The 57,671-nt window shown below is 62.9% G+C and carries 40 protein-coding genes and 1 pseudogene (2 of these 41 only partly in view); 26 read left to right on the plus strand and 15 right to left on the minus strand.

Translation table 11 applies throughout. The features are described 5' to 3' along the window. The 7 genes from ATY76_RS15815 to ATY76_RS15840 form a co-directional block, all read left to right on the plus strand. A protein-coding gene (locus tag ATY76_RS15815) for a glycoside hydrolase family 88 protein (RefSeq protein ID WP_088675677.1) crosses the window boundary here: on the plus strand, nt 1-252 show its 3' portion. Its footprint begins 843 nt before the window's first position; the window shows 252 of its 1,095 coding nt (coding positions 844-1,095); the start codon falls outside the window, past its left edge; the stop codon is at nt 250-252. Further along, nucleotides 249-1,613: a glycoside hydrolase family 28 protein gene (locus ATY76_RS15820; protein WP_088675678.1), complete on the plus strand. Its 1,365-nt coding sequence runs from the start codon at nt 249-251 to the stop codon at nt 1,611-1,613. The genes ATY76_RS15815 and ATY76_RS15820 overlap by 4 nt, the downstream gene beginning before the upstream one ends. Next, a complete protein-coding gene (gene ugpC / locus ATY76_RS15825; RefSeq protein WP_088675679.1) occupies nt 1,601-2,707 on the plus strand; it encodes a sn-glycerol-3-phosphate ABC transporter ATP-binding protein UgpC in 1,107 nt (368 codons plus the stop codon). Before ATY76_RS15820 ends, ugpC begins: the two co-directional genes overlap by 13 nt. A 2-nt stretch (nt 2,708-2,709) precedes the next feature. After that, complete coding sequence (locus tag ATY76_RS15830; protein ID WP_088675680.1) at nt 2,710-3,696, plus strand: sugar ABC transporter permease; 987 nt, start codon at nt 2,710-2,712, stop codon at nt 3,694-3,696. 1 nt (nt 3,697) lies between these two features. Then, the gene (locus ATY76_RS15835) at nt 3,698-4,756 is read left to right on the plus strand and encodes a carbohydrate ABC transporter permease (RefSeq protein WP_088675681.1); all 1,059 of its coding nucleotides are present in this window, start codon (nt 3,698-3,700) and stop codon (nt 4,754-4,756) included. 391 nt (nt 4,757-5,147) lie between these two features. Continuing rightward, entirely contained in the window at nt 5,148-5,312 is a 165-nt protein-coding gene (locus ATY76_RS33725) for a hypothetical protein (protein WP_190233667.1), read from the plus strand. A 13-nt stretch (nt 5,313-5,325) separates the two neighbouring features. Further along, a complete protein-coding gene (locus ATY76_RS15840) occupies nt 5,326-7,248 on the plus strand; it encodes a methyl-accepting chemotaxis protein (protein ID WP_088675682.1) in 1,923 nt (640 codons plus the stop codon). Between the two features lie 100 nt (nt 7,249-7,348). Here the strand turns inward: ATY76_RS15840 and ATY76_RS15845 are convergent, their stop codons facing one another. Both ATY76_RS15845 and ATY76_RS15850 read right to left on the minus strand, forming a co-directional pair. Beyond that, entirely contained in the window at nt 7,349-8,386 is a 1,038-nt protein-coding gene (locus ATY76_RS15845) for a LacI family DNA-binding transcriptional regulator (protein ID WP_088675683.1), read from the minus strand. A gap of 421 nt (nt 8,387-8,807) precedes the next feature. Beyond that, nucleotides 8,808-9,440 carry a TetR/AcrR family transcriptional regulator gene (locus tag ATY76_RS15850; RefSeq protein WP_088675684.1) on the minus strand — a complete coding sequence of 211 codons (633 nt, stop codon included), beginning with the start codon at nt 9,438-9,440 and terminating at the stop codon, nt 8,808-8,810. A gap of 112 nt (nt 9,441-9,552) precedes the next feature. Here ATY76_RS15850 and ATY76_RS15855 point away from each other — a divergent pair, with 112 nt between their 5' ends. The 5 genes from ATY76_RS15855 (at nt 9,553) to ATY76_RS15875 (ending at nt 17,665) form a co-directional block, all read left to right on the plus strand. Next, nucleotides 9,553-10,626: an efflux RND transporter periplasmic adaptor subunit gene (locus tag ATY76_RS15855; RefSeq protein WP_088675685.1), complete on the plus strand. Its 1,074-nt coding sequence runs from the start codon at nt 9,553-9,555 to the stop codon at nt 10,624-10,626. Then, on the plus strand, nt 10,623-11,711 hold the full coding sequence (locus ATY76_RS15860) for an efflux RND transporter periplasmic adaptor subunit (protein WP_088675686.1): 1,089 nt from the start codon (nt 10,623-10,625) through the stop codon (nt 11,709-11,711). The genes ATY76_RS15855 and ATY76_RS15860 overlap by 4 nt, the downstream gene beginning before the upstream one ends. Next, on the plus strand, nt 11,708-14,779 hold the full coding sequence (locus ATY76_RS15865; protein ID WP_088675687.1) for an efflux RND transporter permease subunit: 3,072 nt from the start codon (nt 11,708-11,710) through the stop codon (nt 14,777-14,779). The genes ATY76_RS15860 and ATY76_RS15865 overlap by 4 nt, the downstream gene beginning before the upstream one ends. A 129-nt stretch (nt 14,780-14,908) precedes the next feature. Next, nucleotides 14,909-16,087: an alpha/beta fold hydrolase gene (locus tag ATY76_RS15870; RefSeq protein ID WP_088675688.1), complete on the plus strand. Its 1,179-nt coding sequence runs from the start codon at nt 14,909-14,911 to the stop codon at nt 16,085-16,087. A 126-nt stretch (nt 16,088-16,213) separates the two neighbouring features. Beyond that, nucleotides 16,214-17,665 carry an NCS1 family nucleobase:cation symporter-1 gene (locus ATY76_RS15875; RefSeq protein ID WP_088675689.1) on the plus strand — a complete coding sequence of 484 codons (1,452 nt, stop codon included), beginning with the start codon at nt 16,214-16,216 and terminating at the stop codon, nt 17,663-17,665. A 98-nt stretch (nt 17,666-17,763) separates the two neighbouring features. On the opposite strand, the gene ATY76_RS15880 is transcribed toward ATY76_RS15875, so the two are convergent. Next, a complete protein-coding gene (locus tag ATY76_RS15880; protein WP_088675690.1) occupies nt 17,764-20,736 on the minus strand; it encodes an NAD(P)-dependent oxidoreductase in 2,973 nt (990 codons plus the stop codon). 201 nt (nt 20,737-20,937) lie between these two features. Further along, nucleotides 20,938-22,821, minus strand: a complete 1,884-nt coding sequence (locus ATY76_RS15885) for a HAMP domain-containing methyl-accepting chemotaxis protein (protein ID WP_088676070.1) — start codon at nt 22,819-22,821, stop codon at nt 20,938-20,940. Nucleotides 22,822-23,020: 199 nt separating this feature from the next. On the opposite strand from ATY76_RS15885, the gene ATY76_RS15890 reads away from it, so the two are divergent. The 3 genes from ATY76_RS15890 to ATY76_RS15900 all read left to right on the plus strand — a co-directional run bounded on the left by ATY76_RS15890 (nt 23,021) and on the right by ATY76_RS15900 (nt 25,191). Beyond that, nucleotides 23,021-23,731 (plus strand): DUF4272 domain-containing protein, encoded by a 711-nt coding sequence (locus ATY76_RS15890; RefSeq protein ID WP_088675691.1) that lies wholly within the window; start codon nt 23,021-23,023, stop codon nt 23,729-23,731. Then, a complete protein-coding gene (locus ATY76_RS15895) occupies nt 23,731-24,018 on the plus strand; it encodes a DUF1778 domain-containing protein (RefSeq protein WP_245309915.1) in 288 nt (95 codons plus the stop codon). Before ATY76_RS15890 ends, ATY76_RS15895 begins: the two co-directional genes overlap by 1 nt. Before the next feature lie 129 nt (nt 24,019-24,147). Further along, on the plus strand, nt 24,148-25,191 hold the full coding sequence (locus tag ATY76_RS15900; RefSeq protein WP_088675692.1) for a magnesium and cobalt transport protein CorA: 1,044 nt from the start codon (nt 24,148-24,150) through the stop codon (nt 25,189-25,191). Here ATY76_RS15900 and ATY76_RS15905 read toward each other — a convergent pair. The 3 genes and pseudogenes from ATY76_RS15905 to ATY76_RS15915 form a co-directional block, all read right to left on the minus strand. Then, nucleotides 25,192-25,966: pseudogene (locus ATY76_RS15905) on the minus strand (aminoglycoside phosphotransferase family protein). Between the two features lie 25 nt (nt 25,967-25,991). Continuing rightward, nucleotides 25,992-26,873, minus strand: coding sequence for an MBL fold metallo-hydrolase (locus ATY76_RS15910; RefSeq protein WP_088676071.1), 882 nt, complete (start codon nt 26,871-26,873; stop codon nt 25,992-25,994). Between the two features lie 63 nt (nt 26,874-26,936). After that, entirely contained in the window at nt 26,937-27,299 is a 363-nt protein-coding gene (locus ATY76_RS15915; protein ID WP_088675693.1) for a hypothetical protein, read from the minus strand. Between the two features lie 225 nt (nt 27,300-27,524). On the opposite strand from ATY76_RS15915, the gene ATY76_RS15920 reads away from it, so the two are divergent. From ATY76_RS15920 to glgB, 3 genes are read left to right on the plus strand one after another with little or no spacing between them, the layout of a single operon-like run. Next, nucleotides 27,525-30,749, plus strand: a complete 3,225-nt coding sequence (locus ATY76_RS15920; protein ID WP_088675694.1) for an alpha-1,4-glucan--maltose-1-phosphate maltosyltransferase — start codon at nt 27,525-27,527, stop codon at nt 30,747-30,749. Next, nucleotides 30,750-34,031, plus strand: coding sequence for a maltose alpha-D-glucosyltransferase (gene treS / locus ATY76_RS15925; protein WP_088675695.1), 3,282 nt, complete (start codon nt 30,750-30,752; stop codon nt 34,029-34,031). Beyond that, a complete protein-coding gene (glgB, locus tag ATY76_RS15930; protein ID WP_088675696.1) occupies nt 34,028-36,238 on the plus strand; it encodes a 1,4-alpha-glucan branching protein GlgB in 2,211 nt (736 codons plus the stop codon). The genes treS and glgB overlap by 4 nt, the downstream gene beginning before the upstream one ends. 6 nt (nt 36,239-36,244) lie before the next feature. Here glgB and ATY76_RS15935 read toward each other — a convergent pair whose 3' ends face one another. Then, entirely contained in the window at nt 36,245-37,873 is a 1,629-nt protein-coding gene (locus ATY76_RS15935; protein WP_088675697.1) for a thiamine pyrophosphate-dependent enzyme, read from the minus strand. After that, nucleotides 37,870-39,045, minus strand: coding sequence for an amino acid aminotransferase (locus tag ATY76_RS15940; RefSeq protein ID WP_088675698.1), 1,176 nt, complete (start codon nt 39,043-39,045; stop codon nt 37,870-37,872). Before ATY76_RS15940 ends, ATY76_RS15935 begins: the two co-directional genes overlap by 4 nt. A gap of 151 nt (nt 39,046-39,196) precedes the next feature. Between ATY76_RS15940 and ATY76_RS15945 the strand changes: the two genes are divergently transcribed. Together ATY76_RS15945 and ATY76_RS15950 are read left to right on the plus strand one after the other, a co-directional pair. Then, the gene (locus ATY76_RS15945; protein WP_088675699.1) at nt 39,197-39,664 is read left to right on the plus strand and encodes an Lrp/AsnC family transcriptional regulator; all 468 of its coding nucleotides are present in this window, start codon (nt 39,197-39,199) and stop codon (nt 39,662-39,664) included. Nucleotides 39,665-39,790: 126 nt separating this feature from the next. Further along, entirely contained in the window at nt 39,791-40,582 is a 792-nt protein-coding gene (locus tag ATY76_RS15950; protein ID WP_088675700.1) for a hypothetical protein, read from the plus strand. A gap of 117 nt (nt 40,583-40,699) precedes the next feature. Here the strand turns inward: ATY76_RS15950 and ATY76_RS15955 are convergent, their stop codons facing one another. The 6 genes from ATY76_RS15955 to ATY76_RS15980 form a co-directional block, all read right to left on the minus strand. Further along, nucleotides 40,700-41,461 carry an ABC transporter ATP-binding protein gene (locus ATY76_RS15955; protein ID WP_088675701.1) on the minus strand — a complete coding sequence of 254 codons (762 nt, stop codon included), beginning with the start codon at nt 41,459-41,461 and terminating at the stop codon, nt 40,700-40,702. Then, nucleotides 41,458-42,498, minus strand: a complete 1,041-nt coding sequence (locus ATY76_RS15960) for an iron ABC transporter permease (RefSeq protein ID WP_088675702.1) — start codon at nt 42,496-42,498, stop codon at nt 41,458-41,460. Before ATY76_RS15960 ends, ATY76_RS15955 begins: the two co-directional genes overlap by 4 nt. Further along, nucleotides 42,495-43,520, minus strand: a complete 1,026-nt coding sequence (locus ATY76_RS15965; RefSeq protein ID WP_088675703.1) for an ABC transporter substrate-binding protein — start codon at nt 43,518-43,520, stop codon at nt 42,495-42,497. Before ATY76_RS15965 ends, ATY76_RS15960 begins: the two co-directional genes overlap by 4 nt. A 149-nt stretch (nt 43,521-43,669) precedes the next feature. Continuing rightward, entirely contained in the window at nt 43,670-44,533 is an 864-nt protein-coding gene (locus ATY76_RS15970) for an alpha/beta hydrolase (protein ID WP_088675704.1), read from the minus strand. Between the two features lie 2 nt (nt 44,534-44,535). Beyond that, nucleotides 44,536-44,817, minus strand: coding sequence for a hypothetical protein (locus ATY76_RS15975; RefSeq protein WP_088675705.1), 282 nt, complete (start codon nt 44,815-44,817; stop codon nt 44,536-44,538). Nucleotides 44,818-44,843: 26 nt separating this feature from the next. Then, nucleotides 44,844-45,296: a hypothetical protein gene (locus tag ATY76_RS15980; protein WP_088675706.1), complete on the minus strand. Its 453-nt coding sequence runs from the start codon at nt 45,294-45,296 to the stop codon at nt 44,844-44,846. A gap of 168 nt (nt 45,297-45,464) precedes the next feature. Here ATY76_RS15980 and ATY76_RS15985 point away from each other — a divergent pair, with 168 nt between their 5' ends. From ATY76_RS15985 to malQ, 6 genes are all read left to right on the plus strand, one after another. Continuing rightward, on the plus strand, nt 45,465-51,764 hold the full coding sequence (locus ATY76_RS15985) for a HAMP domain-containing protein (RefSeq protein ID WP_088675707.1): 6,300 nt from the start codon (nt 45,465-45,467) through the stop codon (nt 51,762-51,764). Between the two features lie 10 nt (nt 51,765-51,774). Beyond that, entirely contained in the window at nt 51,775-53,451 is a 1,677-nt protein-coding gene (locus ATY76_RS15990; protein WP_088675708.1) for a response regulator, read from the plus strand. Nucleotides 53,452-53,563: 112 nt separating this feature from the next. Continuing rightward, nucleotides 53,564-53,821 carry a type II toxin-antitoxin system ParD family antitoxin gene (locus tag ATY76_RS15995; protein WP_088675709.1) on the plus strand — a complete coding sequence of 86 codons (258 nt, stop codon included), beginning with the start codon at nt 53,564-53,566 and terminating at the stop codon, nt 53,819-53,821. Continuing rightward, on the plus strand, nt 53,814-54,104 hold the full coding sequence (locus ATY76_RS16000) for a type II toxin-antitoxin system RelE/ParE family toxin (protein WP_088675710.1): 291 nt from the start codon (nt 53,814-53,816) through the stop codon (nt 54,102-54,104). Before ATY76_RS15995 ends, ATY76_RS16000 begins: the two co-directional genes overlap by 8 nt. Before the next feature lie 128 nt (nt 54,105-54,232). Then, on the plus strand, nt 54,233-55,996 hold the full coding sequence (gene treZ / locus ATY76_RS16005) for a malto-oligosyltrehalose trehalohydrolase (protein ID WP_088675711.1): 1,764 nt from the start codon (nt 54,233-54,235) through the stop codon (nt 55,994-55,996). 23 nt (nt 55,997-56,019) lie between these two features. Next, nucleotides 56,020-57,671, plus strand: the 5' portion of a protein-coding gene (malQ, locus tag ATY76_RS16010) for a 4-alpha-glucanotransferase (RefSeq protein ID WP_088675712.1). It continues 247 nt past the right edge of the window; 1,652 of the gene's 1,899 nt are visible here — the first part of the coding sequence; the start codon lies at nt 56,020-56,022; the stop codon falls past the right edge of the window.

Below are 57,671 nucleotides of genomic sequence, written 5' to 3' on the forward strand. Positions count from 1 at the left end.
TATGGCATCCTGCGCGCCATCGACGCCGGCATTCTCGGCGAGAGCGACAAGGTCCATGCGGAGCGCGCGCTGAAGGCCGTGCTGGCGCAGATCGACGAGGAGGGCGTCGTCCACGGCGTTTCGGACGGCACGCCGATGGGCCATGACCTCGATTTCTACCGGCGCATCCCGAACCTGCCGACGCCCTACGGCCAGGCGCTGACCATGCTGCTGCTGACGGAAGTCTTCATCGAGAGCGGCCGACGCCAATGAGTGGCACCTCCCGCGTCGTGATCGAGGCGTTTGACGGCGATAATACCGATCGCCTGCAGACGGCGATCGACACTCTTTCGGCTTCCGGCGGCGGACGCCTGGAACTCCTGGCGGGCATCCACCTTTGCCAGGGGCTCCGGCTGCGCTCCGGCGTCGATCTGCACCTGGCCGCCGGCGCGATCCTGCGTCCCATCCCCGACTATGCGGCCTATGCGCATACGACGGTTTCGGTGATCGCCGAAAAATCCGATCGCGGCATGATCGTCGCCAAGGGCGCGCGGCGGATCGGGCTGACGGGGGAGGGGCGCATCGAAGCCGGCTGCGAGAGCTTCATCATCGGGGACGACGAGAGCGTCGGCACCTTCATCCCGGCCGAATTCCGTCCGCGCGTCGTCGTCTTCGAAGGCTGCGACGAGGTCGAGATCAGTGCCATCACGATCAGCCAGTCGCCGATGTGGACGCTGCACTTCGTCGGCTGCACCGATCTTTCGGTCCGCAACGTCACGATCGAAAACGACCGCCGCCTTCCCAATACCGATGGCATCGTGCTCGACGCCTGCCGCGGCGCCGTCATCGAGGATTGCAGCATATCGACGGCCGACGACGGCATCTGCCTGAAGACGAGCATCGGTCCTGACGGCGTGGCCATCGGACGATGCGAAAACATTCTCGTGCGCCGCTGCACTGTTCAGAGCCTCAGCTGCGCGCTGAAGATCGGCACGGAAACGCATGGCGATGTCAGCAATGTCGTGTTCGAGGATTGCCGCGTTTCCTCTTCCAACAGGGCGCTCGGCATCTTCTCCCGCGACGGCGGCCGGATATCGAATGTCAGGTTTTCCCGGATTGCCGTGGAGTGCCGGGAAACGCCGGATGGTTTCTGGGGTTCGGGCGAGGCGTTGACCGTCAACGTCGTCGACCGTATCTCCGAGCGGCCCGCGGGCGCCGTCGAAAATCTTGTCGTCGAAGACGTGACCGGCCGCATGGAAGGGGCGATCACCATCATCGCGGCCGCGCCGGCGGGCATCCGCAACGTGTCGCTCGCCCGGCTCGCCATCGATCAGCAGCCCGGGCAGCTCGGCACCGGGCGGACCTACGACCTGCGCCCGACCAATGCCGATCTCGCGCCGAAGGCCGATGGCGGCGGCCGCGCCAATGCCTGGACCCGCGGCGCGGACGGCCGGGTGATCGGCCTGCAGGACTATCCCGGCGGAATGCCGGCCGCCTATGTGGCGGGCGTCGCCGGGATCACGATGAACGAGGTGCGGATTACGAGACCGGCACCGTTGCCGCAAGGCTGGAACGAAAACGACGTCGTCATGGAAACGGCGGCACCTGATGGGAGTGGGGCATGGCAGAACTGAAACTTTCCACCGTCAACAAGGCGTATGGCACGGTCAAAGTCCTGCATGACGTCGAACTCGATATCAAGGACGGCGAATTCGTCGTCTTCGTCGGCCCGTCCGGTTGCGGCAAGTCGACCCTCTTGCGCGTCATCGCCGGCCTCGAAGAGGTCACGGCGGGCACGATCGCGATCGGCGGACGCGACGTCAGCGCGCTCTCGCCGGCCGAGCGCAAGATCGCCATGGTCTTTCAGTCCTATGCGCTCTATCCGCATATGAGTGTGCGCAAGAACCTCGCTTTCGGCCTTGAGAACCTGAAGTTCAAGCGTGCCGAGATCGAGGCGCGCATCGCCGAAGCCGCCAGGATGCTGGCAATCGAACCCTATCTCGACCGGCGGCCGAAGCAGCTTTCGGGCGGCCAGCGCCAGCGCGTGGCGATCGGCCGGGCGATCGTGCGCGAGCCTGACATCTTCCTCTTCGACGAGCCGCTGTCCAACCTCGATGCGGCGCTGCGCGTCCAGACCCGCGCCGAGATCACCAAGCTGCATCGCGAGATCAAGACGACGATGATCTATGTCACCCACGACCAGGTCGAGGCGATGACCATGGCCGACAAGATCGTCGTGCTGCGCGCAGGCCGCGTCGAGCAGGTCGGGGCGCCGCTGGAGCTGTTCGACAATCCGCGCAACCTCTTCGTCGCCGGCTTCCTCGGCTCGCCGCGCATGAACATCATCAAGGGCAAGGTCGCCGCCGTCACCGAAGGCGGAATCGCCATCGATGTCGCCAGCGGCGGCAGGATCGTCAGCGATGTCGAGCCCAAGGGCATTTCGGTGGGGCAGGAGGTTCTCGCCGGCATAAGGCCGGCGCATTTCTCCCGTTCCGGCGAAAACGGCCTGCCGTTCATCGTCCAGTATCACGAAGGCCTCGGTACCGAGACCTATGTCTACGGCAATCTTGCCGGGCAGGACGAACAGATCATCATCCATGAAGCCGGTCATTTCGCGCCCGTTCAGGGCGACCGGATCATGATCGATGCCGATCCGGCCCGCGTTCATCTGTTCGATCCCGAAAGCGGCCTGGCTTTCGCCCGCCGCTCCGGGCAGGGGAGGCGCTGACCATGGCTGCTGCTGCATTGCTCTCCCAGGCGGGCGACACGGCGATGAAGGTGGTCGAGGCGCCGATGAATGCGTTCGAGCGGCTCTTCGGCCGCAAGCGCATGCCCTGGCTATTCCTCGCGCCGAACCTCGTTCTCTTCGCCATCTTTACTTTCCTTCCGATCGCGATCGCGGTCGGTTACGCCTTCACCGGCGGCACCAATCTCTTCGTCTCGGAGCGGCCCTTCGTCGGCTTCGACAACTTCCGCGCCCTGCTTTCCTGCGGCAATTACCTGCAGCCGGGAACCTGCCAGGAATCGCTGTTCTGGACGGCGGTGTGGAACACGCTCTGGTTCGTCGCATTGAACGTCACCGCCACTTTGCTGGTGGCGCTGATCACGGCGCTGATCCTCAACCGGGCGATCTTTGCGCGCGGCTTCTTCCGGGCGATGTTCTTCTATCCCGTTCTGCTGTCGCCCGTCGTCATCGGTCTGATCTGGAAATGGTTCCTCGATCGCAACGGACTGCTGAACGCCTTTTTCCAGATGATCGGCGTGCCGCCTGAGATTTTCCTGCTCGATGTCGGCTGGTCGCGCTTCTTCGTCGTGGTGGTCTCGGTCTGGTTCCACATGGGTTTCTACACCCTCATCCTGCTTGCCGGCCTCCAGGCGATCCCGAAGGAACTCTACGAGGCCGCCTCCATCGACGCCGCTTCGCCGCGCCGCACGCTGTTCAGGATCACGCTGCCGCTGCTTGCGCCGAACCTGCTCGTCGTATTCATCCTGCTGATGATCAAGTCCGTGCAGATCTTTGACGAGGCTTGGGTTCTGACGAATGGCGGCGGTCCGGGCACGGCCAACAGCTTCATCGTCCAATATATCTATCAGATGGCCTTCAGCAGCGATCTTCGCCTCTTCGGCCTTGCCTCGGCCGCATCGGTGCTGATGGGGCTGGTGCTTCTGGTTCTCACCCTCATACAGCTGCGCCTCGGCAAGCGAATGGAGTCCTGAGATGAACAGATCTTTGAATCCGATCCGCTTCATGACGCGCACGCGCCGGGCCGGACGCATCGACATCACCGACATTCTGTCATGGGTCTGGCTGATCGGCGGCACGCTCGCCGTGCTCGTTCCCGTCCTCTGGGCCGGCCTCTCCTCACTAAAGCCGGCGGCCGAAATCACCCGCTTTCCGCCGACGCTGCTGCCGCGCGCCGCGGTCGAGCAAACCGTGCCCGGCTTCGACAAGCCGCTCAGCCTCTGGCAGCTCACGATCGACGGCCAACAGCGTGAAATGGCGATGGTCCGGCGCATCGGCCTCAAGGCGCAGATGGTCGATCCGGCCAATCCGGGACAGCCGGTCAGCGTCGACGTGAAGGGGATCACGCCGGTGCAGCACATGACGGTCGCCACCGAAAACTACACCGATCCGCTGACGCGCTTCAACTTCTTGACCTTCCTCAAGAATTCGGTGTTCGTCACCGTCGTTGCGACGCTTTTGACGCTGATCGTCAACGCCATGGCGGCCTTTGCCCTGTCGAAATACAAATTTCGCGGCGACACGACGGTTTTCGTCATTATCATCTCGACGCTGATGATCCCGCTCGCCGTCGTCATGGTGCCGGCCTATCTCGTCATCGTCGGCGTCGGGCTTGCCGACAATCTCTGGGGCGTCATCCTACCGACCATCGCTTCTCCCACAGCCGTCTTCCTGCTGCGGCAATATATGCTGACCATTCCGGACGAGCTGATCGAGGCGGCGCGCGTCGATGCGGCGAGCGAATTCTGCATCTTCTGGCGCATCATCCTGCCGCTGACGGCGCCGGCTCTCGCGGTTCTCGCGATCTTCTCTGTGCTCTGGCGCTGGAACGACTTCCTCTGGCCGCTGATCGTCCTCAACAGCCGCGAGAATTTCACGCTGCAGGTGGGCCTCAACGCATTCCAGGGCGAGTTCTCGGTGCAGTGGCACTATATCCTGGCCATGACCTTCCTCAGCCTGCTGCCTGTCACCGTCGTCTTCCTGTTCCTGCAGAAATACATCACGACGGGCATTGCCGGAACGGGGATGAAATAAACCAACCTGGCGCATGACCCCGGGAGATCGGGGTCGAGACGTCGAAAGCCCTCCCGGCGTTGCAAACAGCGTCCACGTCTACTGCGCCGGCAGAGCGCGCCGCATCGGAGCCGATCCGTGCGGCGCGCTTCGGCTGCATGGCTTGCAGGATCGGTGCCTGTTTTCTGGGCGGAATCGTCGGCCCTTCTGTACAATTTCGACATGACTATCCGAATTGCGCAGAATTGCGCGCGCCCGCGGCAGCGTGATTGTATCGTTTACACCATCTTAATTTCCGCGTGCAATTTCTTGCATGAGGCGGAAACAACAATAATCCGGCCATGACAGGTCGAAACAATTCCGTCATTTTCCCGAAGTCGTAGGTATAGATTCTCGGATTGCTGAGGGCGGCATGCGTTTTGCATGGCAAGGCCCGAGATTTGACGTTCTGATATTTCAAGAATTTGCCGGTGTATTATTTGGCGCGCCAATGCGCATTTCCGAATGGCTGTCCGAAGCGTCAGAACGAGAAGAAGATACGATTCCGGATTTCATTTCAAATTCGAAAGCACATTAGGCTGGAACAATACATGATCTCTCTGAAGTCTCTCAAAATAGGCCCGAAACTGCTGGGATTGACGGTTTTCACCGTCGTCGTCGGGGTCAGCGTCAGCGTCTATGTCTCCACGAAGCTGCGCTCGATCGACGATACCTACAGCGCGCTGCTGGAAATGGATGCGAGCGGGACGAACAAGCTTGCGGAAATTACCGGCAATTCCGACTCGATCGGCCGCGTTCTCTTTCGCCTCATCGCCGAGCCGGACGTGGACAGCGTGAAGAAATCGGAAACCGAGCTGGCGCAGGTGTTTGATGAAACTGAGGGCTTCATCGATGATGCGGCAAGCCGCTACCCCGGTGAAAAGACACGATTCGATCAGCTCAAATCAGATCTGCGCGCCTTGCAGGCGACGACGCCGCCCATCGTGAAGGCATCCATGGCGAGTGACAATGTCACGGCTCTGCATCTGGCAAGCGACAGCTTTAAGACCGCCAGAATGAAGTTCGATGGCGACGCAACTGAACTTTACAGCTGGGCAAAAGCGGAGCTGCAGCGAAAGAACGATGCTGCGAGCGCCGTGACCAATGCGACGATCTCCACCAGCTATATCGTGCTCGTGATCGCCGCGCTCGGCTCCCTGGCGATCGCGGCCGCTGTCAGCCTCGGGCAAATCGTCCGGCCGATCCGCCGGCTGACCGAAACCATGGGCGCCATCGCCGGCGGCAACCTCGCCCTCGATATTCCCGGAGCCGACCGCCACGATGAAATCGGCGAAATGTCGGCCGCCGTCGAAGTCTTCCGTGTCAATGCGCTCGCCAACAAGCGGCTGGAGGAAGAGGCCGCCGCCAACCGCAACATGACCGAAGAAGAGCGCCGCCAGAAAGCGGAGGCCGAGAGGCTGCGCGCCGAGCAGATGGCGCAGGCGACGTCAGGCCTTGCCGATGGCCTGAAGCATCTCGCCGGCGGCGATCTCGGCTACCAGCTGACCCAGTCCTTCGCGCCGGATTTCGAAAGCCTGAGGGGTGACTTCAACGCGGCCGTCAATCAGCTTCAGCAGACGCTGAGAGCCGTCGCGCAATCGACCGGCCAGATCGACAGCGGCACGCGCGAGATCAGCATGAGCGCCCAGGATCTCGCCAAGCGGACCGAGCAGCAGGCTGCGTCTCTCGAGGAGACCGCAGCCGCCCTCGACCAGATTACCGCCAATGTCTCGAATTCCTCGAAGCGCGCCGATGAGGCCCGCGCCGTCGCCGTCCAGGCCAATGCCAGCGCGGTTCAATCCGGCAAGGTGGTCGCCGATGCGGTCCATGCCATGCAGAAGATCGAGCAGTCCTCGAACCAGGTGTCCAACATCATCGGGGTTATTGACGAGATCGCCTTCCAGACCAACCTCCTGGCGCTCAACGCCGGCGTGGAAGCCGCACGCGCCGGCGATGCCGGCAAGGGCTTTGCCGTCGTCGCGCAGGAAGTGCGCGAACTCGCCCAGCGCTCGGCGCAGGCCGCCAAGGAGATCAAGGACCTCATCCGCAACTCCTCCGTCGAGGTGGAGAGCGGCGTCCGGCTCGTCAGCGAAACCGGCGAGGCGCTGAAGACGATCGAGAACTATATCGTCACGGTCAACCAGCACATGGATGCGATCGCCACCTCCGCCAAGGAGCAGTCCCTCGGCCTCTCGGAGGTCAACACCGCCGTCAACCAGATGGACCAGGTGACCCAGCAGAACGCGGCGATGGTCGAGGAAAGCAACGCCGCAAGCGCCACGCTCGCCGGCGAGGCCGGCCGCCTTCGCGACCTGATCAACCGCTTCCAGCTCGGCGACAACAACGCCTCCCAGGCCGCCGCCCTGCGCAAGACCGCGACGGCCATGGCAGCGCCCTCGCGCAGCACCGGCGCCAGCCGTCCCGCCGCCCGCGGCAATCTGGCTGTGAAGCAGGACGAGTGGTCCGAGTTCTGATCTCGGTATGCAGAGCGGAGGGGTTGGCCTTCCTGCTTTGAGAAGAAGCGGTTCAGGCTTGATCGCTTGAACCGCTTTTCGTTTATGAGGGACGGGACGTCTAGCGCGGCGGCGCGATGCTGCCCCGCAGCACCATGTGGCAGCCGAGTTCGAGGCGGTGGGCGGGGCGCTGCGGGTCGTTGGCGATCAGGCGTTGTTCGATGAGCGCGAGTGCGGCGGCGCCGAGTTTGTCGGTTGGGACGCTGACCGTCGAAAGCGGCGGGCGGCTGAATTCGCCGGGGACGATGTCGTCGAAGCCGAGGACGGAGATTGCATCAGGCACGCGGATATCGCGGTCGGCGAGCGCCTTGAGGCAGCCGAGCGCCAGATTGTCGGCGGCGCAGAAGACAGCGGTGGCGCCTTTCAGCGTCGGGTCGCGGTCGAGCAGCGCGTTGATGGCGGCCTCGCCATGTCTCGGCTCATATCCCTCGGCCGCGATGATCATGTCTTTGGGCACGGGAAGCCGGGCGGCGAGATAGGCATCGGAGAAACCGTCATATCGCCGCTGGATCGTCGTGCGGCCCTTCCAGGTCAGGTGCAGGATGCGGCGATGACCGAGCGCCAGCAGGTGCTCGATGCCGAGGCGTGCGCCGAAACGGTTTTCGGGCGTCACCGTATCGACCAGCATGGCCGGATCCTCGCCATTGACGATGACGACGGGCATGTCTGAGGAGGCGAGGCTGCGGATGAGTTCCGGCTGATCGTCGTTCAACACCACGATGCCGTCGGCGCGCTCGGAGATCGCGATCTGGCGGACCTCGGCGCCGTCGATGCGCCGGCCGGTGCTGACGTAAGGCACGATGCGGATGCCGCGGCGCTCGCATTCCCGGCGCAGGCCGTTGAGGATCGTCCAGCTCACCAGGTTGAGGTCGCTCTCCGGCGCGGCGTCGTCGGGAATGGCGAGAAGCAGCACGCGCAGTGCCGCGATCGTCGCCTTCTTGCGGCGGCGGTCGAGGTAGCCGAGCCGTTTGGCCGAATCGAGAACCCTTTCGCGCACCTCGATCGTCAGCGGTGCGGTTCCGTTCAGCGCGTGCGAAGCCGTGCTCAGCGACACATCCGCATCGCGCGCGACATCCTTGAGATTGACTTTGCGTTCCACTTTAATCCGTCACGAGTTGAGGCCGTGCCTTCGAAGGTTCAGCTAACTCGATGTTTTCACATAAAGACTTCAGAAAATCCATGTGCGGTCGCGGTATTTTTCGTCATTCCGCCGAAACAGCGCCCTGCCGAGCGGCAAGCGGCGAAAAACACCATCGGATTTCCATGGCAGAGCCCGCATCGGCTCTGCCAAAATGATCGGCAAAATTTCTGAAAAATCGGGTCCTTAAAAACCTCTTCGTCACTGAATCCATATGAATTCAATATGTTAAGAGTGACAAAGGGGTTTTTAAGAGAGGTCAACATTTTAAAAAATGGATGGCGCGGCCGATGTTTGCGCATTTTTAAAAATGTTGGGCCTCCTTAAAAACGTCCTTCCAAACCTCCATGGCGGAAAATCGGCCGTGCGAAGCCTTCTGTGATCAGTGAGGTTTGGCGAGCAGGCCATTGATCAGCAAGTCGAAATAGGCCTTGAGGAAGGCCTCCTTGTTGGGCGGAGGCTCGCGGCGATCGTCGAATATCAGCCGCAGGACCGTCCTCGTCAGGATGGGTGCGACGACGAGGTCGGAGAATTCCACCGGAATTTTCCGAAACTCTCCCGACTCGACGCCTTCCAGAATGAGTGCGTCGATCTTGGCGATGATCGGCGCGATGAACTCGTCATGGTGGCGATCGATCAGGTCGGGGAAACGCTGTCCCTCGGCAATGACGAGACGAATCAGTTCGCGGGTCGTGCGATCCTCGGCGATCTGTTCATAGAGCAGGCTCAGAAGGGAAGGCAGCCTGTCGGCGGCCTTGCCGCTCAGCCCACCGGCCACCTCCAGCAGTTCGTGGAACGGCACGGAGAAGTGGTTGATCATGGCTTCGAAAAGCTTTTCCTTGGTTTCGAAGTAGACGTAGACCGTGCCCTTGGTGACGCCGACCCTGTCGGCGATGTCTTCGACGCGCGTGCCCGCGAAGCCGCATCTGACGAATTCCTCGAAGGCGGCATCCAGGATCTGGATGGGGCGCAGCGCTTTCTGTTCCGCGCGTGTAAGCTTCTTCGTTGCTGCCATTTTTTCCTCGCCTCCCTGTCGTGCCGGTCCTCGTTCCCCGCGGCACAAAGTTTCATTGACTAATGCGTCAGTCAATTATATAGCAGCTGCCGTTGAGAGCAAGAGGTCAACTATGAGAACCATTCTGATCGCCACGGCGATCGTATGCGCCATCGGTCTGGGATCATGCAGCGATTCGAGCGGGCCGACAGAGCCGACCCCGCGGCAGGTCGGCGTCGTCGTGGCTAAGTCTGAGCCGCTGGCCGAGGGCGGGGCGCTGACAGGAGAAGTCCGCGCCCGCATCCAGACCGACCTGTCCTTCCGTGTCAGCGGCAAGATCATCGAACGGCTGGCCGAGGTCGGCCAGTCCGTCAAGGCGGGGCAGGTCCTGGCGCGCATCGACCCGGAAGAGCAGAGGGCCGATCTGGATGTGGCGGCCGCCAATCTTCAGTCGGCTGAAGCGCAGCAGACCCAGGCGCAGCTTGCATTCGACCGCCAGCAGAGCCTGTTTCGAACGCAGGTGACGACGCGTGCCGCCCTCGACCAGGCGCAGGAGGGGCTTCTGACTGCGCAAGCATCGACGAAGTCGGCGCAGGCGCTGCTGGAGACTGCCCAGGATACGCTGTCCTATACGGAGTTGAAGGCGGATGCCGATGGCGTGATCACCGCCCGCAACGCCGAAGTGGGGCAGGTGGCGCAGGCGGCCCAGGTGGTCTTCACCCTTGCCCATGACGGCGACCGCGACGCCGTCTTCGACGTGGTCGAAAGCGCCTTCCTGCGCCCGGTCGACGGCGACGGCACCGTGACCTTGCTGTCGGACCCCACGCAGAAGATCACGGCGAAGGTTCGCGAGATTTCGCCGACGATCGATTCCTCCACCGGCACCATCAAGGTGAAGCTCGCAATATCGAGCGACGCGCCCATTCCGCTCGGCGCTCCCGTCGTCGGGCGATTCACCTACGTCCCGCAGGACGTCATCCAGCTGCCCTGGTCGGCAATGACATCCAAGGACGGCAAGCCGGCCGTCTGGATCGTCGATCCCGCCACATCCGCGGTTTCGGTCAGGGCGGTCGAGATCGCCGGTTACGAGACCGGCAGCTTCATCGTCAAATCGGGTGTGACGACAGGAGAGGTCGTCGTGACCGACGGGACCAAGTTCCTCAGGCCCGGTGAAATCGTGTCTTATGTCAAGGAAGCTTCCAAGTGAGTATTCGTCTCAAGATAGCCGCACTGATGCTGGGCACCGCCCTGGTCTCCTCCTGCTCGCCGAAGGCAGAAGAGAGCGGGGAGGAAGCGCCCCGCCCGGTGCTGTCGATGACGGTCAAGCAGACGCCCGCTTCGAGCCTCAGCCTGACCGGCACCATCGAGCCGACGATCGAGACCGATCTCGGCTTCCGGATTCTCGGGCGGATGATCGCCCGCAACGTCAATGTCGGCGATATCGTCAAGAAGGGTGACGTGGTCGCCGCCATCGATCCCGTGGCGCTGGAGCTTGCCGTGCGCAACGCGCAGTCCGACGTGGAAAACAGCGACGCCCAGCTCAGAAACGCGGTGACCACGGAGCAGCGTCAGCGGGCGCTGGTGGAGTCGCGTTCGGGCACCGAGGCCTCGCTTGAAGAGGCCGAGCAGGCCAAACGCACGGCTGCCGCCGCCGTCGCCAAGGCGCAGGCCAATCTCGACAAGGCCAGGGAGCAGCTCGGCTACGCCCAGCTTCGGGCGGAATTCGACGGCGTGGTGACAGCGACCTCGGCCGAGGTCGGGCAGGTCGTATCGGCAGGCCAGACGGTGGTGACCATCGCGCGGCCGGACAAGCGCGATGCCGTGGTCGACATTCCACAGGCCGCTGCCCAGAAGCTGAAGATCGGCGCGCCCTTCGAAGTGACGCTGCAGCTCGATCCGACGATCCGCACATCTGGCGTCGTGCGTGAGATCGCCCCCGAGGCCGAGACGGCCACCCGCACGAGCCGGACCAAGATCGCGCTGAGCGATCCGCCCGAAGCCTTCAGGCTCGGCGCCGTCATCACGGCCGCGGCAACCATCGCCGCCGATCCCGAGATCCTGCTGCCGTCCTCGGCAATCCTCGCCGGCACCGACGAGACGAGCGTCTGGATCGTCGACGTGCACGGCAAGAAAGTCTCGTTCCGCCGCGTGAAGATCGACGGCGACGCCGTCGACGGCGGCACTGTCCGCGTCACCGAAGGGCTTGCCCCCGGAGACAGGGTGGTCGTGGCCGGCGTGCATAAACTTCAGGATGGCCAGGCCATCAGGATCGACCAGGAGATCAGCCAGTGAAGTCCTTCAATCTTTCCGACTGGGCGCTCGAACACCGTTCGCTCGTCTGGTACTTCATGATCGTCTTCATTCTCGCAGGCGCCTTCTCCTACCTGAATCTCGGCCGCGAGGAAGACCCGAACTTCACGATCAAGACGATGGTGATCACCGCCCAGTGGCCCGGCGCTTCTGCTGAGGAAGTGACGCGGCAGGTGACCGACCGCATCGAGAAGAAGCTCCAGGAGCTGGAATCTCTCGACTACACCAAGAGCCAGACCGTTGCCGGCCAGACGACCGTCTTCGTCGAACTGCTGCCGACGACCAAAGCAAAAGATGTCGCGCCGACCTGGCTGCGCATCCGCAACATGATCGCCGACATCAAGGGCGATTTCCCGAGCGGCGTCGTCGGTCCCTTCTACAACGATCGCTTCGGCGACGTGTTCGGCAACATCTATGCCTTCACCAGCGACGGGCTGACCCAGCGCCAGCTTCGCGATCTCGTCGAAAACGCCCGCTCCGAAGTTCTGACCGTGCCCGATGTCGGCAAGGTCGACGTGATCGGCGCCCAGGACGAGGCGATCTATCTCGAATTTTCCACGCGCCAGATCGCGGCGCTCGGCATCGACCAGCAGTCTGTCATCCAGACCCTGCAGGCCCAGAATGCCGTGACGCAGTCCGGCTTCGTCGATGCCGGGCCGGAACGCATCGCGCTGCGGGTAAGCGGGCAGTTCACCTCCGAGGAAAGCCTGCGGTCGATCAACCTTCGCATCAACGACCGCTTCTTCCCGCTGACCGACGTCGCCACCATCAAGCGCGGCTATGTCGATCCGCCCTCGGCGCTGTTCCGCTTCGATGGCCAGCCGGCGATCGGGCTTGCGATCGGCATGAAGCAGGGCGCCAACCTGCTGCACTTCGGCGAAGCGCTCGACGCGCAGATGAAACGCGTTGTCGCCGATCTTCCGATCGGTGTGGATGTCCACCGCGTATCCGACCAGCCGCATGTCGTCGACGAGGCCGTCTCGGGCTTTACTCGCGCGCTCTTCGAAGCGATCGTCATCGTGCTCGTCATCAGCTTCATCAGCCTCGGCCTTCGCGCCGGCATGGTGGTGGCGATCTCCATTCCTCTCGTGCTCGCCATCACCTTCGTGGTGATGGAATATTCCGGCATCTCGCTGCAGCGCATTTCGCTCGGCGCGCTGATCATCGCGCTCGGGCTGCTCGTCGACGACGCCATGATCGCCGTCGAGATGATGGTCGCGCGCCTGGAGGCGGGCGACGATCTGAAGAAGGCCGCGACATATGTCTACACGTCGACGGCCTTCCCGATGCTGACGGGAACGCTCGTCACCGTCGCGGGCTTCATTCCCGTTGGTCTCAACAGCAGCGCGGCCGGCGAATTCACCTTCACGCTTTTCGTGGTCATCGCGGTGTCGCTTCTCGTGTCCTGGATCGTGGCGGTGCTGTTCACGCCGCTTCTCGGCGTCACCATCCTGCCGAAGATCATGAAGTCGCATCACGAGAAGAAGGGGCGCTTCGCCTCCATCTTCTCCTGGCTTCTGGGGCTGGCGATGCGCTGGCGCTGGATCACCATCGTTCTGACCGTCGGCGTCTTCGGCCTTTCGGTCGGCGGCATGGGGCTGGTGCAGCAGCAGTTCTTCCCCAATTCGGACAGAACCGAGCTCATCATCGATTGGAACCTGCCGCACAACAGTTCGATCGCCGAGACCAACAGGCAGATGGCCAAGTTCGAAAGGGAGATGCTGGCCGGCAACAAGGATATCGATCACTGGACGACCTATGTCGGCCAGGGCGCGCCGCGCTTCATCCTTTCCTTCGACGTGCAGACGCCCGATGTCTCGTTCGGACAGACGGTGATCGTCACCAAGGGGCTGGAGGTGCGCGACAAGGTGCGGGCGGACCTGCAGACCTATCTGACGAAGACCTTCCCCGGCACCGACGCCTTCGTGAAGCTTCTCGATATCGGTCCGCCGGTGGGCAAGCCGGTCCAGTACCGGATCAGCGGCCCCGACATCCAGAAGGTGCGCGACATCTCCCAGCAGTTTGCCGGCATCGTCGGCGCGCATCCGCTGCTGTCGAACATGGTGCTGGACTGGAACGAGCCCTCGCGCGTGGTCAAGGTCGATGTGCTGCAGGACAAGGCACGCCAGCTCGGCATCTCCTCGGAGGATATCGCCACCGCCCTCAACGGCATCGTCGAAGGTTCGACGGCGACACAGATCCGTGACGACATCTACCTGGTCAACGTCATCGGCCGCGCCAAGGCGTCGGAGCGCGATTCCATCCAGACGCTCGAGAATCTGCAGCTCTCCAGCTCCAGCGGCAAGGTCATGCCGCTCTCGGCTGTGGCGAATTTCCGCTACGAGCTCGAGCAGCCGACGATCTGGCGGCGCGACCGGCAGCCGACCATCACGCTGAAGGCCGCCGTCATCGGCTCGACGCAGCCGGCGACGATCGTCGACCAGCTAAAGCCGAAGGTCGAGGAATTCCAGAAGACCCTGCCTGTGGGATACAAGGTGGAAGTGGGCGGCGCCGTCGAATCCAGCGCCGACGCCCAGGGGCCGATCGCCGCCGTCGCTCCGCTGATGCTGTTCACGATGGCGACGATCCTGATGATCCAGCTGCAGAGCTTCAGCCGCCTTTTCCTGGTCTTCGCGGTGGCCCCGACGGCGCTGATCGGCGTGGTCACGGCGCTCTTGCTGAGCAACGCGCCGATGGGCTTCGTCGCCATCCTCGGCGTGCTGGCGCTGATCGGCATCCTGATCCGAAACTCCGTCATCCTGGTCGTGCAGATCGAGCATCTGCGCGCCGAAGGTGTCGCGCCCTGGCAGGCCGTCATCGAGGCGACCGAGCATCGCATGCGGCCGATCATGCTGACGGCGGCGGCGGCAACCCTCGCGCTGATCCCGATCTCGCGTGAGATCTTCTGGGGGCCGATGGCCTACGCCATGATGGGCGGCATCGTCGTCGGAACCGCGCTCACCCTGCTGTTCCTGCCGGCGCTCTACGTCGCATGGTTCAGGATTCCGAGGGATGAAGGCGTTCGGGCCGAGGCCACGGCAGAGGCGTGAGGACAGCCTTCGGCGGCCATCGCCTACGGCCGCCGCGGCGGCCGCTGCAACACGGGCCGCGACGAAATGGGTGGGATGGCGCAGGCGATGCCATCCCACAGCACGCGTATTATTGAGGGAAAAAGACTGATGGCTGAACGATATTCCCGAGGCCTGCCGAAGGCTGCTGCCCGGCGCCTGCCAAAGCCGGCCACTGCAATCCTCGTCTTGGTCGGCCTGGCGATGCTTGCCGGCTGCACCACGAGGCCGTCGCCCGAGGTCTTGACGCCCGTCCGTCTGAGCGAGGCGGTCCATTCCGAAGCGAGCCCGGATAGGGTGAGCGTGCTCGCTGCGACCAACAGAACCCCCGATAGCGTGCGGGGCGGCTTCGGCAGTGCGTGGGCCGAGAAGCTCACCTACGAGCAATATACGTTTTCGGTCCCTCCCGGCAGGAAGGATACAGCCATCACCTATCCCACGGCAAAGCCCGATCCGGAGCGGCAATTTGCCGTCGTCGAACGCAAGCAGCTGCCGAAGGACGCTTTCGTGCAGCAGGCGCTCGCCTCGGTCCAGCCCGACGGCACTGTCGGCATTTTCGTCCACGGCTATAATTACAGCTATCAGGAGGCGCTTTATCGCACCGCCCAGATCGCCGCCGACGCCAAAATTCCCGGCGCGCCGATCCTGTTCTCCTGGCCTTCGGCCGCTTCCGTCGCCGGATATGTCGCCGACCGCGATGCCGCGCTCTCCTCACGCAGCGAGCTCGATGGCCTCGTCACGTCGCTCTCGGCATCGGGCAGGGTGAAGCGCATCATCCTCTTCGGGCACAGCATGGGCGGGTTCCTGGTGATGGAAACGGTGCGGGAACTCAAGCTGCAGCATCGCGACGCCGTCATCGGCAAGCTGACGGTGGTGCTCGCCGCCCCCGATATCGATGTGGATGTCTTCCGGTCTCAGCTGAAGGATATCGGGCCAATGCCGATGCCGATCTCGCTCCTGGTTTCCAAGGACGACCGGGCGCTGGTGGCCTCCAGTTTCATCGCCGGAGAGCGGCCGCGCGTCGGGCGGCTCGATATCGACGATCCCGTCATCGAGGAGGCTGCCCTGAAGGCGAGGCTCCGGGTCATCGACATCACGTCGATCAAGACATCCGACGGGCTGGGTCACGACCGCTATGCATCGCTCGCCAAGTTCGGCGCCCAGCTTGCCTCCTTCGAAAGCGGCAGGCGCTCGAGCGCCGGCGATGTCGGCGCCTTCGTCTTCGATGCCGCCGGCGCTGCGGTCGCAAGCCCGTTTCGCCTGGCCGGGCGTGTCGTTCGCTCGCAATAGGCGGAGTCTGTACAGCCGGGCATTCAAGATTGTGTACAATATGACTATTAAATTGTCATATGCCTAAATGAAGAGCACACTTCCATCCGTGGCCGAGTCGGCCACTGGGAATATGGGAGGGCATTCATGAGCATACGAAATCCGTCTCCCTCGTTATATAACGAGGATCTTGCACCCGCCGAAGAACGCAAATGGGGTGCATTCAGCATCTTCAACGTCTGGACGTCGGACGTTCACAGCCTATGGGGCTATTATCTGGCGGCGAGCCTGTTCCTGCTCTGCGGCAGCTTCGTGAATTTCGTCATCGCCATCGGCATCGGCTCCCTCGTCATCTTCGTCCTGATGAGCCTGGTCGGCAATGCCGGCGTGCGCACGGGCGTCCCCTTTCCGGTGCTGGCACGCGCCTCCTTCGGCACCTTCGGCGCCAACGTTCCGGCCCTGGTCCGGGCCGTGGTCGCCTGCTTCTGGTACGGCGCGCAGACCGCCGCCGCATCCGGCGCCATCGTCGCCCTGCTGATCCGCAACGAGAGCCTGCTCGCCTTTCACCAGAACAGCCACATGCTCGGCCATTCGACGCTGGAGCTGATCTGCTACGTCATCGTCTGGGCGCTGCAGCTGCTGATCATCCAGCGCGGCATGGAAACGGTCCGCAAGTTCCAGGATTGGGCGGGGCCGGCCGTCTGGATCATGATGCTGATCCTCGCAGTCTACCTGGTCGTTAAATCAGGCACTTTCTCTTTCGGTTCGGAAATCCCGCGTGACGTCCTGATCGAAAAAACCAAGGATGCCGGCGTACCGGGCGAACCCGGCTCGATCGCAGCGCTTGCCGCCGTTGCCGCCACCTGGATCACCTATTTCGCCGCGCTCTACCTGAACTTCTGCGATTTCTCTCGTTACGCGACGAGCGAAAAGGCGCTGCGCAAGGGCAATCTCTGGGGCCTGCCGATCAACCTCCTGGCCTTCTGCCTCGTTGCAGGTGTCACGACCACGGCTGCCTTCACCGTTTACGGCGAGGTGCTGCTGCATCCGGAAATGATCTCGGCGAAATTCGATAGCTGGTTCCTGGCGCTGCTCGCTGCGCTGACATTCGCGGTCGCAACGCTCGGCATCAACGTCGTGGCGAACTTCGTCTCGCCCGCCTTCGACTTCGCCAACGTCTTCCCGCGCCAGATCAACTTCAAACGCGGCGGATATATCGCCGCGCTGATCGCTCTCGTGCTCTATCCGTTTGCGCCCTGGGAAACGGGTGCGGCGCATTTCGTCAACTTCATCGGTTCGACGATGGGGCCGATCTTCGGCATCATGATGGTGGACTATTACCTCATCAGGAAGAGCCAGCTGAACGTCGAGGCGCTCTATCACGAGAATGGCGAGTTCCGCTTCCAGAACGGATGGCACGGCAATGCCTTCATCGCATTCGCGGTGGGCGCGCTCTTCTCCTCGATCCTGCCGACCTTCACCTCGATCCTGCCGGACTGGTGGGGCACCTACGGCTGGTTCTTCGGCGTCGCCATCGGCGGAGCGATCTATTTCGTGCTGAGAATGGGAGCCCGGCGCAATCCGGCCTTCGCGTCCTGACAAACGAAAAGCGTCCGGCATGACCGGCGACTGCCCCTCCCCACTTGTAACCTTGGTGGGGAGGGGTCTTGGGCTCGGTCCGAGCCCGTCGAAGGGTCTTACCCCTGTGCCGGCCCGTAGAGGCCGAGCTGGTCGAGAAGCGCGCGCTGCCGGTCGGCATTTTCGACCAGCAGGCTGGTATAACGCTCGACGATCCGCTCGCGGTGATCCTGGTCGGAAACGGCCGAGAGCGCACCGGTGATCGCGGCGATCTTTTCTGAAGCCTGGCGCAGTTCTTCCAGAAGCTCCGATTTGCGGCCGGCCTCCGCGACAACCTGCTTCGTCACCTTGCCGATGCCGGCCGGCGTGCGGCTGCCGCCGGAGACGTAGCCTTCCGGCAGGTCGCCCTTGAGATTGACGACCGACTTGAAGCGGATGACGTCGAAGATCTGGTCGACCGCCTGCCTGGCGCCGGTCACCCGCGAGGGGTGGTCGGTGTCGGCTGCGGCATGTGGCAAGAGTTCCAGTTTGCCCTTGTGGCGTTCTTCGAGCTGCAGGTAAGGCAGCATCGGCCCGCTGAGCGCACCGGTCGCGGCATCCCTGAAGAGATCGGCGTCGATCGCGGCATGGGCGATCTTGCCGGAGGCAAGCGCTGCGTCGAGCGCGTCGGCGGCGACGACTTCGCCGCGGTCGTAATTGACCAGCACCGCGCCGTCCTTCATGGCGCCGAGCACCTTCGCATCGACGGTGCCGGCATTGGAATAGGTGCCGGTGGCGGCATCCAGGCGGCCGAGGCCGATATGGACGGAGAGAACGTCGGCGCCGCTTGCCGCTTCGACCGGGCTGGCGGCATAGTCGAAGCCTTCAGCTTCGATCCAGCGCTTGTGATGCTCGCGGGCATAGATCGCCACCTTCATGCCGAAGGCCTTGGCGAGCTTGGCGACTTCACGGCCGATATTGCCGTAGCCGAGAACGGCAAGCTTGCGGCCCTCGAGTTTCGCCGTCGGGAAATCCTTGAGCTGACGGCCGGTATCGAAATCGCCGCCGGCGACCATCCGGTGCAGCCGGTCGACCGGCAGGTCGGGCACGACCTTCAGGATCGCCTTCACGGCCATCTGGGCGGTCGCGCGGCTGTTGATGCCGGGCGTGTTCATCAGCGCGGCACTGCCGCCCTCGCCATTGCCGCCGCCCCAGGAGGCCGACCCCATATTGCCGGTGCCGGCGCCGATGCGCACGCCGCCGAGCGGGAAGACCGAGGCCTTCGGGATGAAGGTCGCCGCCGCAATCAGCGCGTCATACTGGCCCTTGTCGGTTTGCGGCAGGATCTCCGCCTCGGTGCTGAGGTTCGGCTGATAGAAGAAATGGATGCGGCCCTTTTCGAGGCTGGCGCGATCACCGAGTGGGCCGAGATGGAAGCTGCCGCCTTTCTCCTCGATATAGGCCTTGACCTCGCTATAGTCGGGCTCGCCGTCGGCGCCGAAGCGCAGGCCCACCAGATCGGCGATCAGCACCGTATAGGCGCGGTTCGGATCGTCCTTGCGCACAGCGCCATCGGCCTTGGCGGGCGCCTCGAAGGTGACGCCCTGTTTTGCGAGCTCCTCTTCGAGCACGACGATCTTGGCGCGGAGATAGGCATATTGCAGGTTTTCCAGCAGGGCGACGACATCGTCGGGCTCGCGGATGCCGCCGACCCAGGCGCGGTAATCGCCGGGGGTGCCGGGGAAGGCGTTGACGTAGCGGGCCGCATCGAGGCCGGGCTCATATTCGCCGTTCGGATGGGTGATGCCCTCATAACCGAGCAACTGCTTGGAACGGGCGATGATCCGGGCGTGGATGCCGGCATCGGTGATGTCGTCTTCGACCTTCAGCAGCGTCACGGCCGCACCGCGGCGCTCGGCATCGGTGACGGTCAGCGACAGCAGCGGGTGCGACTTGACCCATTCGTCGATCACCGCGCGGTTGGCGGCCGAGCGGCGGTTGAGCTCGACGATGGTGCCGACCCGGGCTTCCGACTGCAGCAGGCCGAAGGTGGTCTCGGCAAAGGCGAGCGCGCTGTAGGTGTTGATGACGCCGCCGAGCATGCGGTCTTCGCCGGCATCGTAGAACGGACCGGCATCGACCGAGCGCTTGGCCGAAAACGGCTGCCGCGGATCGATCGGCGGGGCGATCTTCAGCTGGCGCGGGATCGCCCAGGCCGGATCCTGCTGGTTCTTCTCGATCAGCGCCAAGGCATGCGGCGTGAAGGAGGCGACGAAATAGCCTGAAATGCCGCCGATCGCCTTCTGGAACGGCATGAACAGGCAGCACTTCGCCATCACGGCGCTGACCAGTTCAGGTTCCCACGGCATGGCGCCGAGCATCGAGGTGGCGTCGAACACGGCATGGCGGTTTGCCGGATCGCCGTCGAGCCAGTTCAGGAGTTCGTGGATCTCGGCGCTGGTATAGGCATTGGCCCCCGTCGTCTCGTGGCCGACGCCGACGAAGATCGACACGCCAAGGCTGGACAGTTCGGCCGCCGTCGGAATCACGCCCTCGGAGGCGGCGAAATGGATGCGGCTCTCGCAGCCCTTTTCGGCGAAGCGTTGCATCTCGATCAGCTGGGTCGCCCAGGACTGGCGGAAGAAGCCGGCGGCCTTGGACGGATCGCTCTCCGGCCGCGGCGTATCGACATAGAGGCGCTGGCCGGCGTCATTGGCATTCATCAGGTGCTGGATGCAGACGGTGAAACCGCTATGGCCGCCGCCGAGCCCCACCGCCATGCGGTTCTCCTTCGGGAAGCCGAAATAGCGATGGATCGCCCGCATCATGTCGGTCAGGATCTTATCGGCCGGATAGCCGCGATGCATGCTGCGGGAAATCTCGGCCGTGGTGAAGCCGCCGATATCGTTGCCCCGGTCGTCGAACTTGCGATAGGTCTTCTCGATCCAGGCGTCGAAGGCGATGCGCCGCAGGCGGCTATCCACTTCGTCGGTCGTCGCATCGGTGATCGGCCCGACGCCGAAGAACGGATTGGACGGCAGTTTCGGCGCACCCGACGCGGTCTGTCGAAGGGCGTTCAATCGCTGTTCCTGCATCTGCGCGATATCTGTCATAGCCTGCCTGTCTGTTTGCGGAGCTGAAATCGCTTTTATGGTGAAGCGACTGCTCCGGCGAGACAACCTCATATGCGCCGAACGACAGGCGAAACGCGCCATCGGTGTTCGTGATGGCGCGATTGGCAACGGCCGGACGCGTCCTATCGTCCGGCAGAATGTGCGACGAGCTTGTCCCGGGGGGGCCGGGGGAGGTGTCCCTTAGCCGCGTGCGGCAACCGCATGGATGGCGGCGCGAGCCGCAGGCTGCGTCATCGATCGCGCCGTCGCGCGAAGCGCCGTCGATTGGCCGGAAGCCGCATCGTCGAGGCGGAACTGGCTGACGAGTTCGCGAAGCTTCTGGGCTTCCTGGGCCAGCGAGTCCGATGCCGCCGTCGATTGCTGCACCATGTGCGCGTTCTGCTGGGTGGTCTGGTCCATCCGGTTGACCGCGCCGTTGACTTCGCTGAGGCCGATCGACTGTTCCTTCGCCGAGGTTGCGATCGAATCCATGTGCTGATTGATCTCGGTGATGAAGCCGCCGATGGTCTTCAGCGCCTGGCCGGTATCGCGCACCAGCTTGACGCCGCCTTCCACTTCTTTCGAAGAATTCTGGATCAGGCTCTTGATTTCCTTGGCAGCGCTTGCCGAGCGCTGGGCAAGTTCGCGCACTTCCTGGGCGACCACCGCAAAGCCCTTGCCCGCCTCGCCGGCCCTGGCCGCTTCCACGCCGGCATTGAGCGCGAGAAGGTTGGTCTGGAACGCGATCTCATCGATGACGCTGATGATGTTGGAAATCTGCTGCGACGAGGTCTCGATGCGCTCCATCGCCTCTTCGGCGTGCGAAACGACGTCCACGGAGCTGACCGCGCTGCGGTTTGCCTCGGTGGCGACCTTGCGCGTCTCCTCGGTCCGTTTGGTGGAGTTGGATACGTTGGCGGTGATCTCTTCCAGAGCGGCCGCCGTTTCCTCCAGCGAAGCGGCCTGCTGCTCGGTGCGTTTGGAAAGATCGCTCGCACCCGAGGAGATTTCCCGCGTGCCCTCGTCGATCGTGCCGATGCTGTCGGAAATCGCTCTCAGCGTCGCGCCGAGCTGGGTGACGGACTGGTTGAAGTCATGGCGCAATGCCTCGAAATCGGGGGCGAAGGCCTCGTTGAGCTGGAAGGCGAGGTCGCCCGCGGCGAGCCGCTTCAAGCCGCCGGCAAGGCCTGAGGTGGCGATGCGCAGCCGCTCCGAGGCTTCGGCTTCCGCTTGTGCCTGGGCGGCAAGGCGATCGGCCTCCGCCCGGTTGCGATTTTCCTCTGCTTCCATCGCCATGCGCTTGTTGGTGATCGCGGCCTGGCGGAAGATCTCCACCGCTCCCGCCATCGAGCCGATTTCGTCTGCACGGTCGGAGAAGGGAATTTCCGCGCCGGTGTCTCCCTCGGCGAGCCGCCGCATTGCCGCGGTGATGCCGGTAATCGGATTGGCGATGCCCTTCAGCACGAAGATGACGGCGCCGAGAACCAGCAGTCCGGCAAAGCCGATTGCGGCAAGCAGATAGAATTCGATCGAGGCGAAGGTCGTCTTGCTGATCTCCGCGGCCTCCCTGCTGCCCTCTATGTCAAGTGCGACAAGGGCTGTGGTCGCTTCTTTGAGCTTGTCCGAATAGGAGCGCATATCCGCGCCCAGATATTGCCCAGCTTCCTCGGTCTTGTTGGCGCGGGACAGAGCGAGCAGCTGCGAGCTGCTGGCGATGTAGCCGCCGACGCTCTCTTTTATCGATTTGATCAAATCACGCTCGTGGTCGGACGTGGCGCGCGAAAGATAGCTATCCACCGATTTGCGGACCTTGTCTTCGGCGGCTGTAATGGCCTCTTCCCGGGTTTTCTTTTCCGCCTCCGACTGCGCGATGATGTGATCGCGATAGGCGAGGCGCAAATTGGTCATATCGAGGTTGATCGCCTGCGATGCCTGCACGCTCGGCAGCCAGTGGTTTGCGATTTCTTCCGTCGAGCCGTTCGTCTTTCGGAGCCCGTCGACCGCGAGATAGGCGACGAGGCCGAAGAGAATGGCGATGCCGCTGAAAATCAGCAGCAAACTGGACTTGATGTTTGGACGGTGCATGAAAAAGCCCTCAATCGAGCGCCGGCGGCAGACCGGGCTGGCCAAGGTATTTTGTAGCGAAAAAAATTTAACGATTTGTTCCGGGGGTAAAAGCGCGTTTACCAATCTTTCCGAAAGCGGTCCTTATTTTCGGGCCCACAATCCCGCTGATACGGAAAAATGCCTATTGGTCGCGTTGCCGCGACGACAGGAGCCGGACATGATGAAGCGCATTTTCTCCACTCTTCTCGCACTGATCATTCCGGTGCAGGCCGCCGTTTCTCAACCCGCCGATGAGGCGCAGGCGCGCAAAGCCCGGTCTGTCGCCCTCCTTCAATCGGAAGGCGTTCCGACCATCGATCACCTGCCGGCGATCGAGCCCGAGCGCGCGAGTACGCGTCGAAATACCAAGGCGGTGGTTCAGCGCGCCATCGCGCTGGCGATCGTCGCCGTGAAAGGCGAGACCGGCGACCATGCGATGGGCCAGGCCCTCATCCGGCAGTTCGACGCCGGGAGTTTCTTCACTCCGGACGAGCGCGCCTTCATGGACGATCCCGATCCTTCCGATCAGGACCGGACGAATTTCGCCTGGCGTTACGAAGGCGCATACGTCATGCTGTGGGCGCTCGGCGTCGCGCCGAAGCTCGAACGTCCCGACCATATCTGCGACGTGCCGTTCATCGCGAACACTCTGCGCGAACTGGGTACGGACGGCTTGATGCGCCGCGCCAAGCTGCGCCCGCAGGCCGAACTGCTCGACGCCGCCGACCTGATCTACCGCTACGATTGGGCCGCCGTGAACGCCAGGCTGAAGGGCGAAGAGCCGCCCGCCGGACTGGACAAGGGCGTGGTCTATGAACGCCACTACGCCCTCAACTGGCTGATCGGCTACATGGATCAGGACTGGGACGATATTTCCACGGATACGTGATGGCGGGTGCCGCGATGGGAATAGATATGTCGATATTCCTGCGGCTCTTCGCAAGCGACTTCATCACATGTAATGTTCTCACATTCGATGAGGAACCCATGGCCGATACAGAGCTTATGCGGCGTGCCGCAATGGATGAGTCGCAAACGGCGATCCTGAATGAAAGCGTCATTCGCCTGCATCCCGATGATTTCGAGAGCTTCGTCGTTAGGATAGAGGCCGCCCCTTCGGAGCCGCCGCCGAAGGCGGCAGAACGCCTGCGACGCAAAGCGCCGTGGGAAAAATGATCGATGGCTCCCCAGCCGGCACTGCACCGAGACGGATGCATGTTTTACGAAATGGCATTATGATCGGCGCAACGCCTAGCCGGCGTTGGGTGCGGATGCGTGATCCGCGGGAGCGGGAGGACGGCAGGATTGGAACGGCTGAAGGATCTGGAGAGTGTATCCGCACCCGCCGGCAGCGGTTCGGCATCGCAGCCGCATGAGCGGCGAGGTGTCGTCGCCGCCGCCGTCTACCAGAATGGGCAGCGCATTCGCGACATCAGGATCGAGGAGGCGGGCGAATGGCGAAACCGCGAGAATGCCATCGTCTGGATCGGCCTGCACGAGCCGGATGAAGTGCTGCTGCATCAGATCCAGGCAGAGTTCAACCTTCATCCGCTGGCGATCGAGGATGCGGCGCAGCCGCACCAGCGTCCGAAGCTGGAGATCTATGGGGAGGCGATGTTCATCGTCGCCCGCACCGCCCATATGAAGGATGGCGAGATCATCTTCGGCGAAACGCATCTGTTCGTCGGCCGCGGTTATGTCGTCTCCGTTCGCCACGGAGAATCCTCTTCCTACCTGGCGGTCAGGCAGCGCTGCGAGGCGACGCCCGCCGCTCTTGCCCATGGCGAGAACTACATCCTCTATTCGATCCTCGATTTCATCGTCGACAACTACATGCCAGTCATCGAGGTGGTGCAGGAAGAGGTCGAGAAGCTCGAGGATCTGGTGCTGCGCGAACAGCTGGGCAAGTCCGATATCGAGCGGCTTTATTTGCTGCGCCGCAAGCTCTTGCGGCTGCGCAATGCCGTGGTGCCGCTCGTCGACGTCTGCCGGCGATACGAACATATCGATCTTCCCGGCATGGACCCGACGCTGCAATCGCTGTTTCGCGATGTAACCGATCACGTGCGCCGCGTTCAGGAAGATATCGACGCGCTGCGCGAAGTGCTCGCTTTCGCCTTCGAGGCGAGTGTCATGATCGGCCAGACGGAGCAGACGGCAATCGCCCGCAAGCTTGCCGCCTGGGCAGCTATCCTCGCCGTTCCCACCGCCATTGCCGGCATCTACGGCATGAATTTCGACGATATGCCGGAGCTGAAATTCCAGTACGGTTATTTCGTCGTGCTCGGCATCATCGGCGTCCTTTGCCTCGGCCTGTTCACCTTCTTCCGCCGGCGGAAGTGGCTTTAGTCAGGAGAGCGCCTTCAGCAGCCGATCTCGATTTGTGGCGATACATTGGATGTCGTTCAGATAGAGGCGTGCGTCTCCCGCCGAGACATCCTCGACGAAGGTCTCGTCTCCGGCTGCTGCACTTGCCAGAATGAAGTCGACGAGGGGCTTGAAGCCGCCTGCAGATGATCTCGGGAAGCTGGCGCCGTTCTTCGGCCGTCGCTCCATACGCGGTGCAGAAGATTTCCGCCCGCCGCAGCTGCTCGTCGAGATCGAAGGTGACAGCCGGATTGGCGGGATCGGAGAGGGGCGCCCAGCGATAAACCGCATAGGCGAGATCCCACAGGCGCGGCGCGGGATGAGCGGTGTCGAAGTCGATGATCCCGACAGCCTCGTGATCTACCGTGGCGACGTTATAGGGCGCAAAGTCGGCATGGCAGACGATCTCTTGCGGCTCCCACGGCGGCAGCATCCATGTCTTCATCTCACCATCCGCTTCCAGAAAGCCTTCCGAGGCCGAGTGAAAATCGCGCAGAAGTCTCGCTGCCGAGATCAGCATGCGATCCGATCCGACGAAGGGATCGCCGAGGTCTTCGCAGACGCGCCCGGCGACGTAGCCGACGACCTCCTGTCCTTCGGCCGATATTGCGATGGGCTCCGGTGCGGCGCGGAAGCCTCTACCACGAAGATGCTGCAAAAAGCGATGCACCGTCGGCGTCCAAGCGCCCGATGGTCTGATCACGCTGTTGCCGTCGCGCCAGATCTGCCCGGTTCGCCCGCCCTCCAACTGTTTCACGTCATGCCTCCCCAGTGCGACAGCTCTATGCGGATTTCAGCTTTTCGCCATGCGCCTCAACCGTGGCGCCCAGATTTGTCTCATGGCAGTTCCGGTAGAACGCCAATGTATCCGAAGGCATGTCTTCGGGAATGGCAACGAAGTCTTCGAGCCTGAACCCGCTTGCACTGCCGAGGTGCGGGTCCGCAAGCCGGCTCTCGCTCAAATGACCGACGCGATCGGCCAGAGCTTCGAAATAGGCGAGGTTTTCAGCGACCGTCGAAGGAGAGCCCGTCCTGCCATGTGCAGGGATGACCAGCTTCGCATCAAGGTCGCGGATACGGTCCAGCGAGGAGCGGATCAGGCGAAGATCATCCGCACTTCTGCTCCAGACCTCAGGAACGGGATATTCGACGGCGTCGACGGCGAGGCAGATGCGCAGTTCGGGAATCCAGACGGAGAGATGGTCGGGCGTGTGCCCCGGCGTATGAATGAGTTCGAGCGTCAGATCGCCGCCGTTCAGAACCATCGAGCCGGAGAAGGTGATGTCGGGGCCGATGAGCTCGACATCGCGAAACCGCGCTTCCTCACCCGCCTTGTCCCGCAGGATCTGCCGTGTCGTGGGATCGCGCAGGCGGTCGAGAGCTGCGGCATGTGCAATGAACGGAGCACGCCCTGCAATGGCGGCATTTCCCCAGAAATGATCCCAATCCATATGAGAATTCACAACGATCAGCGGGCGAGCCTCTGCCTTTTCCTCCAGCAGATCCAAGGCCGTCCGGCATAGCTCGGGTGTGCCGAGCGTATCGATCAGCACGTTGAACCTTTCGGTCCTGACAAACACGGCATCCACTTCGTCTCCCGCCCTGACGATCACGATCCGGTCGTCGAGTCCGGGGTGGGAGCACAATTCTATCGATGGATTCACGTCCGGTGGCCTTTGCATAATTGCGAGAATTTCATCAATATCTCAAATTTCAGTCTGCTTCCTCTACGGACGGGCAGGTTTCCGCTTCACCGGTACATGCACATTCCACCGCCTCATCACGCCGTTCGGCACGGCGGCTGCGCATATCACCGTTACACTGGCTTTCGAGCGGCCGAGGCTTTTCGGCGTCCATTGAGCCAGAAGCGGCACCGCGCAGCGAGGAACCAGCACCTTCGCGTTGGGTTCCAGCACGTCCCATTGCCCGCGTCCTTTGGCGTTTTCCTGCGCGATGAAGCGCCTGGCCTCCTCGCGGATTTCGAAGAAGCCGTGCTTGCCAGCGGTGGAGTGATCGGTTTCGACGCTCCAGGAGGTGAGGCACGCGACGCAGACCGGCAGGGTCGTTATGAAGAATATCGATCGAAGCATTGCCGGCTCTCCAGCGCTCGAAAATTTCCGGATCGGAAGAGTCAGAGGATCTTTTATGTATGACGAGAATATCGCTAGCGGCAAATCAGGCGGCATCAATGCGGTTGAGCAGGCTCGCGCTAGATGCTGCCCGCAATGTCCCATGCAGCCGTGAATTGACGGGTTGAGTGGAACAACCTCCGCCAAAGGAAGTTTGCCTGAAAAGCAAACTCGAGGCGGCGGCCGATGTTATTATCTGCGAAGCAGGGTGCGGTGAGCACCCCACCCAGGATCTATTATGTCAATCCGCTGCTTCTCCAGGGCATCGATGCATGGCGCGAGGTATTCGACCATGCCGCCGATACCGGTTTCGACCATGTGCTGACGGCGCCCCTGTTCGACCGGGGTAGGGAATGCAGCATCTTTTCCTCTCAAGACTTCGATCGCCTCGATCCTGAACTGCAGCTCGGAAGCCCAGTTGCGGATGGCGTGTCGCGCCTGGCGGAGGCTGCCGGCAAGAGCGGTGTCGGCTTGATGGTGGATTTGATGGTCGACGGGAAAGCGCGGGACCCACAAGCGGGCTATCGTCCCGTCGATCCCCGGCGTTCGCCGCTCGACCCGCCGGAGCCGACGACAGCGGTGGGGGCGGAACAGCAGTCGCAGCTGCTGGCGGAATGGGCCGAACGGCTGCAGCGTCTTTCCGAGGCCGGCCTCTCCGGATACCGTGTGCTCGGGATCGACCGGACGGCACCGGGTTTTTTCAAATCGCTGATCGCGGGTGTACGTGAAAAGGCGGAAGCGCAATTCTTCGCCTGGACGCCCGGCACCGATTTTGCGGTGAGAAGCGCGATCGCCGATGCAGGTTTCACCGGATGTTTTTCATCAATGGCCTGGTGGGATCTCGACGAGAGATGGTTCGTCGAGGAGCATCGCGTTCAGGAGCCGCTCGGCTGGCAGGTCGCGTTCCCTGAGCCGCCATTTGCCAGGCGCATCGCGCATGGCACCGAGAGCCGCGAAATCCTCGAGCGCCGCGCCGTCAGGGCGCTGCACCTTGCCGCCTCGCTCGGCGGTGGCCTGATGGTTCCCATGGGCTTCGAATATGGCGCGGCGACACCGCTTGATCCGACCCATGGCGATGGCTCGGGCTTGCGCAAGCTTCGTCATGATCTCACCTTCGATATCTCCTCCGAAATCCGCCTCGCCAATACAGAGATCGGCAAGGCCGGCCATGCGCGCGCGCCGTCGCTTCGCCTGATCCGCAACGCCAGCGGGCCGGTTTCGGCGCTTGTGCAATCCGAGGTGCGGGATCTTCGCAGCGCCTCCGATGTGCGCTTCATCCTGCTGAACAGAGACCTCAGGCGAAGCGCGCCGGCACCGGTAACGGCGCTTCGCGAAGCGGCCTCCGGTTTTCTTCCCATCGCCGATGGCGCGGCCCTGCGTCTGCGGGCAGGGGAGACGCGGGTGATCGAAGCCAAGGCGCCGGAGCCGATCATCTCAAGACCCGCCCTCGACATCGAGCAGGCGACGGCATCGCCGCGGCTTGCCATCGAAAACATCACGCCGCGGGTCGATGACGGGCGCTTTCCCGTCAAGCGCGTGGCCGGGGAAACCGTCACTGTCGAGGCGGATATATTTGCCGACGGTCACGATCCGCTCGCAGCCGTCCTGCTCTGGCGGCCGCATAATGCCATGGCGGAGTGGAACGAGACGCCGATGCAACTGGTCGAGAATGACCGCTGGCGTGCGGAATTCCTGCTGGAGCGCATAGGGCGCTACGAATTCGCCGTCGAGGCATGGAAAAGCCCGTTCGCGATCTTCCGTTACGAACTGACCAAGAAGAACGATGCGAGGCTGGACCTGAAGCTGGAGCTTCAGGAGGGATTGAACCTCGTTCGCGCCGCCAAAGCCGAAGCGCCGGCGGCGCTCAGCGCCGGTCTGCAGGCTCTGATCGACAACCTCGAAAAAGCTTCCGATCCCGAGCGCACCGCGATCCTGCTCGATCCCGAAACATCGGAGCTGATGAACAGGGCTGACAGGCGGCCGTTTCGGCTTCGCTCGACGACAAGCGCCGTCGATGCCGAACGCAAGGAAGCGGCCTTCGCGAGCTGGTATCAGATCTTCCCGCGCTCGCAGAGCGGCGATCCGAACCGCCACGGCACTTTCGACGACGTCATTCCGAGGCTGGCCGATATTCGCGGCATGGGCTTCGACGTGCTCTATTTCCCGCCCATTCATCCGATTGGCTCGACCAATCGCAAGGGGCGCAACAACAGCCTGAAGGCCGCTCCCGGCGATCCCGGAAGCCCCTATGCCATTGGCTCGGAAGATGGCGGCCATGATGCCATCCATCCCGAGCTCGGCGATTTCGAGGATTTCGGCCGGCTGGTCGAGGAGGCGGCCCGGCATGGGCTGGAGATTGCGCTGGACCTTGCCATCCAGGCCTCGCCGGATCATCCCTGGCTGAAAGAGCACCCCGGCTGGTTCGACTGGCGGCCCGACGGCACGATCAAATATGCCGAGAACCCGCCGAAGAAATACGAGGACATCGTCAACGTCGATTTCTACACGAAGGACGCCGTGCCTTCCCTATGGGTGGAGCTGAGGGATATCGTCCAGCTCTGGGTCGACCAGGGCGTGAAGCTGTTCCGCGTCGACAATCCGCACACCAAGCCCTTCCCGTTCTGGGAATGGCTGATCGGCGATATTAGGGCGCGCCATCCCGACGTCGTCTTCCTCTCGGAAGCCTTCACCAAGCCGAAGGTCATGTACCGGCTGGCAAAGATCGGTTTCTCCCAATCCTACACCTACTTCACCTGGCGCAACGCCAAGTGGGAGCTCGAGCAATATATGCGGGAGCTGACCGAAACGGCGCCGAAGGAGTTCTTCCGTCCGCATTTCTTCGTCAACACCCACGACATCAATCCGGATTTTCTGCAGAACGCGCCGCGCCCGGCCTTCCTCATCCGTGCAGCATTGGCTGCCACGCTTTCGGGCCTGTGGGGTGTCTATAACGGTTTCGAACTGTGCGAGGGACGTCCCGACGCCAAGCGCAAGGAATATGCCGACAGCGAAAAATACGAGATCCGCGCCTGGGACTACGACCGGCCGGGCAACATCATTGCCGAAATCACGATGCTCAACCGCATCCGCAACGAAAACACCGCGTTGCATTCGCATCTCGGGCTGACGCTGCTTCCCGCCTGGAATGACAACATCCTGTTCTTCGAGAAGGCGAGCAAAGCCCGCGACAACGTCCTGCTGATCGCGATCAGCCTCGACCCCTATAATTTTCAGCAAAGCGATGTCGAGCTGCCGCTCTGGAAATGGTCGCTCGGGGATGGCGGCGCCCTCGACGCCGAGGATCTGGTCGGCGGGCATCGTTTCAAATGGACCGGCAAAAGGCAGACCGTCGCGCTCAATCCGCAGGTCCTGCCCTTTGCGATCTGGCGCGTTCGCGCAGCGGAGGCATGAATGGACACGATGAACCCCGGTAATACCGAACCGCTGCTCTGGTACAAGGATGCGATCATCTACCAGCTGCACATCAAGTCGTTCTACGACGCCAATGGCGATGGGGTCGGGGATTTCGCCGGGCTGCACCAGAAGCTCGATCATATCGCGGCCCTCGGCGTCAACGCCATCTGGCTGCTGCCGTTCTTTCCCTCGCCGCGCCGCGACGACGGCTACGACATTGCCGATTACGGCAGTGTCAGCTCTGATTATGGGACGGTGGAGGATTTCCGCGCCTTCGTCGAGGCCGCTCACCAGCGCAATATCCGCGTCATTATCGAGCTCGTCATCAATCATACTTCCGACCAGCATCCCTGGTTCCAGCGCGCCCGCCAGGCGACAGCGGGATCGCCGGAGCGCGACTTCTATGTCTGGTCGGATACCGATCAGAAATTCCCGGAAACGCGCATCATCTTCCTCGATACGGAGAAATCCAACTGGACATGGGATGCGGTGGCCGGCGCCTATTACTGGCACCGCTTTTACTCCCACCAGCCGGACCTCAACTTCGACAGCCCGCTCGTCATGGAAGAATTGCTGAAGGTGATGCGCTTCTGGCTGGAGACCGGCATCGACGGTTTCCGTCTCGACGCGATCCCCTATCTCGTCGAGCGCGAGGGAACGATCAACGAAAACCTCTCCGAGACCCATGCGATCCTCAAGCGCATCCGCGCCGCCCTCGACGCCACCCATCCTGGCGTCATGCTGCTGGCCGAGGCCAATCAATGGCCGGAGGATACGCGCGAGTATTTCGGCGACGGCGACGAATGCCATATGGCGTTCCACTTCCCGCTGATGCCGCGCATGTACATGGCGATCGCCAAGGAAGACCGGTTCCCGATCACCGACATCCTGCGCCAGACGCCCGAAATTCCGGAGAACTGCCAGTGGGCGATCTTCCTGCGCAACCACGACGAGCTGACGCTCGAAATGGTCACCGACGCCGAGCGCGACTATCTCTGGGAGACCTATGCCTCCGACAAACGCGCCCGCATCAACCTCGGCATCCGGCGGCGGCTGGCGCCGCTGATGGAGCGCGACCGCCGGCGCATCGAGCTGATGAACGCGCTTCTTCTGTCGATGCCGGGGACGCCTGTCATTTATTACGGCGACGAGATCGGCATGGGCGACAATATCTATCTCGGCGACCGGGACGGGGTGCGCACACCGATGCAGTGGTCGCCCGACCGCAACGGCGGCTTCTCCAGGACCGACCCCGCGCGTCTCGTCCTGCCGCTGATCGCCGATCCGCTCTACGGTTTCGAGGCGGTCAATGTCGAAGCGCAGAGCACGGATGCGCATTCGCTGCTCAACTGGACGCGCAAGATGCTGGCGCTGCGCGGCCGGCATCCGGCCTTCGGTCGCGGCTCTCTGCGTTTCCTCTCGCCCGAGAACCGCAAGATCCTCGCCTATCTCAGGGAATATGAAGGCGAGACGCTGATGTGCGTCGCCAACCTTTCACGGCTGCCCCAGGCGGTCGAACTCGATCTCTCCGCCTTCGAGGGCCGCGTGCCGATCGAGCTGACCGGCATGTCGCCCTTTCCGCCGATCGGGCAGCTGACCTATCTCCTGACCTTGCCGCCCTACGGTTTCTTCTGGTTCCAGCTGGAGGCCGATGCCGATCCGCCGGCATGGCGCACGGCGCCGCCCGAACAGCTGCCCGACCTCATGACGATGGTCATTCGCCGCGGCCTGCTCGATCTCGTCGATGAGCCCGCACATGCGCGCGTCCTGAGCAACGAAATCCTGCCCGCCTATCTCGCCAGACGGCGGTGGTTCGGGGCGAAGGACCAGCCGCTGCAGGCGGCGCGGCTGATCTCGGCAACGCCGATCCCCTTTGTCGATGGCGTTGTTCTCGGCGAATTGGAGGTGGTGCTGCCTGATCATACCGAATCCTATCAGTTGCCGTTGACGGTCGCCTGGGACGATGCCCAGCCCTCGGCGTTGACCCAGCAGCTCGCGCTCGGGCGGGTTCGCCAGGGCAGGCGGGTCGGTTTCCTGACCGATGGATTTGCCGTGGAGCCGATGGCGCGCGGCATCCTGCGCGGGCTTGCCGACCGCTCGCGCATCACGGGGCGCACCGGCACGCTGGAATTTCTCGGCACCGAAAGGCTCGACCGGCTTGATGTCACCGACCATATGCCGGTCCACTGGCTCTCGGCGGAGCAATCCAACAGTTCGCTGATCGTCGGCGATGTCGCCATGATCAAGCTGATCCGGCACATCTTTCCCGGCATCCACCCGGAGGTGGAGATGACGCGGTTCTTGACTCGCGCCGGCTATGACCACACCGCGCCGCTGCTCGGCGAAGTTGCACACACCGATTCCAGCGGTCGCCGCTCGACCCTGATCATCGTCCAGGGCGCGATCCGCAACCAGGGCGACGCCTGGAACTGGATGCTGAACAATCTGCGCCGCGCCGCCGATGAACTGGTGCTGGCCGATCCGGCGGTCGAACCCGGGGACGATGTCTTCCGGTCGCTGATCAGCTTCGTCGCCATGGTCGGCATGCGATTGGGAGAATTGCATGTGGTGCTCGCCGGAGAGAACGCCGATGCGGCTTTCAGTCCTGTTGTCGCCGGCGACGACGAGGTGGAGGTGATCAAGAAGGCCGTGGCGGGCGAGGTCGCCTTTGCCATGTCGAAGCTTGCCGAACGCGAGGAGCATGCCGATCCCGCGGTCGATCTGCTCGCCGCCCCGCTTGTCGAGCGCCGCTCCGAACTCGTCGAGCTTGGCGCGAGCCTGGCCGAGAGCGCCCGCGGCACGCTGATGACGCGCACGCATGGCGATTTCCATCTCGGCCAGATCCTGGTCAGCGAGGGCGATGCCGTCATCATCGACTTCGAAGGCGAGCCCGCGAAAAACCTCGCCGAACGCCGCGCCAAGACCGTTCCGCTGCGCGATGTCGCCGGGCTGCTGCGCTCGCTCAGCTATCTCGTCGCCACCGCCCAGCTCGATAATGACGCGGTGACGGAATATGAGAACGAGGTCCGCCGCGATGCCATTGCCCGGTTCGGACGCAATGCCGAGGCGGCCTTCCTCGATGCCTATTGGCAGGCCGTCTCCGCCTCCAAGGCGCTTGCCATGCCGGCCGAACAACGCAGGCGGGTGCTCGATGCCTTTCTTCTGGAGAAGGCCGCCTATGAAGTCGCCTATGAAGCCCGCAACAGACCGAAGTGGCTGCCGATCCCGCTCGCCGGCCTTACCGAAATCGTATCGCGCTTAGCGGGGGTCAATGCATGAATGTCGAACGCTCGGAACTTCTCGCCGGCATCGGCCACGATGCACTCTGGGCCTTGATCGAAGGGCGCCATGGCGATCCCTTCTCGATCCTCGGTCCGCATGAGAGCGGCGGCATGACGGTCGTGCGCGCCTATCTGCCCGGAGCAGAGGCGGTCGATCTCGTCGACGCATCGAGCGGCCGGGTGGTGACGCCTTTCAGCATCGCTCACCCCTCCGGCCTGTTTGCGGCGGCGACGGCTTCGAGAATGGGATACAGGCTGCGGATCCAATGGCCGGATGGCGAACAACTCACCGAAGATCCCTATAGCTTCGGTCTCTTGCTCGGAGAACTCGATCTTCATCTGATATCCGAAGGCACCCACTACAGCCTGAGCCGAACGCTCGGCGCGGTGGCGATGTCGATTGACGGCATCGCGGGCGTTCGTTTCGCCGTCTGGGCGCCGAATGCGCGCCGCGTTTCGGTCGTCGGCGATTTCAATGCCTGGGACGGGCGACGAAACCCGATGCGGCTGAGGCCATCGGCAGGCGTCTGGGAGCTGTTCGTTCCCCGGCTGGCGCCCGGCGAAAGATACAAGTTCGAGATCGTCGACGCGCATGGCAATTGCCTGCCGCAGAAGGCCGATCCGGTGGCCCGCGCCAGCGAGGCCGCCCCGTCGACCGCCTCGATCGTCGCGTCTTCGACGCCGTTTCGATGGACCGACGATACCTGGATGAGAGGCCGGTCCCGGCAGGAAAGGCTGGAGAGCGCGATCTCAGTCTACGAGGTCCATGCCGGCTCCTGGCTGCGCGATCAGAAGGACGGCAACCGGTCGCTCGATTGGGTGGAACTCAGCCAGCGGCTCGTTCCCTATGCGCGCGAAATGGGATTCACCCATATCGAGTTGCTGCCGATCATGGAGCATCCGTTCGGCGGCTCCTGGGGCTACCAGCCGCTCGGCCTGTTCGCCCCGACCGGGCGCTACGGAACGCCAGAGGATTTCGCCTATTTCGTCGACCGCTGCCACGGCGCCGGCATCGGCGTCATTCTCGATTGGGTGCCGGCGCATTTCCCGACCGACGTCTGGGGTCTTGCCCGCTTCGACGGCAGCGCGCTCTACGAACACGAGGATCCGCGCGAAGGCTTTCACCGCGACTGGAACACGCTGATCTACAATCTCGGCCGCAACGAGGTGAAGGGCTTCCTGATCGCCAGCGCGCTCGAATGGCTCGAGCGCTACCATGTCGACGGGCTGCGCGTCGATGCCGTCGCCTCGATGCTCTACCGCGACTACAGCCGCAATGAGGGCGAATGGATTCCCAATCGGTATGGCGGGCGCGAGAACCTGGAGGCGGTGGAGTTCTTCAAGCACCTCAACAGTATCGTTCACGAGCGTTGCCCGCACGCCATGACCATCGCCGAGGAATCGACGGCCTGGCCCGGTGTGACCAAGCCGCCCAAGGAGGGCGGGCTCGGCTTTGATATCAAATGGAACATGGGCTGGATGCATGACAGCCTGAGTTATATCGAGAAAGATCCCGTCTACCGGAGCTATCACCACGGCACGATGACCTTCGGCATGATCTATGCCTATTCCGAGCGTTTCATGCTGCCGATTTCCCACGATGAGGTGGTCTATGGCAAAGGCTCGCTGCTGACGAAAATGCCGGGCGACGAGTGGCAGAAATTCGCCAATCTGCGCAGCTATCTCGCCTTCATGTGGGGCCATCCCGGCAAGAAGCTGCTGTTCATGGGAAGCGAGATCGCCCAGCCCGGCGAATGGAACCATGATGCTTCGGTGAGCTGGGACGTGCTGGACCGGCCGGCGCATATCGGCATCCAGCGCCTGGTGAAGGATCTGAACAGCCTCTACGGCGACGAATCGGCACTGCAGTTCGGCGATTTTCATCCCGAGGGCTTCGAATGGGCGGCTGCCGACGACAGCGTCAACTCCGTTCTCGGCATGCTGCGTTACGCCCCAGACCGTTCCTCCTCGGTCCTCGTCGTCTCGAATTTCACGCCGGTACCACGTTACGGCTATAGAATGGGCGTGCCCGATGATGGCGTGTGGATCGAGCGGATAACGACCGATGCCCGCGAATATGGCGGCTCCGGGCTCGTCAACGGCGCAGTATCGAGCGAACCCATCCCCGCCCACGGCAGGCCCGTCTCCCTGTCGCTGACGCTGCCGCCGCTGGCGACGGTCCTTCTCAAAGGACCATCGCCCTGAGGGGCTTCAGTCGGCGTGCGGTGCCGGATGAATGAAAGGCCAGGGGCTTGCCTCGGATCCTTTTTCGATCGGAACCTCGATGAGCACGGGCTCATTGAGCGAGAGCGCTTTCTGCAATACCTCCCTCAATTCGCCGGGGCTCGTCGCCTTGAAGGATTTGACACCGAAGCTCTCGCCGAGAGCCACGAAATCAGGATTGGTCAGTTCCGAACCGAGATAGCGGCCTTTATAGACCTGCTTCTGGTCGCGCAGCACGTTGCCATAGGCTGAATTGTTGAAGACGATGGCGACGACGGCGATCTTGTGCTGGACGGCGGTGGCAAGCTCCTGAACGCCGAACATGAAGCCGCCATCGCCGGAAACGGAGATAACTGATTTATCGGGGTTGGCGACCTTTACGCCGAGCGCCGTGTTGAAGCCGAAACCGAGATTGTCCTGATAGCCGCATGTCACATATTGGCGCGGGCCATAGACCGGGAAGGCAAAGCGGGCGGTGAAGCCCATCTGGCTGATTTCCTCGACGAAGAAGCCGTCTCTCGGTAGGGCCTCGCGAATGACCTCGAGATAGGCGAGCTGCGGCTGCACCGCCTGAAAACGAGATCTCGCCTCTTCATTCAGCTCGGCGAATTCGCGCGTCCGATTCTCGCAGCGGGTGCCTGCCAGCGCAGCGGCCAGTGCTCGCGTGCCATCTCCCGCATCGGAGACGATGCCGACGTCGGGCTTGAGGCGGACCATCTCTGTGGGGTCGATGTCGATGCGGATGATCTTGAGGCCTTTGGGCCGCCATTTCCACCGCATGAACTGCAATTCGAGCCGGCTACCGATGCCGATCAGCACGTCGACCTTCTTCCAATACTCATAGGCGGCGACGAAATTCAGATAGTTCGGATGGTCGTCGGCGACGATGCCCTTGCCGGAGCGATGGGAGGTGACCGGCGCCTGCAAGAGCTCCGCAAGTGCTGCGATGTCAGCGCCGGCATCCGCGGCGCCGCCGCCGACCATGATCATCGGATTCCGAGCGCCTGAAATCAGCGCCGCTGCGGCGGCGATCTGGTCGGGATTGATGGCCGGATGAGGGGCTCTCGTGCCGAGTGGCAGGTCGGCTTCCGGACCGAATTGTCCGAACACATCCCAAGGAGCTTCGACCGCTCCCGGACCCTGGCGGCCGGAAAGCATTTTGCCGACGACCTCCGATATGACGGGGCCGGTTTCGGACTGATGGTTGATGCGTTCCGCCGTCTTGGTGATCCCGCGCATGGTCGCGAGCTGGTCCGGCAGTTCGTGCAGCTGTCCTCTGCCTTGCCCGATCAGATGGGACATGATGTTGCCGGTGACGCAGAGCACCGGCGCATTGGCGCCGTAAGCGGTGCAGAGAGCCGCGCCGGAATTGAGCACGCCGGGGCCGGGCACAACGGTATAGGCGCCGACCCGGCCGGTGGACTTGGCATAGCCATAAGCCATGTAGGCGGCGCCCTGTTCGTGCCTTGTGTGGATGAAGCGGATCTTATCTGCGGCGCCGTAGAGGGCATCGTTGAAGTCATACATGTGGGCGCCCGGAATGCCGAAGACCGTGTCGATTCCATGGGCGACAAGCGAACGGGCGATCGCCTGGCCGGTCGTTTCGTTCTTGCTCATTTCAGGCAGCCTTCGGCTTGGAGTGCGGTGACGATGGCGCCGGCGTCGGCCGGCTGCATGCCGGCGAGGTTCATTCGCCCGGAATCGGCCATGTAGATGCCGTGGCTGGCGCGAAGCGCCGCCGCCGTTTCCCTTGATATGGAGAGATTGGAAAACAGGCCGCGCTGGCGGCTGATGAAGGCGAGGTCGGGTGCAGCAGCGGCGAGCGCGGCACGATTGCCATTGACGCGCTCGCACATTTCTTCGAGCTCGGCACGCCACATTGCCGACATTTCGGCGCTTTCGAGAATGGTCCGGACGATTGCCGCGCCATGATCCGGCGGCATGGACCAGTTGACGCGGGCGAGCGCGGCCATGTTGCTTTCCGCTTTCCCTATGTCGCCGGCATTGCGAGTCATGACATAGAGCGCGCCGACGCGCTCCCGATAGAGGCCGAAATTCTTGTCGCAGGAATAGGCGATCAGTGCCTCGTCGACCGCTTCGAGGATCATGCGCGTCGGCGCGGCATCCTGTTCGAGACCGTCGCCGAGCCCCTGATAGGCAAGATCGATGAAGGGCACGAGCTTGTGGGCGACGAGGAGTTCGGCAATTCGGCGCCACTCTTCCATGGTGAAATCGATGCCGGTCGGGTTGTGACAGCAGCCGTGAAGAAGCACGACATCGCCTGCGTTGGCGGAGGACAGGGCCGCGACCACGCTTTCGAATTTCACCTGCTGCGAGGCGAGATCGACGAAGGGATATTCCTTTACGGTGAGGCGCGCCGAACCGAAGATCGGCGCATGGTTGGGCCAGCTCGGCGTGCCCAGCAAAACCTTCGCCGATGGCTTTGCCGTCTGGATGAGTTCCGCGCCGAGACGCAGCGCGCCGCTGCCGCCCGGCGTCTGGATGCCGACAAGACGCTCACCGAAGGCCGGCGATTGCCCGAAAATGATCGGCTGCAGCAAGCGGACGAATTGCAGATCGCCTTCCGGACCGAGATATTTCTTGCTGTCCTGCGTCTCCAGAAGAAACTGTTCCGCCGCCTTCACGGCCCGCATGACCGGCGTGCGGCCCATGGCGTCACGATAGACGCCGACGCCCAGGTCGATCTTTCCGGCGCGTTTGTCTGCCTGGAAGGCTTTGATGAGGGCAAGCAGGCTGTCGGCCGGCCGGTTATTCAGTTCTTCAAACACAGGTCCACCTCCGTTTTATCCAGTTGTTTGGAGATTAACTGAAGTTTCGCGGCGAATTTCTGCGATTGTCTGCCTGTTTCACCGCATCGATGCAGACATTCTGCGTTAGAGGGCTATACTATGCCGAAATTCCCCTTATCTCGGGTGTTTCATGCTTGATCAGTTCGATATCAAATTGCTCGCGGCGCTTCAGCAGAACAGCGAGATGACGCAGGGCGAGCTGTCGCAGAAGGTCAATCTCTCCGCCACCCAATGCGCGCGCCGTTTGGAACGGCTGCGCAAGGAGCAATATATCCAGAGCGTCGTCGCCATCCTTAATCCCGCGAAACTGGGTTTCAGCGTCGTCGCCCATACGCTCGTCAGTCTGCGCGCGCATACGGAAGGCGGAAACGAGCGGCTCCATCGCTTCATCGAGACCGCGCCGGAGATCCTGGAATGTTATTCGCAGACCGGTGACGCCGATTTTCTGATGAAGGTGATGACGCGCGATCTCGACCATCTCAGCCAGTTTCTCGAACGAATGATCCGGGTCACCGACAATCTGGCCTCGGTCAAATCGAGCATCGTGCTCAAGACGCTCAAGAAGACGACCGCTCTGCCACTGCAAATCGTGACGTGAGCGTGTCAGCGCATGGAAGTTGCCGCGCAGGCAGAGCGACACGCATACCGAACTTGCCAAAACCTACCAAGACCCGATAGCCAAGACGTCATGATCTCTGCGTATTGATACCGGGAGAACTCTTAAATGGCATACAAGCGGCGGCTTTTTGGGCTCGCTCTGATCGTGGCTGTGCTTTCCTGGCCGGCCTGGATCGCTTGGCAGTGGCACGCCGAGCATCAGATCTACGCCGATCCGGAAGACCCCGCGCTGACCATCACACCTCAGCACATCGAGGCATTGCGGAAACTGCAGTTTGCGTGGAATACTTCGATCGAAAGCGGGGGGCCTGTCGTCAATCCGCTCGCTCCATATGGCAGCGACGATATGGCCGCTGACCTCGGCCCGATCATCGGCACGAGTGATCGAATTGCTATCGCCCGATTTCACCGCGAGGTCTCGACGCTGCTGACTTGGGCTCTTGCGAATTGCAGGCTAGCGGACGGACAATATCACCTCGACCATCTCGATAATGCGACGATGCAGCGCCGGCTTCGGAACGATCTCGCTGGATTGCCGGGCGCACGGATTAGTTCATATCTGGCAGAAATGCCACGCCTTGAGCCGGATGGTTATTTTCAATTCACCCGCCAGCATCTCCAACTCCTGCACCACCTGAGATTCGAGTGGCCGGACAGCCAGATCATCGCGATCGTCGCCGGTGAAGGCTATCCTGCGCCCGTGGTCGATTTCAAGCGCCCGTTCGGCGACATGAGCGCGTTTGAAATCGATATGGCCGCGATTCTGGGCCAGCCTCGCCCCGTTCTCGACCATGCTGATCCAGTGCTGAATCGTTACTATTGGGAAATGTGGCCGGCGCTGCAGGTATTCGTGCAGAACGTTCGCCTGGACGCGGCAAGGTCGGCCTGCGTGGACTAGAGCATGATGCCGAAAAGTGTGAGCGGTTTTCGGACGACATCATGCTCTAACTCTTTAATTTAGAATAGGATTCAGATTTAGGCCAATCGGCCTAAAATCATCCTGTTCTAGTCGCTCTCACTTGAGATAGTGGATGTGCGGGCGGGAATGATAGGGCGAGGCTTCGACGCGCGCCTCGATGGAAAAGACCTCGCGCAGGAGCTTTTCGCTCAGCACGTCCTCAGGCGTGCCGGAAGCGACGATCCTGCCCTGCTGCATGATAACAAGCGCATCGCAGAACATGGCGGCGTGATTGAGATCGTGCAGGGCGACGATGCTGGTGATCGGCAGGCCGGAGACGAGCCGCATCAGGCCGATCTGGTGCTGGATATCGAGATGGTTCGTGGGTTCGTCGAGGATCAGCTCCTGCGGCGACTGGGCGAGCGCCCTGGCGATGTGGGTGCGCTGCTTTTCGCCGCCTGACAGGCTCTGCCAGCGGTCGTCGCGCTTCTCCGCCATGCCAGCGCGGACGAGTGCCGCTTCGACGGCCTCTTCGTCAACCTTGGTCCAGCCTGAGAACATGGAGCGGTGCGGAAACCTTCCGAGCTTGACGACGTCGACGACCTTCAGATTGGCATTGGTCGTGGCGTGCTGCTCGACGAAGGCGATACGCCGGGCGATCGAGCGGCGGCTGATCTTGCCGATATCGCTGCGGTCGAGCGTGACGCGGCCGGAATGCGGGCGCTTCAGACCGGCGAGAAGCCTGAGCAGCGAGGTCTTGCCGGAGCCGTTCGGTCCGAGCAGGCCGAGCATCCGGCCGGGCTGCGCTTCCATGGAAACGCCGTCCAGGATGGTCTTCCTGCCAATTTTCCAGGTGAGGTTGTCAGCCTTGATGCTCATGACGCGCGCTGGAACCGGTAGAGGATGATCGAGAAGAAGGGAACGCCGACCAGCGCCGTGACGACGCCGATCGGCAGGATCTGGCCGGGAATGAGGGCGCGCGCGGCGATATCGGCGAACACCATGAAGATGGCGCCTGCGATGGCGCAGGCCGGCAGGAGGCGGATATGGAGCGGCCCGACGACAAAGCGGGCGACATGCGGCACGACAAGGCCGACGAAGCCGATCGAGCCGACCATGCTGACGATCGTCGCCGTCATCATCGCGGTCAGCGCGAACAACGCCATGCGGGCACGGCCGACATTGACGCCGAGAGAGGACGCCGCCTCGTCGCCGAACGCGAAGGCGTCGAGCACCCGGGCGTAAAGCATACAGGCGGCGAGACCGAAGCCGACGACGACCGAGACCAGCGCGAATTCCGGCCAGCGCACGCCGCCGAAACTGCCGAGCAGCCAGAACATGACGTCGCGGGCCTGCTGCGCATTGGCCGAGGTGGTGACAATATAGGAGGTCGATGCGTTGAAGAGCTGCGATGCGGCGACACCGGCAAGGATGGTGCGGTCCGCGCCGCCGCGCGTGCCGTTCGACAGCAGCGCCACGAAGAAGAAGGCTGCGAAGGCGCCGGCAAAGGCGCCTGCCGACAGCGACACCGCGCCGGCGCCGAGGCCCAGGATGACGATCGCGACGGCGCCGGTGGAGGCCCCGGCGGAGATGCCGAGCACATAGGGTTCGGCGAGGGGATTGCGCAGCAGCGACTGCATGACGGCGCCCGACAGCGCCAGCCCCGCGCCGCAGAAGGCGGCGACGAGCGCCCGGCTCAGGCGATAATCCCAGATGACAGTCTCATGGATGCGGTTGAGCTCGACCGAGGTCCAGCCCAGCCGGTTGGTGACGGCCGAAAACGTGGTCGCGAGCGGGATCGGCAGATCGCCGATCCCGACGCTGACGCCGATGGCGACAGCGATGAGGCAGAGGGAAGCCAGAAGCAATGCGGTGAGCGCTCCCAGCTGCCGGAAGAGACGGCCCGCCTCGGTCACTTCAGCAGACCGAGGGCCTTCAGCTGCTCGGCCACCTGTTCGGCGCCGTAGATCGTGCGGATGGTCGGGTTCATCGCCTGGCCGTCCATGACGACGAGCGCCTTGTTCTTGACGGCAGGGATCTGGCTGACGGCGGGATCGGTGTTCAGGAAGTTGATCTTGGCCTCGGGCTTGTCGAGTTCCCAACGGTTGCGGTCGAGGTTGGCGACGACGATGACGTCGGGATTGGCGGCGATGATGCCTTCCCAGCCGACGGTCGGCCATTCCGCTGCCGCGTCGATCGCATTGCGTCCCCCGAGCAGATCGGCGATGAAGCCGGAGGCGCTGTTCTTGCCGCCGACATAGGCATCGGCCGACGGGCTGGGGCTGGAGAACCAGAAGACGTAGGAGAGTTTCTGGCCGTCCTTGGCAACGCTTCCGCGCAGCTTGGCTTCACGGGCCTTGAAATCGGCGATCAGCGCCTGGCCGCGGTCGGCCACGTCGAAAATCTGCGAGAGTTCGTCGATCTCCTTGTAGAGAAGATCCATATTCCACAGCTCGCCGCGGCTGCCATACTGATCCTTGACATCCTTGGTGCTGAGGCAGGTGCTGGGCGACAGATAGGTTGAAACGCCGACCTTGTCGAAATCCTCGCGTTTGGCGACCTTGCTGTTCGGCCCGACGAGGCTCGGCAAAGCGACCGCCACGAAGTCGGGATTCTCGGCGAGCATGGATTCGAAAGTCGGCATCTCGACCGTGAGAAGCTTGACCTTGGCATTGGCCTCGGCGAGCTGCGGCAACACCTTGCTCGGCCAGAAGGCGGTGCCGACCATCTTGTCTTGAAGGCCGAGCAGCAGCAGGATTTCCGCGCTGTTCTGGCCGAGGCCGATCGCCCGCTCGGGCGCCTTCTTGAAGATCACCTCAGCGCCGCAGTTTTCCAGCGTCAGCGGATAGGCCGTCGAGCCGGCGAACGACGGCGTTGCGGCAAGACCGATCAGGGCGGAGAGGCCGCAGGCGGCCAGAAGCGATTTGTAGCTGGTCACGTAAAAATCCCGGTGCGTGAGTGTCTGCGGCCCTATAGCCACAGGAACCGCCGGGAAACAAGACAAAATTGATCAACTTATCGCAAAATCGACAACTTTGGACACCTCAGGCGGATGGCCTGCTACCGCAAGGCGTCTGAACCCTTGCCCTATCCGTTTTCGAGAAACCCCCGGATGGCCTGCGAGAGCGCTTCCGGATTCTCCTCGGCAATATGGTGGCCGCTGTCTATGCCGAAGCCGCGCACGTCATTTGCCCAGTTCCGCCAGATGGCGGCCGGGTCGCCATAGATCTGTTCCATGTCGTCGCGGAGCGACCAGAGGCAGAGCATGGGGCAGGTCACTTTGCGGCCGGCGTCGCGGTCCTCACGGTCGTGGAAATGGTCGATGCTGAGGCCGGCGCGGTAGTCCTCGATCATCCCATGGACGACACGAGGGTCGTGGATGACGTCGATGAGGTCGTCATAGGCCGGCTTGCCCATCAGCGCCGGCGAGAGTTTGTCGTACCACGCCAGGGGATCGGCCGAGATCGCCCGCTCCGGTTTTTCTTTCTGGGCGAAGAAGAACCAGTGATACCAGTCTCTCGCAAACTTCCAGTCTGCACGTTCGAGATGTTCGATGACGGGGATGCCGTCGGCGATGACGAGCTTCCTCACGCGATCGGGATGGTCCATCGCCATGCGGAAGGCGGTCAGGCTTCCGCGGTCGTGACCGACCACCGCGAAGTGGTCGTGACCCAGTCGCCGCATCAATTCGACCAGGGCTTCGGCCTTGGCGCGCTTGGAGGAATTTCGGCTGTCAGGAGCATCGGCCGGCTGATAGGAACGGCCGAAACCGGGCAGGTCGGGACAGACGATGGTGTAATCGGGTGAAAGCAGATCCGCTACCTTGCCCCAGGTCATATGTGTCCTGGGATGGCCGTGGAGCAGAAGAACGGCGGGTCCCGAGCCGCCGATGCGGACGCGAAGCGGACCCGGCCCGACATCGACAGCCTCAAGAGAAAAGCCTTCGAACATGCTCAGCCGAGCTTTCCTACGAGCTTGGCATAGTCAGAAAACGTCGCTCCTTCGCCCTTCCGGCCCGCATCGCCGGCCAGCTTCAGGACACGGATCGGAAACAGGATCGCCGCAAGGTTGGCGCCCGACAGCTCGTGGTCGTCATCCTCCTCGATCGCCTTTTGAGCTTTCGACAGTGCGGTATCGATTTCCTCGCGGGTGAGCAATTCCTTCTCGGCGATCGCGTCGCAAATCGAGGCCATCGCCATGATCAGGCCCTTGAGCTGCAGATTGGCAGTATTCATTGAGAACCCCCAGGTAAAGAAGAAGCCTAGTCCGGCTGGACCGGCCGGATCGTGTCGACAGATATCGTACCGTCGAGGACGCCGCGCTTGATATCGCGCCTGTTCCGGTCGATCTCGATCACAGTATAAAGCTTGTCGTCTCGAAATGCGCTGGCATTTGTCGTCGTGACATCCTCGGCGGGTGCGGCGTCCACTTCCATGAAATCGAGTTCGCGTGCGGCGGCGACGATCCTGGCATCGCCGGGTGTGCGGGCGGCCACGACGATGGTGCCATGGTTCGGGGCGTTGTCCCATCTCGGATCGTCGGGCTTGGCGATCGGCTCCAGCCGGTAGATGTTGAGCATTTCGCCGCCGGCTTCCGGCGCCGCTTCCGCAGCGGCATCCTGCATCTGCGCCTGGCTCTCGACCGAGCGCCCGAAGGTGGTTGCGCTGGTCGCGTTGTTGATCTCGTCCTTGCCTGTCCTTGAGACGTTCGACATGTCGCTCTCCTTGTCAGGACGGAAACGACGGCCGGCCGGAAACTGTTCCCGCGCAGGCCAAGTTTGGCCGTTGACGTTGGATTAGGCCTATCGCTGCAACCCTGCGGCACACCCATACCCTTTTTCCAGTCGAGCACTAATTATCTTCTTTCGAACAGGGGGGATTCCGTGAGCACGCAAACCAGTGAGATTTCGCGCGACGAGGCTGCGGCCGAGAGCCTCAACGGGCACGACCACAAAACCATGGCCTTTGATGATGCCAGCGCCCTTCTGGAGGTGCTGGTAGCCGTCAGGCGCGGCGACTTTTCCGTGCGCATGCGCTCCGACCTCACCGGCGTCACCGGCAAGGTCGCCGATGCGCTGAACGACATCATCGCCGCCAATCAGCGCATGGCCCAGCAGCTCGAACATGTCGGCCAAGTGGTCGGCCGGGATGGGCGCACGAGCACCCGCGTGCGCTTCGGCCTCTCCGACGGTTCCTGGTCGGAGATGGAAGGGTCGATCAACGGCCTGATCGACGACCTCCTCTGGCCGACGACGGCAGTCACCCGCACGATCACGGCCGTCGCCAAGGGCGACTTGTTGCAGACCGTGCCGCTCGATGTCGATGGGCGGGCGCTCAAGGGCGAATTCCTGCGCTCGGCCGATATCGTCAACACGATGATCAAGCAGCTGAGCGTCTTTACCTCCGAAGTGACCCGCGTCGCCCGCGAAGTCGGCACCGACGGCAAGCTCGGCGGCCAGGCGCAGGTGCCCGAGGTGACGGGCGTCTGGAAGGACCTGACCGAAAGCGTCAACTCGATGGCGTCGAACCTGACGGCGCAGGTGCGCAACATCGCCGAAGTGACGATCGCAGTCGCCAATGGCGACCTTTCCAAGAAGATCACCGTCGACGTGCGCGGCGAAATCCTGCAGCTGAAGGAAGCGATCAACACCATGGTCGACCAGTTGCGTTCGTTCGCTTCGGAAGTGACGCGCGTGGCGCGCGAAGTCGGCACCGAAGGCAAGCTAGGCGGGCAGGCGCTGGTGCCGGGTGTGGCCGGCACCTGGAAGGACCTGACCGACAGCGTCAACGCCATGTGCGGCAACCTCACCGCCCAGGTGCGCAACATCGCCCAGGTGACGACGGCGGTGGCGCGCGGCGACCTCTCGCGCAAGATCACCGTCGACGTTTCCGGCGAAATTCTTGAACTGAAGGAGACCATCAACACGATGGTCGACCAGCTGAACGGCTTTGCCGGCGAAGTGACGCGCGTGGCGCGCGAGGTCGGCACGGAAGGCCGGCTCGGCGGCCAGGCGCAGGTGCCCGGCGTTGCCGGCACCTGGAAGGACCTGACCGACAACGTCAATTCCATGGCCTCCAACCTGACGGCACAGGTGCGCAACATCGCCGAGGTCTCGACCGCGATCGCCAATGGCGACCTGTCGAAGAAGATCACCGTGACGGTGTCGGGCGAAATCCTGGAACTGAAGGAAACCATCAATACGATGGTCGACCAGTTGAACGCCTTCGCCTCCGAAGTGACGCGTGTTGCCCGCGAAGTGGGAACGGAAGGCCGGCTCGGCGGCCAGGCCAACGTGCGCGGCGTGGCCGGCACCTGGAAGGACTTGACCGAAAACGTCAACTCCATGGGCGGCAACCTGACGGCGCAGGTGCGCAACATCGCCGAAGTCTCGACCGCCATCGCCAATGGCGACCTGTCGAAGAAGATCACCGTCGACGTGAAGGGCGAAATCCTTGAACTGAAGGAAACCATCAACACGATGGTCGACCAGTTGAACGCCTTCGCCTCGGAAGTGACACGCGTCGCCCGCGAAGTCGGTACGGAAGGCCGGCTCGGCGGCCAGGCCAATGTCCGCGGCGTGGCCGGCACCTGGAAGGATCTGACCGATAGCGTCAACTCCATGGCCTCCAACCTGACCGGCCAGGTGCGCAACATCGCCGAAGTCGCGACCGCGGTCGCCCAGGGAGACCTGTCCAAGAAAATCACCGTCACCGTCTCGGGGGAAATCCTGGAGCTGAAGGAAACCATCAATACGATGGTCGATCAGCTGAACGGCTTTGCCGGCGAGGTGACGCGCGTGGCGCGCGAGGTCGGCACGGAAGGCCGGCTCGGCGGCCAGGCGAACGTGCTCGGTGTCGCCGGCACCTGGAAGGACCTGACCGACAGCGTCAATTCCATGGCCGGCAACCTGACGGCGCAGGTGCGCAACATCGCCGAAGTCTCGACCGCCATCGCCAATGGCGACTTGTCGAAGAAGATCACCGTCTCGGTCTCGGGCGAAATCCTGGAGCTCAAGGAAACGCTGAACACCATGGTGGACCAGCTGAACCGCTTCGCCTCGGAAGTGACGCGCGTGGCGCGCGAAGTCGGCACCGAAGGCAAGCTCGGCGGCCAGGCGCAGGTGCCAGGCGTCGCCGGCACCTGGAAGGACCTGACCGAAAACGTCAACTCCATGGCCTCCAACCTCACCGGCCAGGTGCGCAACATCGCCGAAGTCACGACCGCCGTGGCGCGCGGCGACCTGTCGCGCAAGATCACCGTCGACGTGAAGGGCGAAATCCTCGAACTGAAGAACACCATCAACACCATGGTGGATCAGCTCAACGCCTTTGCCGGCGAAGTGACGCGCGTTGCCCGCGAAGTCGGCACCGAAGGCAAGCTCGGCGGTCAGGCGCAGGTCTCGGGCGTTGCCGGCACCTGGAAGGACCTGACCGACAGCGTCAATTCCATGGCCGGCAACCTGACGGCGCAGGTGCGCAACATCGCCGAAGTGGCGACCGCGATCGCCAATGGCGACTTGTCGCGCAAGATCACCGTCGACGTGCGAGGCGAAATCCTGCTGCTGAAGGACACCTTGAACACCATGGTCGATCAGCTCCGTTCCTTCGCCGGCGAAGTGACGCGCGTGGCGCGCGAAGTCGGCACCGACGGCAGGCTCGGCGGCCAGGCCGTCGTTCCCGGCGTCGCCGGCACCTGGAAGGACCTGACCGACAACGTCAACCTGCTTGCCGCCAATCTGACGACCCAGGTGCGCAACATCGCCGAAGTGACCACCGCCGTGGCGCGCGGCGACCTGTCGCGCAAGATCACCGTCGACGTGAAGGGCGAGATTCTCGAACTGAAGAACACCATCAACACGATGGTGGATCAGCTCAATGCCTTCGCCGGCGAAGTGACGCGTGTGGCCCGCGAAGTCGGCACCGAGGGCAAGCTCGGCGGTCAGGCGCAGGTGCCGGGTGTTGCCGGTACCTGGAAGGATCTGACCGATACCGTCAACGTCATGGCCGCCAACCTGACCGAGCAGGTCCGCGGCATCGTCAAGGTGGTGACGGCGGTGGCGAACGGCGACCTCAAGCAGAACCTCACCGTCGCCTCCAAGGGCGAGGTGGCGGCCCTTGCCGAAACCATCAACAACATGACCAACACGCTCGCGACCTTCGCCGATCAGGTGACGACGGTGGCCCGCGAGGTGGGCGTCGAAGGCCGGCTCGGCGGCCAGGCGAATGTTCCCGGCACCGCGGGAACGTGGAAGGACCTGACCGGCAACGTCAACCTGCTGGCGGCGAACCTGACGACACAGGTGCGCGCCATCGCCGAGGTGGCGACCGCCGTCACCAAGGGCGACCTGACGCGCTCGATCAAGGTCGATGCGCGCGGCGAAGTGGCCGAGCTCAAGGACAACATCAACACGATGATCGACAATTTGCGCCTGACGACGGAGCGCAACACCGAGCAGGACTGGCTGAAGACGAACCTCGCGCGCTTCACCAACATGCTGCAGGGCCAGCGCGACCTGACGCTGGTCGGCAAGATGATGCTGTCGGAACTGGCGCCGCTGGTCGGCGCCCATCAGGGCGTCATCTACCAGGTCGATGCCGACGAGAGCCAGCCGTTCCTGTCGCTGCTGTCGGTCTATGCGCAAGGCGTCGAGGCGGCACACCCGCTCCGGCTCGACTTCGGCCAGGGCCTCGTCGGCCAATGCGCGAGCGACGCCCGCCGCATCCTCGTCACCGACCTTCCCGACAACGTCGTCCCGATCAGCTCCGGCGTGTTTACGACGCTGCCCAGAAGTGCGATCGTGCTGCCGGTGCATTTCGAGGGCCAGGTGAAGGCGGTGATCGAGCTCGCCTCGGCCGGCGAATTCACCGAGCTGCAGCTCTCCTTCCTCGATCAGTTGACCACATCGATCGGCATCGTGTTGAACTCGATCGAAGCGACCATGCAGACCGAAGGCCTGCTCAAGCAGTCGCAACAGCTCGCCGCCGAGCTGCAGACGCAGCAGCGCGAGCTGCAGCAGACCAACGAACAGCTCGGCCAGAAGGCGCAGCAGCTGGAAGAGCGCAACGTCGAAGTCGAAGCGAAGAACCAGGAGATCGAGCAGGCGCGGCGCGCGCTCGAGGAAAAGGCGACCGAGCTTGCGCTGACCTCGAAATACAAATCGGAATTCCTCGCCAACATGTCGCACGAGCTGCGCACGCCGCTGAATTCCATCCTCATCCTCGGTCAGCAGCTCGGGGAAAACCCGGACGGCAATCTGTCGGTCAAGCAGGTCGAGTTCGCAAAGACGATCCACGGCGCCGGCACCGATCTGCTCAACCTCATCAGCGACATCCTCGACCTGTCCAAGATCGAGTCCGGCACGGTCTCGGTCGATGCCGAGGAGATCTTTGTCAGCAACCTGCTCGAAGTCATGGCGCGGCCGTTCCGCCACGAGGCCGAAAACCGCAATCTCTCCTTTGCGGTCGAGGTCGGCGCCGATGTGACGAAGAGCATCATTACGGATTCCAAGCGGTTGCAGCAGATTCTTAAGAACCTGCTGTCGAACGCTTTCAAGTTCACCGCGCAGGGCGGCGTCACGCTGCGCGTCGCATCGGTGACGAGCGGCTGGTCGCCGGATCATCTTTCGCTCAGGCACGCGCCCTCGGTGATCGCCTTCGAAGTCGTCGATACCGGCATCGGCATACCGCCCGAGAAGCAGCGCATCATCTTCGAGGCGTTCCAGCAGGCGGATGCCTCGACCAGCCGCAAATATGGCGGCACCGGCCTCGGTCTGGCGATCAGCCGCGAACTGGCGAACCTGCTTGGAGGCGAGATCCAGCTGCGCAGCACGCCGGGTGTCGGCAGCACCTTCGTGCTCTACCTGCCGCTCACCTATGTCGGCGCCGGCGCCGTGGTGCCGAAGTCCGCTCAACCAGCCGCAAACGTCGTCGAATTCGCCGAAGCGGCTGCCCGCCGGGTCGAAAAACCCGCCGAACACGTCGCGGATGACCGTCACCGGATAGAGGCGGGCGACTCCATCCTGCTCGTCGTCGAGGACGACGCCCATTACGCCCGCGTGCTGGTCGATCTCGCCCGCGACAACGGCTTCAAGGTGCTGGTCGCGATGCGCGGCAGCGATGCATTGGCGCTGGCGCAGGATTACAAGCCGTCGGCGATCTCGCTCGATATTTTCCTGCCCGACATGCTCGGCTGGACGGTGCTGAGCCAGCTGAAGCAAAACCCGCAGACGCGGCACATTCCCGTCCAGATCATCAGCCTCGACGAGGACCGCCAGCATGGCCTGACCCGCGGCGCCTTCGCCTTCATGAGCAAGCCGACGACGCCGGAAGGGCTCGGCAAGGCGCTGTCACGGCTGAAGGCCTATGCCGAGCCGCGCCGCAAGCAGCTGCTGCTGGTGGAGGATAACGAGGCCGAGCGCATGAGCGTCACCGCCCTTCTCGGGCACGACGATATCGACATCACGAGCGTCGGATCCGGATCGGAGGCGCTTGCCGCACTCCGCCAGGGCTCCGCCGATTGCGTCGTGCTCGACCTCACGCTGCCTGACATGTCCGGCTTCGAAGTGCTGGAGCAGATCCGCGACGACGATGAGATCGCCGAGGTGCCGGTGGTCGTCTTCACCGGCCGCGAGCTTTCCCCCGAGGAAGACGCGACGCTACACAGCATGGCGCGCAGCGTCGTGGTGAAGGGCGTGGAATCGCCCGAACGTCTGCTCGATGAGACGGCGCTCTTCCTGCACAGGGTCGTCGCGGACCTGCCGCCGGCCAAGCAGGCGACGCTGCAGGAGCTGCACAGCTCGGACGAGGATCTCGTCGGCGAGACCGTGCTGCTCGTCGATGACGATGCCCGCAACATCTTTGCTCTCAGCAGCGTTCTCGAACGCCGCGGCATGAAGGTGCTTACCGCCACCACCGGCAGCGAGGCCATCGAGGTCATCAACAACGAGCCCTCCGTCGCCATCGTGCTGATGGACATCATGATGCCCGGCATGGACGGCTATGAGACGATGCAGGTCATCCGCTCGGAGCCGCGTTTCCGGCGGCTGCCGATCCTGGCGCTGACGGCCAAGGCGATGAAGGGGGACCGCGAGAAATGCCTGGAGGCGGGCGCGTCGGATTACCTGGCGAAGCCCGTCAATACCGAGCAGCTCCTGTCAGCGCTTCGAATGTGGCTGCATCGCTGAGGGCCCGGCCATGAACCCCGTCAACATCCTTCTCGTCGACGACCAGCCGGCTAAGCTTCTAAGCTATGAGGTCATTCTCGAAGAACTCGAGGAAAACCTCATCAAGGCGCAGTCGGCCCGCGAAGCCTTCGAGCACCTGCTGCGCACCGAAATCGCCGTCATCCTGGTCGATGTCTGCATGCCCGAACAGGATGGTTTCGAGCTTGTCAGCATGATCCGGCAGCACCCGCGCTACCAGAACACGCCGATCATCTTCGTTTCCGCCGTGATGCTGGCCGAACCAGACCGGCTACGCGGCTATGCGGTCGGCGCGGTCGATTACGTCTCCGTTCCGATCGTGCCCGAGGTGCTGCGCGCCAAGGTCAGGGTCTTTGCCGATCTCTACCGGAAGACGCGCGAGCTCGAGCGCCTGAATGCCGATCTGGAGGCGAGGGTGCTCCAGCGCACGGCCGAGCTCGAATCCTCGGCGGCGCAACTGCGTCAGCTCAACGAGGAGCTGGAGCACCGCATCGACCAGCGGACGCGCGAGCGCGAGGAGGCGCTGGCCCAGCTCTTCGAGGCGCAGAAGCTCGATACGATCGGCCACCTCACGGGCGGCGTCGCGCACGACTTCAACAATCTGCTGATGGCGGTTCTCGGCAGTCTCAGCTTGCTGAAGAAGCGGCTTCCTGCCGACGAGCGCAGCGAACGGCTGGTGACGAATGCGATCCAGGCGGCCGAGCGCGGCACGGCGCTGACCCAGCGCCTGCTTGCCTTCGCGCGCCGCCAGGAACTCAAGCCGCAGGCGGTCGATTTCCTCCGGCTGTTCGAAAATATCGAGGATCTTCTCGCCAAGGCGGTGGGCCCGCGCATCGAGATCTGCAAGCGCATCCCCTCGGATCTGCCGCCGTTGCTGATCGACAGCAACCAGCTGGAACTGGCGCTGCTCAATCTCTTCGTCAATGCGCGGGATGCGCTGGAAAACGGCGGCGCCGTCACCGTAGCCGCCGCCGAGGCGGAAGAGCCGTCCTTGCCCGGCCTGACGGTCGGCAATTACATCAGGATATCGGTGTCAGATAACGGTGAAGGCATGGACGAGGCGACCGTCTCGCGCGCCGCCGAACCATTCTTCACCACCAAGGGTGTCGGCAAAGGCACCGGTCTCGGCCTGTCGATGGTGCACGGGCTGGCGGCCCAATCCGGCGGTTCGCTCCAGATAACGAGCACCCCGGGAAAGGGCACGACCGTTTCCCTGTGGCTGCCCGCCGCCGAGGCCTTCGCTAAGGCGCAGCCTGTCGGCGAACCGTCGGCAGAAGAACCGCTGAAACCGGTATCGAGAACCCTTTCCATTCTGGTCGTCGACGACGACGCCCTCGTCCGGACGGGAACAGTCGCCATGCTGGAGGATCTCGGCCATCTGCCGCTGGAAGCCTCTTCCGCGTCCGAGGCGCTGGAATTCCTGGCCGACGGCAAGGATTGCGATCTCGTCATCACCGACCACGCCATGCCGGGCATGACCGGCGCCGAACTTGCCCGCCACCTTCGCTCGTCCTCTCCCGGCCTGCCCGTCATCCTCGCCTCGGGTTATGCCGAGCTTTCCGAGGACAATGGGCTCGGCCGGATGCTCAGGATGACGAAGCCCTTCACCCAGGAACAGCTTCAGGCGGCGATGGATCAGGCGCTTTCGGGCAAGGTCGCGGCGGCTTGAAGATCGAATTGCCACGATCGCAGGTTCGGTTCCTGCTGGATGCGGTTGCCGGCGGTTTTATTTGTTGCGCTTAGCAAAAGCTGATAACATCTGCTTGATGAAAGGTGTTGCCATGCCGTCCAGCTATAATATCGGCCCTCGGTACGAAGGCTTTGTCCGCGAGCTTGTTGAAAGCGGGCGCTACGCCAGTGCCAGCGAGGTCATGCGCGACAGTCTCCGCCTGTTGGAGCAGCGCGAACAATTCCGAGCGCTTGAGCTGGAAAATCTGAAGCGGGAATATGCCGAGGGCAAAGCCAGCGGCGAACCCCAAGAAGTCGATCCGGCAGAGTTCCTGCAAAAGCTGAAAGCAGAACGCGCAGCTCGTGGCTAAATACAAGTTATCTCCGCGTGCCCAGCGCCAGATGCGCGATATCTGGCTTAATATTGCCGTCCACAATGAGCCTGCAGCAGACAGGCTGCTGCAAAAGCTTTTCGATAAGTTCGATCTGGTTGCCGCCCACCCGGAAATCGGGCCTCCTCGTCCGGAAATCAGCCCCGCCGCCCGCCTGATTATCGAGGGGCGCTACATCGCCGTCTATGAGCCCGCCAATTACGGCGTGGAAATCATCCTCGTCATCCATGGGATGCGTGAGCCATCGACTTGGCTCGATTGATGTAATTTCTTGTGAGGCGGTGAGTAGACCATCCAGCGATGGCGACGTTCGCAACGAGAGTGCGGACGAAACTTTTTGCTCCCGCGAAAGTTACCCAAATCCCATCCCGTTTCATCAAAGGCTTTCCCTTGACTCAAACGACGTTCGGACCTGACTTCACCGAAGAGGGCATTCTGTTTCGCCTTTGGGCGCCGTTGCATGAAAGCGTGTCGTTGAAGATAGAAGGTGCTGACCCGCGCCCGATGTATGCGGAAGAGGACGGCTGGCATCGCTGCACGGTTTCGGACGCCCATGCCGGTACGCGTTACCGCTTCGTCTTGCCGGACGGGCTCGAAATTCCCGATCCCGCTTCGCGGTTCCAGCCTGAGGACGTGCATGGGCCGAGCGAAGTGGTCGATCTCTCCGCCTATCGCTGGAAGACGAACGGCTGGACGGGCCGGCCCTGGGAAGAGATGGTTCTCTATGAGCTGCATATCGGCTGCTTTACGCCGGAGGGCACTTTCAGGGATGCGATCGAGCGGCTCGACCATCTCCGGGAACTCGGCGTCACGGCTTTGCAGATCATGCCGCTCAGCGATTTTCCCGGTCGTTACAGCTGGGGCTATGACGGCGTGCTGCCCTACGCCCCCGACAGCAGCTATGGGCGGCCGGAAGATCTCATGGCGCTGGTGGATGCGGCGCATGAGCGCGGCATCAGTGTTTTCCTCGACGTGGTCTACAATCACTTCGGGCCTGACGGGAATTACATCCCTTCATACGCGCCGCTCTTTACCGATCAGCACAAGACACCTTGGGGCAACGGCATCAATTACGACGGCGACGGATCCGAGATGATCCGCGAATTCGTCATCGAGAACGCCCTCTACTGGCTCACCGAATTCAGGCTCGACGGATTCCGCTTCGACGCCGTCCACGCCATCAAGGATGACAGCGACGAGCATCTTCTCCACGCGCTTACGCGGCGCGTCAGGGCCGCGGCCGGCGGCCGGCATGTGCACCTGATCGTCGAAAACGAAGAGAACGACAGCGACCTCCTGACGCGTGACGACAAAGGCGAAGCGCGGCTTTTCACCGCGCAGTGGAACGACGACGTGCATCATGTGCTCCACATCGCCGCCACCGGCGAGACCTTCGGCTATTATGCTGACTACGCCGGTGACGGGGAGAAGCTCGGCCGGGCGCTGGCGGAAGGCTTCGTGTTTCAGGGTGAACATATGCCCTATCGCGGCGGAAGCCGGGGCAGGCCGAGCGGCCATCTGCCGCCAACCGCCTTCGTGTCCTTCATCCAGAATCACGATCAGATCGGCAACCGCGCGCTTGGCGACCGCATCATGGCTTCCAGCCCGGTCGATGCCGTCAAGGCGGTCACTTCAATCTATCTGTTGTCGCCCGAGATACCGATGCTGTTCATGGGCGAGGAGTGGGGTGCGCGTGAGCCTTTTCCATATTTCTGCGATTTCGACGAGGACCTGAATGAGAAGGTCAGGAAAGGTCGGCGTGAAGAACTGTCGCGCCTGCCGGGCTTCGATGCCGCGGACCTTCTCGATCCGACGGCGCCCTCGACCTTCGCCGCCGGCAAGCTCGACTGGTCGAAACGCGCTTCCTCCGAGGTTCTCGATTTCTACCGGAAGCTTCTCGATCTGCGCCGCCACAGGATCATCCCCTTGCTGAAAGGCGCCGGCGATGCGGTCTACCGCTCGGCGGGCACCGCCGTGGCGGTGGATTGGACGCTCGCCGGCAACAGCCGCCTTCATCTGCGCGCCAACCTCGGCAATGAGGCGGCATCACCTGGTAGCAAGCGTGAAGACGGCGAGACGATCTTCCGTCTCGGCCGCAGCGACGACGGCGAACTCGCGCCTTGGACGGTGATCTGGAGCATCAGCGAGGCATGAGACTGGCATGAGGTGATGGAAGCATGAGATCCGCAGAGCTCGATAGGCTTGCACGCCGGCATGGCATCAGCCCGACCAGGCCGAGCCCCGACAATCGCGAAGTGGCCATCTCCAACGAGGCCAAGCGCAAGATACTGTCCGCCTTGAAGGTCGATCTGTCCGAAGCCGCCCGGGCAGAAGACGGCGCTTTGCCGCCGGAGGCGGATAAGAAGATCCCAACGTCTTTTCTGCCGGATTTCCTTGCCGGCACGCGGGTTTGGGGGATTGCCCTGCAGCTCTATGAACTTCGTTCTGACCGCAACTGGGGGATCGGAGATTTCGAGGATCTTGCCGCCATGGCGGATCTCGCGGGATCGCTCGGGGCGGATTTCATCGGCCTCAACCCGCTTCATGCGCCGCTGCTCGCCGATCCCGAACGCTGCAGCCCCTACGAGCCTTCGAACCGTCAGCACCTGAACACGCTCTATATCGCAGTAGACCGGGTGCCGGGTTTTGCCGGCAATGCCGAGCTCGAAGCTCAACTGAAGAGGCTTCGCCGGACGGATCTTGTCGACTACGCCGGGGTCGCAAGAACGAAGCTTCGAGCCCTGCGTTCGCTCTGGCCGGTCTGGCAGGTGCAAGCCAAGCCGGACAAGGACTATCGTCCCGCTGATTTCGCAGCCTTCGTGCAACAAGGCGGCGAGAGCCTGCGGCGGCACGCGCTTTTCGACTGCCTGTCGCTGTCCATGGTCGAGCGCGGCGCAGGGGCCGGCTGGCAGGCATGGCCGGCCGATTTCCAGCGTTTCGACAGTGCCGCCGTCATCGCCTTCGAGCGCCGACACGCTGACGATGTCCGCTTCCACATGTGGCTGCAGTGGCTCGCGCACCGGCAGTTGCTGCAGGCGGCAGAGCGGGCGGAGAAGGCTGGCCTGCGGCTCGGCCTCTATCTCGATCTTGCCGTCGGCGAGGCTATCGACGGTTCGGCGACATGGAGCGAGCCCGACGTCTATCTATCCGAGGCCACTATCGGCAGTCCACCCGACCCCTTTGCCGTAGAAGGACAGGACTGGCACCTTGCCGGCTTCCTGCCTTCCACCATCGCTGCGGGAGACGCGTCGCCCTACCGGCGCATGGTGAGTGCTGCCATGCGTTATGCCGGTGCGATCCGTATCGATCATGCGCCGGCAATCCGGCGTCTCTTCCTGGTGCCGCTCGGCAGCCGGCCGGAAGACGGCGCCTATGTCAGCTATCCCCAGCATCGGCTGCTAGAGATCCTCTCCGAGGCCTCAACCGAGCATCGCTGCCTCGTCATCGGCGAAGCGCTCGGAATGATCCCGGCTGACTTGCCGGATGATCTGGAGGCGGCTCACATTCTTTCCTATCGTATCCTCTCCTATGAACAGGATGAAAAGGGCTTCAAGCCTGTAGACGCCTATCCCCCTCTCGCTTTGGCCTGTATCTCGACGCATGACCACCAGACGCTCGCCGGCTGGTGGCGTGCTGCCGACATCGATGACCGGCGCGACCATGGTATCGTGCCACCGGATCTCACCGCAAAACATCTCGAAAATCGCAGGCGCGAGCGCAGACACCTGAAGGCCGCACTGAAGGCGGCCGGTCTCGACGTGCCGGCGGGGCTCACCGCAAGGGCAAGCCGGGAGACGCTGCGGAAACTCACCGTCAGCGCCTATCGCTT

Origin of the sequence: Rhizobium sp. R339, assembly GCF_002211395.1 — a bacterium.
GTDB lineage: Bacteria > Pseudomonadota > Alphaproteobacteria > Rhizobiales > Rhizobiaceae > Rhizobium.

What these genes read in the sequence shown, in the direction of transcription:
- ATY76_RS15840 (WP_088675682.1), top strand. Translation starts at nt 5,326, where the DNA reads ATGATCTCTCTGAAGTCTCTCAAAATAGGCCCGAAACTGCTGGGATTG.
- ATY76_RS15885 (WP_088676070.1), bottom strand. Translation starts at nt 22,821, where the DNA reads ATGCACCGTCCAAACATCAAGTCCAGTTTGCTGCTGATTTTCAGCGGC.
- ATY76_RS15820 (WP_088675678.1), top strand. Translation starts at nt 249, where the DNA reads ATGAGTGGCACCTCCCGCGTCGTGATCGAGGCGTTTGACGGCGATAAT.
- ATY76_RS15890 (WP_088675691.1), top strand. Translation starts at nt 23,021, where the DNA reads ATGATGAAGCGCATTTTCTCCACTCTTCTCGCACTGATCATTCCGGTG.
- ugpC (WP_088675679.1), top strand. Translation starts at nt 1,601, where the DNA reads ATGGCAGAACTGAAACTTTCCACCGTCAACAAGGCGTATGGCACGGTC.
- ATY76_RS15920 (WP_088675694.1), top strand. Translation starts at nt 27,525, where the DNA reads ATGTTATTATCTGCGAAGCAGGGTGCGGTGAGCACCCCACCCAGGATC.
- ATY76_RS15950 (WP_088675700.1), top strand. Translation starts at nt 39,791, where the DNA reads ATGGCATACAAGCGGCGGCTTTTTGGGCTCGCTCTGATCGTGGCTGTG.
- ATY76_RS15975 (WP_088675705.1), bottom strand. Translation starts at nt 44,817, where the DNA reads ATGAATACTGCCAATCTGCAGCTCAAGGGCCTGATCATGGCGATGGCC.
- ATY76_RS15830 (WP_088675680.1), top strand. Translation starts at nt 2,710, where the DNA reads ATGGCTGCTGCTGCATTGCTCTCCCAGGCGGGCGACACGGCGATGAAG.
- ATY76_RS15870 (WP_088675688.1), top strand. Translation starts at nt 14,909, where the DNA reads ATGGCTGAACGATATTCCCGAGGCCTGCCGAAGGCTGCTGCCCGGCGC.
- ATY76_RS15955 (WP_088675701.1), bottom strand. Translation starts at nt 41,461, where the DNA reads ATGAGCATCAAGGCTGACAACCTCACCTGGAAAATTGGCAGGAAGACC.
- ATY76_RS15855 (WP_088675685.1), top strand. Translation starts at nt 9,553, where the DNA reads ATGAGAACCATTCTGATCGCCACGGCGATCGTATGCGCCATCGGTCTG.
- ATY76_RS15875 (WP_088675689.1), top strand. Translation starts at nt 16,214, where the DNA reads ATGAGCATACGAAATCCGTCTCCCTCGTTATATAACGAGGATCTTGCA.
- ATY76_RS15990 (WP_088675708.1), top strand. Translation starts at nt 51,775, where the DNA reads ATGAACCCCGTCAACATCCTTCTCGTCGACGACCAGCCGGCTAAGCTT.
- ATY76_RS15935 (WP_088675697.1), bottom strand. Translation starts at nt 37,873, where the DNA reads ATGAGCAAGAACGAAACGACCGGCCAGGCGATCGCCCGTTCGCTTGTC.
- ATY76_RS15895 (WP_245309915.1), top strand. Translation starts at nt 23,731, where the DNA reads ATGGCGGGTGCCGCGATGGGAATAGATATGTCGATATTCCTGCGGCTC.
- ATY76_RS15835 (WP_088675681.1), top strand. Translation starts at nt 3,698, where the DNA reads ATGAACAGATCTTTGAATCCGATCCGCTTCATGACGCGCACGCGCCGG.
- ATY76_RS15980 (WP_088675706.1), bottom strand. Translation starts at nt 45,296, where the DNA reads ATGTCGAACGTCTCAAGGACAGGCAAGGACGAGATCAACAACGCGACC.
- ATY76_RS15970 (WP_088675704.1), bottom strand. Translation starts at nt 44,533, where the DNA reads ATGTTCGAAGGCTTTTCTCTTGAGGCTGTCGATGTCGGGCCGGGTCCG.
- ATY76_RS15850 (WP_088675684.1), bottom strand. Translation starts at nt 9,440, where the DNA reads ATGGCAGCAACGAAGAAGCTTACACGCGCGGAACAGAAAGCGCTGCGC.
- treS (WP_088675695.1), top strand. Translation starts at nt 30,750, where the DNA reads ATGGACACGATGAACCCCGGTAATACCGAACCGCTGCTCTGGTACAAG.
- ATY76_RS15880 (WP_088675690.1), bottom strand. Translation starts at nt 20,736, where the DNA reads ATGACAGATATCGCGCAGATGCAGGAACAGCGATTGAACGCCCTTCGA.
- ATY76_RS15945 (WP_088675699.1), top strand. Translation starts at nt 39,197, where the DNA reads ATGCTTGATCAGTTCGATATCAAATTGCTCGCGGCGCTTCAGCAGAAC.
- glgB (WP_088675696.1), top strand. Translation starts at nt 34,028, where the DNA reads ATGAATGTCGAACGCTCGGAACTTCTCGCCGGCATCGGCCACGATGCA.
- ATY76_RS15995 (WP_088675709.1), top strand. Translation starts at nt 53,564, where the DNA reads ATGCCGTCCAGCTATAATATCGGCCCTCGGTACGAAGGCTTTGTCCGC.
- ATY76_RS15915 (WP_088675693.1), bottom strand. Translation starts at nt 27,299, where the DNA reads ATGCTTCGATCGATATTCTTCATAACGACCCTGCCGGTCTGCGTCGCG.
- ATY76_RS33725 (WP_190233667.1), top strand. Translation starts at nt 5,148, where the DNA reads ATGCGTTTTGCATGGCAAGGCCCGAGATTTGACGTTCTGATATTTCAA.